Origin of the sequence: Natrinema salifodinae, from assembly GCF_900110455.1 — an archaeon.
Classification (GTDB): Archaea; Halobacteriota; Halobacteria; order Halobacteriales; family Natrialbaceae; genus Natrinema; species Natrinema salifodinae.
The window spans coordinates 115,343-173,013 of sequence record NZ_FOIS01000005.1; the positions used below are offsets into that span (position 1 = coordinate 115,343).

At 61.3% G+C, this 57,671-nt stretch carries 40 protein-coding genes and 4 pseudogenes (2 of these 44 running past the window's edge); 23 read left to right on the forward strand and 21 right to left on the reverse strand.

Going from position 1 to position 57,671, the window contains the following annotated elements; all coding sequences use genetic code 11:
- Positions 1 to 535 carry the 5' portion of a Fic family protein gene (locus tag BMY29_RS18770; protein ID WP_049989174.1) on the reverse strand. 641 nt of this gene lie to the left of the window's left edge, so 535 of the gene's 1,176 nt are visible here — the first part of the coding sequence; its start codon is at positions 533 to 535; the stop codon falls past the left edge of the window.
- A 622-nt stretch (positions 536 to 1,157) separates the two neighbouring features.
- On the opposite strand from BMY29_RS18770, the gene BMY29_RS18775 reads away from it, so the two are divergent.
- Positions 1,158 to 1,586 (forward strand): universal stress protein, encoded by a 429-nt coding sequence (locus BMY29_RS18775; RefSeq protein ID WP_049989175.1) that lies wholly within the window; start codon positions 1,158 to 1,160, stop codon positions 1,584 to 1,586.
- 188 nt (positions 1,587 to 1,774) lie between these two features.
- A pseudogene (locus tag BMY29_RS18780) lies at positions 1,775 to 2,450 on the forward strand (IS6 family transposase).
- 339 nt (positions 2,451 to 2,789) lie between these two features.
- On the opposite strand, the gene BMY29_RS18785 reads toward BMY29_RS18780, so the two are convergent.
- The 10 genes and pseudogenes from BMY29_RS18785 to aceB form a co-directional block, all read right to left on the reverse strand.
- Positions 2,790 to 4,388, reverse strand: coding sequence for a BCCT family transporter (locus BMY29_RS18785; protein ID WP_049989176.1), 1,599 nt, complete (start codon positions 4,386 to 4,388; stop codon positions 2,790 to 2,792).
- Positions 4,389 to 4,820: 432 nt separating this feature from the next.
- The gene (locus BMY29_RS18790) at positions 4,821 to 6,335 is read right to left on the reverse strand and encodes an aldehyde dehydrogenase family protein (protein ID WP_049989177.1); all 1,515 of its coding nucleotides are present in this window, start codon (positions 6,333 to 6,335) and stop codon (positions 4,821 to 4,823) included.
- 234 nt (positions 6,336 to 6,569) lie between these two features.
- Positions 6,570 to 7,769, reverse strand: a complete 1,200-nt coding sequence (locus BMY29_RS18795; RefSeq protein ID WP_049989178.1) for an iron-containing alcohol dehydrogenase — start codon at positions 7,767 to 7,769, stop codon at positions 6,570 to 6,572.
- 491 nt (positions 7,770 to 8,260) lie between these two features.
- Positions 8,261 to 9,067, reverse strand: coding sequence for an IclR family transcriptional regulator (locus tag BMY29_RS18800; protein WP_049989215.1), 807 nt, complete (start codon positions 9,065 to 9,067; stop codon positions 8,261 to 8,263).
- A gap of 800 nt (positions 9,068 to 9,867) precedes the next feature.
- The gene (locus BMY29_RS18805; protein WP_049989179.1) at positions 9,868 to 10,422 is read right to left on the reverse strand and encodes a DUF7970 domain-containing protein; all 555 of its coding nucleotides are present in this window, start codon (positions 10,420 to 10,422) and stop codon (positions 9,868 to 9,870) included.
- Entirely contained in the window at positions 10,419 to 11,261 is an 843-nt protein-coding gene (locus tag BMY29_RS18810) for a ParA family protein (RefSeq protein ID WP_049989180.1), read from the reverse strand. Before BMY29_RS18810 ends, BMY29_RS18805 begins: the two co-directional genes overlap by 4 nt.
- Before the next feature lie 379 nt (positions 11,262 to 11,640).
- Positions 11,641 to 12,624, reverse strand: coding sequence for a bifunctional 2-dehydro-3-deoxygluconokinase/2-dehydro-3-deoxygalactonokinase (gene kdgK1 / locus BMY29_RS18815; RefSeq protein WP_049989181.1), 984 nt, complete (start codon positions 12,622 to 12,624; stop codon positions 11,641 to 11,643).
- A gap of 264 nt (positions 12,625 to 12,888) precedes the next feature.
- Positions 12,889 to 14,040 carry a galactonate dehydratase gene (gene dgoD / locus BMY29_RS18820; protein WP_049989182.1) on the reverse strand — a complete coding sequence of 384 codons (1,152 nt, stop codon included), beginning with the start codon at positions 14,038 to 14,040 and terminating at the stop codon, positions 12,889 to 12,891.
- A 511-nt stretch (positions 14,041 to 14,551) separates the two neighbouring features.
- Positions 14,552 to 15,327, reverse strand: a pseudogene (locus BMY29_RS20455) (IS6 family transposase).
- 223 nt (positions 15,328 to 15,550) lie between these two features.
- Positions 15,551 to 16,855: a malate synthase AceB gene (gene aceB, locus BMY29_RS18835; RefSeq protein ID WP_049989184.1), complete on the reverse strand. Its 1,305-nt coding sequence runs from the start codon at positions 16,853 to 16,855 to the stop codon at positions 15,551 to 15,553.
- Between the two features lie 177 nt (positions 16,856 to 17,032).
- Between aceB and BMY29_RS18840 the strand changes: the two genes are divergently transcribed.
- The gene (locus BMY29_RS18840; RefSeq protein WP_049989216.1) at positions 17,033 to 17,578 is read left to right on the forward strand and encodes an LUD domain-containing protein; all 546 of its coding nucleotides are present in this window, start codon (positions 17,033 to 17,035) and stop codon (positions 17,576 to 17,578) included.
- A complete protein-coding gene (locus BMY29_RS18845) occupies positions 17,578 to 19,872 on the forward strand; it encodes an LUD domain-containing protein (RefSeq protein ID WP_049989185.1) in 2,295 nt (764 codons plus the stop codon). The genes BMY29_RS18840 and BMY29_RS18845 overlap by 1 nt, the downstream gene beginning before the upstream one ends.
- A 78-nt stretch (positions 19,873 to 19,950) precedes the next feature.
- On the opposite strand, the gene BMY29_RS18850 is transcribed toward BMY29_RS18845, so the two are convergent.
- The 3 genes from BMY29_RS18850 to BMY29_RS18860 form a co-directional block, all read right to left on the reverse strand.
- The gene (locus BMY29_RS18850; protein ID WP_049989186.1) at positions 19,951 to 20,718 is read right to left on the reverse strand and encodes an IclR family transcriptional regulator; all 768 of its coding nucleotides are present in this window, start codon (positions 20,716 to 20,718) and stop codon (positions 19,951 to 19,953) included.
- A 500-nt stretch (positions 20,719 to 21,218) separates the two neighbouring features.
- Positions 21,219 to 22,433: an MFS transporter gene (locus BMY29_RS18855; RefSeq protein ID WP_173424871.1), complete on the reverse strand. Its 1,215-nt coding sequence runs from the start codon at positions 22,431 to 22,433 to the stop codon at positions 21,219 to 21,221.
- A 209-nt stretch (positions 22,434 to 22,642) separates the two neighbouring features.
- On the reverse strand, positions 22,643 to 23,416 hold the full coding sequence (locus BMY29_RS18860) for an IclR family transcriptional regulator (protein ID WP_049989188.1): 774 nt from the start codon (positions 23,414 to 23,416) through the stop codon (positions 22,643 to 22,645).
- 605 nt (positions 23,417 to 24,021) lie between these two features.
- Between BMY29_RS18860 and BMY29_RS18865 the strand changes: the two genes are divergently transcribed.
- The 3 genes from BMY29_RS18865 (at position 24,022) to BMY29_RS18875 (ending at position 28,355) form a co-directional block, all read left to right on the forward strand.
- Positions 24,022 to 25,239 (forward strand): MFS transporter, encoded by a 1,218-nt coding sequence (locus tag BMY29_RS18865; protein WP_049989189.1) that lies wholly within the window; start codon positions 24,022 to 24,024, stop codon positions 25,237 to 25,239.
- A gap of 42 nt (positions 25,240 to 25,281) precedes the next feature.
- Complete coding sequence (locus BMY29_RS18870) at positions 25,282 to 26,532, forward strand: CaiB/BaiF CoA transferase family protein (RefSeq protein WP_049989190.1); 1,251 nt, start codon at positions 25,282 to 25,284, stop codon at positions 26,530 to 26,532.
- Between the two features lie 203 nt (positions 26,533 to 26,735).
- Positions 26,736 to 28,355 carry a thiamine pyrophosphate-requiring protein gene (locus BMY29_RS18875; protein ID WP_049989191.1) on the forward strand — a complete coding sequence of 540 codons (1,620 nt, stop codon included), beginning with the start codon at positions 26,736 to 26,738 and terminating at the stop codon, positions 28,353 to 28,355.
- 132 nt (positions 28,356 to 28,487) lie between these two features.
- Here BMY29_RS18875 and BMY29_RS18880 read toward each other — a convergent pair whose 3' ends face one another.
- The 3 genes from BMY29_RS18880 to BMY29_RS18890 all read right to left on the reverse strand — a co-directional run bounded on the left by BMY29_RS18880 (position 28,488) and on the right by BMY29_RS18890 (position 31,072).
- Positions 28,488 to 29,678: a CaiB/BaiF CoA transferase family protein gene (locus BMY29_RS18880; RefSeq protein ID WP_049989192.1), complete on the reverse strand. Its 1,191-nt coding sequence runs from the start codon at positions 29,676 to 29,678 to the stop codon at positions 28,488 to 28,490.
- A 2-nt stretch (positions 29,679 to 29,680) separates the two neighbouring features.
- On the reverse strand, positions 29,681 to 30,466 hold the full coding sequence (locus BMY29_RS18885) for an enoyl-CoA hydratase/isomerase family protein (RefSeq protein WP_049989193.1): 786 nt from the start codon (positions 30,464 to 30,466) through the stop codon (positions 29,681 to 29,683).
- A 177-nt stretch (positions 30,467 to 30,643) separates the two neighbouring features.
- Complete coding sequence (locus BMY29_RS18890; RefSeq protein ID WP_049989194.1) at positions 30,644 to 31,072, reverse strand: universal stress protein; 429 nt, start codon at positions 31,070 to 31,072, stop codon at positions 30,644 to 30,646.
- A gap of 409 nt (positions 31,073 to 31,481) precedes the next feature.
- Here BMY29_RS18890 and BMY29_RS18895 point away from each other — a divergent pair, with 409 nt between their 5' ends.
- The 5 genes from BMY29_RS18895 (at position 31,482) to BMY29_RS21270 (ending at position 35,466) form a co-directional block, all read left to right on the forward strand.
- Positions 31,482 to 32,486 carry a Bug family tripartite tricarboxylate transporter substrate binding protein gene (locus BMY29_RS18895; RefSeq protein ID WP_049989217.1) on the forward strand — a complete coding sequence of 335 codons (1,005 nt, stop codon included), beginning with the start codon at positions 31,482 to 31,484 and terminating at the stop codon, positions 32,484 to 32,486.
- A gap of 79 nt (positions 32,487 to 32,565) precedes the next feature.
- A complete protein-coding gene (locus tag BMY29_RS18900; protein ID WP_049989195.1) occupies positions 32,566 to 33,153 on the forward strand; it encodes a tripartite tricarboxylate transporter TctB family protein in 588 nt (195 codons plus the stop codon).
- Positions 33,154 to 34,656, forward strand: a complete 1,503-nt coding sequence (locus BMY29_RS18905; protein WP_049989196.1) for a tripartite tricarboxylate transporter permease — start codon at positions 33,154 to 33,156, stop codon at positions 34,654 to 34,656.
- 142 nt (positions 34,657 to 34,798) lie between these two features.
- Positions 34,799 to 35,221 carry a cupin domain-containing protein gene (locus BMY29_RS18910; RefSeq protein ID WP_049989197.1) on the forward strand — a complete coding sequence of 141 codons (423 nt, stop codon included), beginning with the start codon at positions 34,799 to 34,801 and terminating at the stop codon, positions 35,219 to 35,221.
- Positions 35,222 to 35,301: 80 nt separating this feature from the next.
- Positions 35,302 to 35,466 carry a hypothetical protein gene (locus tag BMY29_RS21270; protein ID WP_173424872.1) on the forward strand — a complete coding sequence of 55 codons (165 nt, stop codon included), beginning with the start codon at positions 35,302 to 35,304 and terminating at the stop codon, positions 35,464 to 35,466.
- Here BMY29_RS21270 and BMY29_RS18915 read toward each other — a convergent pair.
- Positions 35,458 to 36,402: a bile acid:sodium symporter family protein gene (locus BMY29_RS18915; protein WP_049989198.1), complete on the reverse strand. Its 945-nt coding sequence runs from the start codon at positions 36,400 to 36,402 to the stop codon at positions 35,458 to 35,460. The two genes, BMY29_RS21270 and BMY29_RS18915, sit on opposite strands and share 9 nt — an antisense overlap.
- Positions 36,403 to 36,817: 415 nt before the next feature.
- Here BMY29_RS18915 and BMY29_RS18920 point away from each other — a divergent pair, with 415 nt between their 5' ends.
- Together BMY29_RS18920 and BMY29_RS18925 are read left to right on the forward strand one after the other, a co-directional pair.
- Positions 36,818 to 39,784, forward strand: a complete 2,967-nt coding sequence (locus tag BMY29_RS18920) for an FAD-binding and (Fe-S)-binding domain-containing protein (RefSeq protein WP_049989199.1) — start codon at positions 36,818 to 36,820, stop codon at positions 39,782 to 39,784.
- A 1,050-nt stretch (positions 39,785 to 40,834) separates the two neighbouring features.
- The gene (locus tag BMY29_RS18925) at positions 40,835 to 41,890 is read left to right on the forward strand and encodes an isocitrate/isopropylmalate dehydrogenase family protein (RefSeq protein ID WP_049989200.1); all 1,056 of its coding nucleotides are present in this window, start codon (positions 40,835 to 40,837) and stop codon (positions 41,888 to 41,890) included.
- A 109-nt stretch (positions 41,891 to 41,999) separates the two neighbouring features.
- Here the strand turns inward: BMY29_RS18925 and BMY29_RS18930 are convergent, their stop codons facing one another.
- The gene (locus BMY29_RS18930; RefSeq protein ID WP_049989201.1) at positions 42,000 to 42,425 is read right to left on the reverse strand and encodes a PPC domain-containing DNA-binding protein; all 426 of its coding nucleotides are present in this window, start codon (positions 42,423 to 42,425) and stop codon (positions 42,000 to 42,002) included.
- A gap of 209 nt (positions 42,426 to 42,634) precedes the next feature.
- On the opposite strand from BMY29_RS18930, the gene ddh reads away from it, so the two are divergent.
- Both ddh and BMY29_RS18940 read left to right on the forward strand, forming a co-directional pair.
- Complete coding sequence (gene ddh, locus BMY29_RS18935; RefSeq protein WP_049989202.1) at positions 42,635 to 43,573, forward strand: D-2-hydroxyacid dehydrogenase; 939 nt, start codon at positions 42,635 to 42,637, stop codon at positions 43,571 to 43,573.
- A 206-nt stretch (positions 43,574 to 43,779) separates the two neighbouring features.
- A complete protein-coding gene (locus BMY29_RS18940) occupies positions 43,780 to 46,776 on the forward strand; it encodes an FAD-binding and (Fe-S)-binding domain-containing protein (RefSeq protein ID WP_074854854.1) in 2,997 nt (998 codons plus the stop codon).
- A 236-nt stretch (positions 46,777 to 47,012) separates the two neighbouring features.
- Here the strand turns inward: BMY29_RS18940 and BMY29_RS18945 are convergent, their stop codons facing one another.
- Both BMY29_RS18945 and BMY29_RS18950 read right to left on the reverse strand, forming a co-directional pair.
- Complete coding sequence (locus BMY29_RS18945) at positions 47,013 to 48,734, reverse strand: L-lactate permease (RefSeq protein WP_049989900.1); 1,722 nt, start codon at positions 48,732 to 48,734, stop codon at positions 47,013 to 47,015.
- A gap of 457 nt (positions 48,735 to 49,191) precedes the next feature.
- Positions 49,192 to 49,914 carry a fumarylacetoacetate hydrolase family protein gene (locus BMY29_RS18950; protein WP_049989901.1) on the reverse strand — a complete coding sequence of 241 codons (723 nt, stop codon included), beginning with the start codon at positions 49,912 to 49,914 and terminating at the stop codon, positions 49,192 to 49,194.
- 563 nt (positions 49,915 to 50,477) lie between these two features.
- Here BMY29_RS18950 and BMY29_RS21520 point away from each other — a divergent pair.
- The 7 genes and pseudogenes from BMY29_RS21520 to BMY29_RS18990 form a co-directional block, all read left to right on the forward strand.
- Positions 50,478 to 50,883: pseudogene (locus BMY29_RS21520) on the forward strand (hypothetical protein); the annotation flags it as partial.
- A 442-nt stretch (positions 50,884 to 51,325) separates the two neighbouring features.
- Entirely contained in the window at positions 51,326 to 52,849 is a 1,524-nt protein-coding gene (locus BMY29_RS18960; protein ID WP_074854856.1) for a class I adenylate-forming enzyme family protein, read from the forward strand.
- Positions 52,850 to 53,217: 368 nt separating this feature from the next.
- Complete coding sequence (locus BMY29_RS18965; RefSeq protein WP_074854868.1) at positions 53,218 to 53,976, forward strand: IclR family transcriptional regulator; 759 nt, start codon at positions 53,218 to 53,220, stop codon at positions 53,974 to 53,976.
- Between the two features lie 46 nt (positions 53,977 to 54,022).
- Positions 54,023 to 54,718: a ferritin-like domain-containing protein gene (locus BMY29_RS18970; protein WP_143067743.1), complete on the forward strand. Its 696-nt coding sequence runs from the start codon at positions 54,023 to 54,025 to the stop codon at positions 54,716 to 54,718.
- Between the two features lies 1 nt (position 54,719).
- Entirely contained in the window at positions 54,720 to 55,028 is a 309-nt protein-coding gene (locus BMY29_RS18975; RefSeq protein WP_049989905.1) for a hypothetical protein, read from the forward strand.
- 100 nt (positions 55,029 to 55,128) lie between these two features.
- Positions 55,129 to 55,824, forward strand: a pseudogene (locus BMY29_RS20460) (IS6 family transposase).
- An 871-nt stretch (positions 55,825 to 56,695) separates the two neighbouring features.
- Positions 56,696 to 57,671, forward strand: partial view of a sugar porter family MFS transporter gene (locus tag BMY29_RS18990; protein ID WP_049989907.1) — the 5' portion only. The gene runs 485 nt beyond the window's last position; the window shows 976 of its 1,461 coding nt (coding positions 1-976); its start codon is at positions 56,696 to 56,698; its stop codon lies off the right edge, out of view.

Here is a 57,671-nt window from a genome sequence, read left to right on the forward strand (position 1 = left end):
CCAGGTGATTCGGGACGGTCTTGAATGCCCCAATGGTATCCGTTTCTCGGCGATCTCCAGGCACGTCGGTCAAGAGTGTCTTATGGAGAGTATGCAGAAGGTCGATGGAGATCCCATCACCGTGATCGAGAGCGTTGATCCCGCTTTTTAGAGCACGCTCATAGTTGAGCACTTCTTGGACGTCTTTAGTTTCGTCTATAGCTGCTGCTTGCTCAGCAACTGCATCGGATCGGTCCAACGATCGGGTCTCAAAACTATAGAGCGCATTGTAATCGATATCTGCACCCTCGATTTCAGATGATTCCATTGCTTCTTTCCGAAGCAACGACGTGTATAACACGGGTGCGAAATCGGTCGTCAGTCCGAACCCGCTGAGTTTTCCGAGCCAAAACGTCGCCTCCGAAAGCAGCTCATAGAACTCTTTCCCGAATTGTAACTCGCTATCTGGCGGAAGGGGATCTGGGTTATAGTATGGACGCCGATCGTATGGAACAAGGCGTCCCGGGGCGTCGTCAGGTAACTCCTGAAGAGCCATTTGTGACTACAACACGATTGACCCTGCCGTTAGTTAAATTTGCCCCTCATGAATCTAAGTTACCTGCGGAAAAGCGGGGCATTGTCCTTACTCACGACTCAGATTGTTAAGCGGAGATCTCTTTGTCTTCAGCCTTGAGAAAGGCGAAGACAGGGTTTCAACGTCCATTTTAACGAAGAGACGGTGGGTTTCAACCTGGACAAAGAAGAGAGTGGATACTCCTTGACCCCGGACTGGAATGACCGGCGTGCTACCCGGTTCTACGATCCGAAACTCCGAGTCGAAGTCCGTCCGTCGTCCGGGAACTCGCCCTCGCAGGTTGTTTAGAGAATATGTCCCCTGATCGGCATTCAGAGAGCGTTGAATTTTTGTCTACTGTGACAGCAGTATCACGCCACCTATCTTGATTCTCCAGGTAATGACGATTATCATTGGAACGTTTATGTTTCGATAGATATAAGAAAAGAAACAATTCCCGAGTGGTGGTTTCCTCTCCGACCTTGATGGTCGGGTCATCCGCCTCGACCGCCTGTAAAACACTAACAACCGCGCTACTTCCTGTGAACCAGCCCCTTACAATCAAACCCAAATTTATTTATCTTTCAATGTCTAGTGATATCATATGACGATTGTTGCTTCAGTTGATGACGAGGAGAGATCGAAAGCAGTAGTGAAGGAAGCGGCGACGTTAGCCGATCGCTTTGACGAACCGCTTCACATCGTGTCCGTGTATGAAGAATCGGAGCACGATCATCTCATCAACGAGAAAATCGACATCGATCAGAAGGCGACGGATGAGGACAGAAAAGAAATCGCTCGAACGGTCGCCGAACGGGCTTCCGAGGGGATTTCGCGGGAGCACGAAGTGATCGGGCGGACGGGAAATCCCGCCGAAGAAATTCTGGATTATGCAACCGAGGTAGATGCCCGATATCTCGTTCTGGGGGGACGGAAACGGTCGCCAGTTGGCAAGGCGCTATTCGGAAGCGTCACTCAATCGATCCTCCTGGACGCGGACCGACCGGTAGTCGCGGTGATGGACAGCGACTGATCCGCTCTGCTGTTTGATCTCCTCAGATTGTCTGTTGGCTCAACGGAAGGCATTCAGCGACTCGAACTGCTATCGCTCGCTACACGGTAGTGATCGCGAATTCTAAAGTTTCCGTAATGTAGATATAGATGGCACTGTCTAGTTGAGCCAGTTTGAGAAGTGAGCAGGTCGTAATGTTGAGTTGGTTGATGCTCGCAGACCTGCTCAGCGAGAGCTATGGGACGGATTCAGAAGGTTCTTGGGAGAACGAACGGACGGCGACGCCCGTCAGGGCGTTCGCCGTCCGCCTCCCCCAGACCGGTTATTCGCTTCGGGAGACAACAACGATTCACGCTGAATTAGGCGTTGAACGCTCTCACGGAGCAGTCTGGAATTGGGTTCATCGGCTGGCTGACAGCGGACGCGACTCGCCGACGGCATCGCCGTCGCGGGTCGCTGTTGACGAAACCGCTGTCAAGATCAACGGTGAGTGGTCTTGGCTGTATGCTGCAATAGACATCGAGACAAAGTTGATTCTTGACGTTGCGCTGTTTAGTCGACATGGCACTGATCCGGCGGCTGCGTTTCTGCAGAAACTCCGCGAGAAATACGATCTCTCCGAAGCTGAGTTTCTCGTCGATCAATTTGGCTATCGGACTGCCCTCTCGAGTCGGACTGAGCGGTCGGGTCAACTATACCGACCGAAACCTCATTGAAAAGTGGTTTCACACCCTCAAAATGCGTATCGACCGCTTCTATAATTCGTGGGTGGGCAGTCGGGCGAGCGTCCGCGAGTGGCTTGAACAGTTCGTGCATTACTACAACCACCAGAGACCGCATCAAGCTCTCGATGGAAGCGTGCCAGTCGAGGTGGTGCAGAACTAGACAGTGCCGGAATACCGAATCCATATTCTATCTGATTGGGTAGTATAGATAGCCTAAGTGAATAGCCTAACTTGATGACCTAACTAATACAGCTAAAAGAAAATTCGAACGCTCGCGCCGCCTCAGTGGGTAGTTTGAGATGGAGGCGGGCGGAGAGCCGTTGAGGGATGACGTTCGCGGATCAGTCCGGGACGTGCTGCATGGCTGGAGTTGCTGGAATCTGAGATTCTGAGGGGACGACATCCGTAAGGGTGTTAGAGTCCGACTTCATGCAACTGGTACCTTTCCGTCTGTCTTCCTCGAAAACACGCTGAGTAGTCTCTTCTCCTCGAACGCGATCTAATCGTCGTCGTGTTCCCGCACCGGAGTCTCGTTCGTTTTCGCGGCCGTGATTAGTGTCTCTTCGTCCGATATCGCGAAGTTCTCTCGATAGTGTTCGCGGGCAGAAATATAACTCGCGTAGACGATCGCTAAGAGGAAGAGCGTAAACGGGAGAGCGAGCACCGGTGGAAACGCTTGCATCGCGTCGAACACGGGTAGCTCCAGCGTCATCACGCCGAGGAACGAGAGGAGAATTCCCCACCAGGCCCGATTTCGCGCGTTCGGATCTTCATTGCCGAGAGTTATCGAAGATAAGATATAGACGGCCGAATCCAGAGACGTGACGACGTACCCTGCGATCACCAGCATGAGCAGGACTCCTAAGAGGGATCCGAACGGTGTGAGGGTAACCGCAGTTGCGACTGCGGCCGGGATGCCGCCGTCGGTCAGCGCGTTACTGACTGGGTCGATATATCCCGGTGCAAGCACCCATCCGCCAACGATGGAGTGCTGTATCCAGAGCAACACTCCGGGAATGACTACGAGGCAAACGAAGGTTTCACGAATGGTTCGGCCCTTCGATACGCGAGCAACGAAACTGCCGACGAACAGGCCCCACGCGGCCCACCAGGCCCACCAGAAACTGGTCCATTGCTGCGGCCAGTTGGCCGCAGCCGTTGGTGCGGAATACAAGGAGAGCCGGAACATATTATTAAGCCAGACGCCACCGGCATCGAGCCCAAGATTAATCGTGAACAGTGTTGGGCCGACTACGAGAAGAAATGCGAACGTGATCAGCATGAGAATAACCGTAATCCGAGCCGCGTTACGAATCCCCTTTCGCAGTCCTAACCAGACGTCGCCGAGGAAGACTAACCCGAGAATTCCGAACAGTCCGTACGTAAATATCGTCGCGGGGACTCCGAACACGGTATCCAAGAGGGCAGCAAATACCTGCGCAGAGAACCCAATAGCTGCTGCAACGCCGCCGATAATGGCGATCAGCGCAGCGAGATCGACAGTCCAGTAGAGGAACGTGTACCGATCCGTATCGAGGAAGACCTTCAACATCGAACTGAATTTATACGTTTCCGTGCCGCGCGTGTAGATGATCAATCCGAACGCTAACGCGAACGGCGGATACCACATGGCGAGCCCCGGGAAAACCTCGTGGATGAACATAAACGAAAGTGCGAGCGATTCTATCGGGACTCCCGCAACTGGCTGTGGATCCGGCGGCGGATTGGCTACAATCGAGATCGGCTCGCCGACTCCCCAAATGATGATGGATCCGCTATATCCGACCGTGAACACCATCGCGAGCCACGAAAACAGATCGAATTCCGGTTCAGCGTCTTGTCCCCCGATTCGAATGTGGCCGTACCGAGAGAAGACCATGAACGCCGAGAAAATGAATAATATAAGTCCGAGTAACATGAACCACCAACCGAAGTAAGTTAGTACCCATTCGAAGGCCCCATTGAGCGTGTTGTTGAGCCGTTGTGGACTCAGGATCCCGACGGCCGCTACTACCAACAAAACGCCACCTGTGATGAAAAAGAGCAGTTTCTCGCCGTCGTCCGCCTCTTCTAACCCGAAGACGTGCCAGAGACTCATCGTGTATCGGTAGCTGAAATTCCGGTGCCGGAACTAGCCGTCCGCCCGATTGATCCAGTATCCAACAATTGACTCATGTTATGTATTACCAGTGTATCTGATGACCCAACAGCTTAACACTTATACCTTTGGGATGACAGGTGAGAGAACCTGGAATACCCCTGGCTAGTAAGGAACGAATTATCGCTAGAAGCAACGTGAAGGACCCGTCGCCGATAGATCGATCGAATTTGGATTCCATCCGCTGAATCAGATCCGTTCGCATCGCCTGGCTTGACTCGCCTCTCGACGCCCGAAGCACCGCGGAGTGTCCACGCATATGTCGGACGGGTTCCTCCGCCGCCCGGGTGTAACGGAGGTGATGCCTCGCTACATCGCAATCTCAGTACTTCTTTCGTAGCGGCAGGGCGCTGTACTCAGTTAGCGTACTACTCATAGCTCCGGGTCGTCGAGATTGACGTAGACGGATTTCGTCTGCTGGTAGTGGTCGAGCACTTCCGTCCCCAAATCCTTCCCGATACCCGACGCTTTGAAGCCGCCGTACGGGGCTTCCGGCAGAATCGGACCGTACTCGTTAACATAAATGAGCCCTGCTTCGATATCCGCGGCCGCATTGTGGACGATAGACGTCCGTTCGGTAGCGATACCCGCCGCTAGACCGAATTCGGTGTCGTTCGCGAGTTCGATCGCCTCGTCGTAGCTGGAAAACGTATTGATCGTCTGAACGGGGCCGAAGATCTCCTCTCGGGCGATACGCATATCGTTCTCGACATCGTCGAACACGGTCGGCTCCACGAACCAGCCGTTCTGGAGGTCGGTATCGTCCGGTGTTCCACCGCCCGTCAGCAACGTTGCACCCTCGCTTTCGCCGGCTTCGATGTATTCCATGACCGTCTCGTATTGGGATTCCGTGGTTAGCGGCCCCATCGTCGTTTCTTCGTCAAGCGGATCGCCGAGCGTGTAGGATTCGGCTTTTTCGATAAACCGGTCGACGAACTCTCCGTGGACGCTCTCGTGAACTATCGTTCGAGAGAATGCATCGCAGATCTCGCCTGTGCTATAAAAAATCCCGTCCGCGACGGCGTTGACCGCCTTTTCCAGGTCGGCATCAGGAAATACGATAAACGGAGATTTGCCGCCGAGTTCTAACGTGACCGGAGCGACGTTTTCGGCGGCTGCCTTCATCACTTTCTGTCCGACACTAACGCTGCCAGTGAACGAGATTTTGCGGACACGGTCGTGCTCGGTCAGTGCTCCGCCGACTTCCGATCCAGTTCCGGTCACGACGTTAACGACGCCATCCGGGAAGATGCCCTCGGAGAGTTCGGCAATTCGAATCGTCGTCATCGGGGCCTCCGCCGACGGCTTGAGCACGGTGGTGTTCCCCGCCCCGAGCGCAGGTCCGAGTTTCCACGCAGCCGCCCAGATCGGGAAGTTCCACGGCGTTATCTGTCCGACCACACCGTACGGCTCCTTGCGCGTGTACAGGTGCAGATCTTCGGCGGTGGATATCTGTCGTCCCTCCTGGCTCTGACAGATCGAGGCGTAGTACGCTAAGGTTCCTATCGCACCTTCGACCTCCCCACGCGCCTGCGAAATCGGTTTTCCGGTGTCTATACACTCTATTACGGACAGTTCATCGATGTGATCGCGGAGTACTTCGATCCAATCGAACAGGAGCTGGGATCGCTCAGCAGGGGTCGTCTCCGACCACTCTTCATCGAACGCTCTCCAAGCGGCATCGACCGCCGTATCGACCTCTCTCGAATGGCATCGCGGAATCGTCGTAATTGGTTCACCGATCACGGGATCGATCGTCTCGAACGTCTTCTCCGTATCGTATCGAGACCCGTCTATCCAGGAATTGAAATCGCTGCTGTCCCTAACCTGTTCTCTTGCTTTCATGTGGTTCTCCCGTACCTGACCGCTGAACGTCTCGGATACCATTGGCGAAATATGGTATGTTACCGCCACACATATATTTTCGGTCACACATGCCGAAGCTAGCGCTTCGAACTTTAGAACCGCTTCTTTCCGGCTCACTTCCTTGCTCTCGTCGAATCATCATCCGACGAAAAGTACAGAATCGCGTATCGGTAGGTGAGCGAAGCGGACCCAGTCGAACCACTAAGTGACTGCGGTCAGCGGTTTCGAGAGGTTGCTCTCTGCGATTCGTGGCGATCAGTAGGCATCGCGAGCGACTTTCAGGAGATCGTCGGAATCCGCGTCTCGAGGATTGTCATGGATCTCGATCGTGTCTAACGACTTCTCCGCGATCTCCGGGAGATCCTCCGCTGCGACGCCAAGATCCCGGAGGCTCGACGGAAGGTCGACCTTGTCGATGAGATCCTCTACGGCACCCACCGCATCCATAGCGGCCTCCTCATCGGATCGCCCGGATACGTCTATGCCCATCGCCTCGGCGACTTCAGCGTATCGACCGGGAACGGTTTCGATGTTGTATCGCATCACCGCCGGCGTGTACGCAGCGATGGCCTCACCGTGTGGAATTTCGGGATACATCCCGCCGGTCGTCTCGGCCAGGGAGTGGATCGCGCCGAACCCGGCGAAGTTTTCGCAGAAACCCGCTACGTGCGAGCCGAACATCATCTGTTCACGCGCCTCCATTTCTCCATCTTCGTAGGCGGTCGGCAGGTACTCCGAAACGAGACCCATCACGTGCTCGGTCATCGGTTTGACGATCGGAGGACAGGCGGCCGAAACGTGGTTCTCGAGGGCATGGGAGAAGGCATCGAAGCCGGTCGCGGCGGTCTGTCTCGGCGGTAGCGTCGCCGTCAAAGCCGGATCGACGAGCGATATCTCGGCGCCTAGATACGGGCCGCCAGGGTACAACGGCGACTGGCCGAGGGCCATCTTGAACTCGCGTTCCTCGTCGGTTACGACGGCCCAGTAATCGACTTCGCTCCCGGTTCCAGCAGTCGTCGGCACCGTAACCAACGGAAGGGGGTGATTTTCGATCGGTTCTTCCATGACCTCTTCAGTCGATGTAACCTCATAATCGACGAGTTCTCCGGGATTGGTCGCCATCAACGACGCCCCTTTTCCAACGTCGATCGAGCTTCCGCCGCCAACGGAAACGATGACGTCACACTCTTCTTCCGCCACGGTTTCCGTCGCCTCGTCGACCATTTCGACCGTCGGATTGGGCTCGACTCCATCGTACGTAGTGTACGCAATTCCTGCAGCCGTGAGCGACGTTTTTATCCCGTCGACCAATCCGGCGTCGAGGACACCCCGATCCGTGACGATCAGCGCTTTCTCCCACCCTTGCGTGTCAACGATCGGCCCGATATTCTCGCTGGCGCCGTTCCCGAACTCGACCCAGATCGGAAACGTCAGCGTATAGTCACCGAGACTCATCGGGACTCACCACGGCGATTCCGGACGAGAACGCCAGGCGGTCTCTTCGCTATGCCATCTACAGATCGCTCCCGATCTGTGTGGGTGTCTTTCTCTCTCATCCCGGGCGAGTTTTCCATATGCCAGTATATAAATTTTGCTGCCAGATAGAGCCTGTTACGTTTTGATACCGTATACGATTTTGTACAGTCGGCTGCGGATACCAGTGAAGTGATTAAGTCTGCAAACCATGCTCATTTGTCTCACGGATTATAGACGAGAGTCGCTGATTCCGCAGCCCTGACGCGTGATTCGGCCGAGCGAGCGATTCGAGATCACCCCGACGAATAGCCGTCCGAACTGATGGATTTCGAATATGGAAACGCTGCTCGTCCCACTGATCATCGAGTCGGATCCCGAGGGTGCGGCCATCTCTAAGTTCAATATGCGGTTTGATGTCGCCGCAGATTTTCGACAGCATTTCATTGTATCGTGCGACCAACCCGCGATCGCTACGACTCATCGGGACGATTTTTTGCCAATCGACGTTCGAACGATTCGACAGTCCGCTCGAGTTCCGGGATGATCCCCTGCTCGAGCACCTCTCCGGTCACGCGATAGCTCGGTCCCGAGACGCTCATAGCTCCGATGATCGTTCCATCCGGTCGGGTGACCGCCATACCAACGCTCCGCAACCCATCGGCGAACTCCTCATCGTCAACGGCGTATCCCCGTTCAGTGATCCGATCGAGTTCCTCGAAAAAATCGCGGCGCGCAGTGATCGTGTTGTCCGTTTTCGCCGGTAGTCCCCACCGATCGAGGATCGCTTCGACACGCGCTCGGGGAAGGGCAGCGAGAATCGCCTTGCCGGTGGCCGTGGCGTGCATGGGGTAGTACGTCCCCATCCGCGCACGGTAGCGGTTTGACTCGCCTTCTCCAGGATACTTCACCCATTTATGATATGATTCTGAGATCGTGATGATACGGCCGTGATCCTCGATCACGAAGTCGACCTCCTCATCGGTTGCGTCCGTCAATTCCCTAACGGCCTTGTCCGCGATCTGGTATCCCGGCTTTCGACTCCGAGCGTGTTCACCTAAACTGAGGAATTTCGGACCGATGTAGTAGTAATCGTCTTCTTTCACCAAATACCCATGTTCGTAGAGGGTCATCGCGTGCTTGTACACCGTACTTTTGGCGAGCGACAGATCGTCGGCGAGCTGTGGAAGTTTTGCGCCACCGCATTTCCGTATCTGATCTACCAGCGCCAGCGACCGGGCAGTCGTTTTCAGCATCGGATCCCTCGTTCGGTCTTTCATGTGATGCGAATCCACACCATGGTAGTTAAGCATTTCTCAAATCGAAATACTGTCTCGTCTCCATTTTCGGGAAACGCTGTCGGTGAGCCGGTTACAGCTCCCATCGTTCCATCACGAATTCGCACGTTCATGGATAGTTACCGTTCACGTATTCGAAATCGCGCTCGTATCCTTCTGGCGCGGAGTGGGGCCGGTCGTTCGATCGCTATACGAGAGAACTCGCTCGAAGACGGGAGGGATACCGTTTGAACATAATGGGCGTGATCTGTACGAAGAGCATCGCAGAACCGTTGCCCGCCAACGGCTCGATCAGCAGCCAGCGACCGGAGCTTTCGACAGTACGCCGAGCGAATTGCGGCCTATCTTCGCTTCGTATTTCTTCGACGGTATCGGACAGCCGTAATCGGTTTGCCTTCGAGATGAATTACACTCCTATGCCTGTAATCTTCCATGGGAAATGAGAATCAGAGACGCACTTCGACGACGGTGAGCGTCCACCGACTGATACGAGGCGTGAGGCGTTGAACGCGGGTGCGATCGCCAGGTGAGTGCCAAATCAAGGTGGTCGTCGTGACGCGAAGGAGCCCGTCCGATTCGATACCGGTGAGGATGGCGTCCATTTCGTTTACACCCCTCGACGAACCGTGTCGGATCGTCGCTACCGAATGACCGCCCTCAGCTTTCGCATATCGAAACGGACGGGGACAGAAGACGGCAGTAGTCGTGATCCGGAGCTTCCGGTGCTATCGAGTGTTTTAAACCCAAACTCGCTATACGAAACGGGCGGCTGCCGGACCGTATTAGTCCGTCGATTCGAAGCCCCAGGCTTGTAGCCGTTCAACGACCTCGTCGACGTTGTGCATTGCCGCCTCGTAGGCGGCCTCCCGGACGTCGGTCTTCGACACGTCGGTTCCGAGTTCGTCGCTGACGGCGTCGACGAACTCGTCCTCGGCCTCGACCACGTAATCCCGGAGGTAGAACTGGACCATCTCGCGGTCCTGTTTCACGTTATCGCGGACGTAGACCCAGGGCACGCCGTCGTCGTCGGCGCCGACCTGCGGCGGCGCTCCGATGACCGCCTCGTTCGAGTCGGTGTCGCCGTTGTCAGCCGCCTGGCCCGCTTCGTCTCCCTCGTTCTTGTCGTTCCCCTCGTCTCCGCCATCTCCGTCGGCGGCGGACTCCGCAGGAGTCGATTCGTCCGCACCGTCGGTCTCGTCCGACTCGACGGCGGTCTCGTCGTCGGCGTCCGGCGCTGATTCGTCCGGTTCTTCCGATTCGGCCGACCCGTCCGGTTCTGATTCGGCGGCGTCGTCTTGGACGTCCGCGAACGGATCGCTTCCGGAACCCTTCTTCATCGTTCGCTCACCTCTTCGATTTCGGTCGCCAGGCGATCGATCTTCTCGAGTGACTCCATCTCGTGGTCGCGCTGTCGGTCGCGGTGTTCCTCGACATAGTGGCGGGGCGTGCACTGCTGGTCCCAGCAGCCTTCGAACAGCGACGACCGCTCGCGGATCGCGACCGGTGCGGGGTAGCCGCGCTCGCGAATCTCCGAGAGGTACCGTTCCTGGTCGGACGTCCGACCGACGCCGTTGGGCACGGCCGAGAGGACCCCGATTTCGGCCTCGAGTCGGTCCTCCAGTCCCTCCACGAGTTCCTCTAAGCCGAGGACGCTCTGCATTCCCTTCCCCGTCGGCTCGACGGGGATCACCAGGCTCCGCGTCGCCGACACGGCGTTGTAGAGGTGGGGTCCCGCGGTTGCCGGCGGGTCGACGACGATCACGTCGTACTGCTGGGGGATGCCCGACTCTAGGAGCACTTGGCGGAGCCGATCGTACGGATCGAAGTCGTCTCCCTCGCCCAAATCGGCGGCCATCTGTTGGGCGCGGTTGAGGAGGTCCTCGAGGTTCTCGAGCATGTTGTGACTCGGGAGCAGATCGAATCCGTACTCGGTCTCGTGGATTAGGTCCTCGACGTCGCCTTTTGGCCGATCGATCAGATGTCGAACGATGTTGTCCGCCTGGCTGTCGTCCCGAGGTGCGTCGACGTCGAGGAGGTAGGTGAGCGATCCGTTCTGCTGGTCCATGTCGATCGCAAGCACGTCGAGGCCGTGGTTCGCGTGGGCCTCGAGCAGCGCCGCGCCGACGGTCGTCTTCCCGACCCCGCCGGCCTCCGAGTACGTCGTATACGTGAGCATGGTGTTTAGTTAGTCTTCCCGAATATAATTCTTCCCCATACAAACCAACGCGACTATTCGGATAGACTAACTGAATAGCCTAACCGATAGTAATGGTCTTTCTGGGCGTCTAATTGCTGTTTTCCGCTTCACAGACAGTGAGTTTGGTTTCGAATAACTAGTTAGGCTGACCTATTATACTAATTGGTTATGGTTTCTAGAACATCGTTCAGAGGAGTACAATCTTCACTGTCCGCTCCGAGGCGGCTAATAACTCCAACGTGGACCTCGGAAATTCCACCCTAAGTCATTTGACAAATATTCTGGCCAAGCCGTAGTCCTGCGGCTGGCACCTCTCGATCCGATCGATCGAACACCGGACGAAGTGGAGTCGGCGGATCTACCGCGAGATACCGCCGCTATCGCGGTCGATGAGGGCGTCGACCTCCGAGCGAGTAACGACGGCGTGGTCGCCCGTCATCGTCCGCTTCAGCGCGGCGGTAGCCGCACCGTATCGGAGCGATTCCGCGGTCGATCCGTCCTCGCTCCGCTTCGCGAGGAAGCCGCCAACGAACGCGTCCCCGGTACCGATCGGGTCGACCGTCTCGGCGTCGAACGTCGCCTGTTCGACGGTCCCCGACGCATCGACGGCGAGGGCGCCGCGCTCGCCCCGGGTGACGACGACGGTCGAACACCCGTACGTCTCCCGCAGGTGAGTCGCGATCGCCGCCGCGTCACCGTCGATCTCGAGGACGTCGATCGCGTCGCGCTCGGGGACGAAGAGGAGATCAACCGACTCGAACAGCGACTCGTAAGCCTCCCGGGCGGCCGAGGGAGACCAGAGTTTCGACCGGTAGTTACAGTCAAACGCCGTCGTCACGCCGGCGTCCCGCGCCGTCTGCAACAGAGACTGCGTCGTCTCCGCGAGCGTCGACGAGAGCGCCGGCGTGATTCCGCTCGTGAAGAACACGTCGGCGTTTCGGACCGCGTCGATGTCGAGGTCGTCGACCGTCGCGGTCGTCACCGCCGCGTCGGTGCGATCGTAGATGACGTCGATTCCCCGCGGCTCGGGGCCGTGCTCGAGGTAGTACGCCCCCTGTCGCCCGTCGTCGCTCCACGCAACGTTCGGCTCGACCCCGTTCTGCCGGACGTCCCGAACGACCTTCCGTCCTAACGGGGAGTCGGGGAGCTTCGAGAGCCAGGCCGTCGACGTTCCGAGGTTCGCGGCCGCGATCGCGACGTTGCTCTCGGCCCCGGCGGAGCGGAACTCGAGTTCCGTCGCGGTTTCGATCCGCGTTCCCTCGGACGGGGAGAATCGAATCATCGTTTCTCCGAACGTGACGAGCGACGGAGACCGCGTCCCGGATTCACCGCTCTCAGTCATAGAATGGCATTTTCACGCACGCTATTTTGACGTTACTATCCCGAATTCGAACGAATCCCCATCGAGGACGTGCACCCCAGTAACCCTCGAGGTCGGTGATCGCGACAGTCACCGCGTTCTTTCCCGTTCCGCGCGTTGTCGGTTCGATCCCGAACGACAGATGACCTACGCGGTTTGCGCCGGCGCGGTCGCGGGGAGTCGCCGCCGGCGAGCGCCGCCGGCAACCCGTCCGTCGTGTTCGACGCGGCTGTGTCGTCCGGAACCTCACCACTCCGCGACGCTCCCGTCGTCGTGGCGCCAGACGGGGTTGTGCCAGTCGACGTCCTCGCCGGCCCGGTCGCGGACGTACTCTTCGTCGATCTCGATGCCGAGGCCGGGGTCGTCGGGGATGTCGACGTACCCGTCGCGGTACTCGAAGACGGACGGATCTGCGAGGTAGTCGAGCACGTCGTTGGTCTCGTTGTAGTGGATGTCGAGGCTCTGTTCCTGGATCAGGGCGTTCGGCAGGCAGGCGTCGACCTGCACGCACGACGCCAGCGCGATCGGGCCGAGCGGGCAGTGGGGCGCCACCGCCACGTCGTAGGCCTCGGCCATCGAGGCGATCTTCTTCACCTCGGTGATCCCGCCCGCGTGCGACAGGTCGGGCTGGATGAGGTCGACGTGGCCGTCCTCGAACAGCCCCTTGAAGTCCCACCGAGAGTAGAGTCGTTCGCCCGTCGCGATCGGAACCGTCGTATGCTGGGCAACCTCCCCGAGATCGTCCAGGTGTTCCGGGAGGACCGGTTCCTCGATGAAGAACGGATCGTACGGCTCGAGGGCCGCGACCAGCCGCTTCGCCATCGGCTTCGAGACGCGCCCGTGGAAGTCCACCCCGATGTCGACTTCGTCGCCGACTTCCTCGCGGACCTCCCGTAGCCGGTCGGCGGCGGCCTCGATCGCCGCCGGCGAATCGAGTCGTTCGATCTCCGGCGTCCCGTTCATCTTGAGCGCGGTGAATCCGGCGTCGACTTTCTGTCGCGCCTGGTCGGCGACGTCGGACGGCTCGTCCCCGCCGATCCACTGGTAGACGCGTAGTCGATCGCGGGCCGCACCCCCGAGCAGTTCGTACACGGGCGCGCCGTAGGTCTTCCCCTTGATGTCCCAGAGCGCCTGGTCGATGCCGGCGATCGCGGACATCAGGATCGGGCCGCCCCGGTAGAACCCGCCGCGGTACATCGTCTGCCAGTGGTCCTCGATGCGGGCAGGGTCCTCGCCGACGAGATAGGTGTCCAGCAGCTCCTCGACCGCCGATTTGACGGTCTTCGATCGGCCCTCGACGACCGGTTCGCCCCAGCCGACGGTGCCGTCGCTCGTCGTCACCTTGAGGAACAGCCACCGCGGCGGTACCTCAAACAGCTCGTACTCCGTGATGTGCATAGGTCCCACGTCTCGGACGTGACCTATGTCGGTTATGGTATCGGGTCGGTCATCGGCGAAATCGGTGGCGAGCGCGGCTTGACGGCGGCGAGCAGCGTCGTCAGACCGGTCGGCAGCGCGGCAGCGACGGACGCGATCCGGAAGAGACAACACCGATTTGCGCCTCCGCTGTAGAGAGTTGCTATTCGGCCCGAGTTTACCGGCTCCCGTCGCCGATAGCTGACGAACGATGCGTCGTCATCTGGGTGCGGAGGAGAGCGGTGTCTCGTTCGAAGTCTTGTGATTACCGAATCGATTGATCTCAGTAAGGCCCCTTCTTTGTCAAACTCCGTTACTCTCCGTCAACAGCGAACACCAACTTGATGAAATCGGCCGTCATCGATTCGACGTGGAAATCGGCCGCCGACGAGGAGAGTCGCCTGGCCATCGCTCTTCGATACTTGCTGTCGAGCGGACAATTGCTCGTCCGAATGGTCCTCGCTAGAAATACTAAATATTCTGTCTAGTTATACTAACTAGTTACCCTAACCGATAGTACGGGATAAGAGGCACTGTCTAGTTCTGCACCTCCGCAACTGGTACTTCCGTCGAGGCTTAATGCGGTCTTTGATAGTTGTGGTAGTGTACGAACTGCGCAAGCCACTCTCGGACGCTCGCCCGACTGCCCACTCATGAATTATGGAAGCGATCGATTCGCATTTGAGGGTGTGAAACTACTTTTCGATACGGTTTTGATTGGTATAGTTGATCCGACCGCTCTGTCCAACTCGGGAGAGGGCAGTCCGATAGCCACATTGATCGACGAGAAACTCGGCATCGAAGAGATCGTGTTTCTCGTGGAGTTTCCGCAGAAACGAAGCCGCCGGATCAGTGCCATGCCGACGAAACAACGCAACGTCGAGAATTACCTTTGTTTCAAGTTCTATTGCAACATATAGACAAGACCATTCGCCGTTGATCTTGACAGCGGTTTCGTCGACAGCGACCCGCGACGGCGTCGCCGTCCTCAGAACGCGAAGCGTTCTGATGGGTCGCACGAGAGCTTCGCTCTCGTGGACGTCGGCGGGTCACGTCTGCTATCAGCCAGCCGAGGTTCCCAGTTCCAAACAGCTCTGTGAGACCTTCAATACCTAATTCAGCGAGAATTGCTGTTGTCTCGCGAAGCGAATACCCAGTCTGATGGAGGCGGACGGCGAACGCCCTGACGAGCGTCGCCGTCCGCTCGTTTTCCCACGACTCTTCTAAATTCGCCGCATAGCTCTCGCTAAGCAGGTCTGCGAGTGTCAATCCAACTCAACTTTACGGCCTACTCACTTCTCCAACTGACTCAACTAGACAGTGCCGGATAAGAGATGGTTTCAGCGGCTGTCCTCGTCAACTAGTGAAAACTGAAACGACGTATTCATCTCGGAAAACCGGCCGAGTACGTCGACGGAAAAAACACGAGACTGTGTCTCGAGTGGCCGTTCGGACCGATTCGTCTCCGCCCTCGCCGATCGTCGAACGACGATTATCCGACGACCATCGCGCGGTCCACGACGTCGTCGCCGTACAGTTCCTCGAGTTCCTCGTGCTGATCCGGACGGTTCTCGTAGACGTCCTGAAACAGGGTGATGGGCGTCTGGGCCGCCTGGTAGGTCGCCTCGTCCCACATCCGATCGTTGCTGATTTCGACCTCGACGCCGTCGATGACCAGAGTCGCCGATCGTTCCATGGCAATGGCGCCCTTCCCGGCCTCCTTGGCCGCTTCGAACTCCTCCATCGAGTCGACGATGTCGTTCAGGCTCGGGATGTAGGACGTCAGGTCCAGCAGTTCCTCGGCCAGTTCGTCGCCGTCGAGGTCGCGCTCGTCGCCGCCGGCGCGGAGCCTGTACTGATCGTCGCCCGTCTCTTCGAGCGTCACGTCGCCGCCGTCGTAGACGTACCGGCCGTCCTCCTCGCTGAGGTCGACCTCGCGGCCGTTCACCTCGAGGAGCCAGCTGCCGGTCTCGGGCGGCAGCGGCGACCTGTTCGCTTCCGCCACCTGGCCGGGCGTCAGCGACCAGATGCCGAGCATCCCCTTCGCCTGGTTGTCGGTCATGCGCTCGTGGTAGCCCTCGACGTCGCGGATGTCGTCGTAGGGGCCGTCGATCGCGATGAGACCGGCGGCGCTGGCACCGCGGGAGGTGTTGTGGCGCAGTTCGTCCCACGGCGGCAGCCCGCCGGTGGGGGTGATCGCGCGCATGTCCTTGGTGTAGTCGACCTCGCCGTCGACGAGGAGGAACAGCCGTTCGAGGTTGTTCGACGGCTTGCCCATCTCTTCGCGGAGGTCGGCGAGCGCCAGCTCGGCTTCCCCGCTCTCGACGATGACAGACATGGCCAGGCTCCCTTCCTCGAGGCCGTACTCGTTCTCGACGATGGTGATGAACTCGTCGGCCTTCTTCCAGTCGTCGATGTCACCGACTTCCGGAATGACGAAGCCGTCGATGCGTTCGATCGCGCCCCTCTCGGGATCGGCGATCTCCAGCAGGTGTTCGAAACACCGGTAGCGGGTCGCGGGACTGTCCCGGTGCCAGACGATGCGGGGGTGAATCTCGCCGGGGAAATCGGCGCCGTGTTCGGCGATCACGTCGACGATGTTCTCGGCCCCTTCGTCGCGCATCGAGGGTGCCGTCGCGTCCTCGTTGTCCGGCACCCAGACGTCCGGCGCCTGCATGCCCCGGAGCTGGGCCGCCCGTCGCAGCATCTTGGCGGAATCGTCCTCTCCTTTCACCGCAGTCGGGGAGGTAAAGAAAGTTCGCACGAACTCTCTGTCGTGCCGTCGTTCGATACTCATGAGTGCAGTTCCCAATATTATGTTCTAATATTAAAATTGTTTGGTGAACGTGTCATCGACGGGAACGTCGAGTGCCGTCCTCCGAGCGGAACGGTGAGCGAGCGGACGCCCCCGAATCGACCGATCGGAACGGACCGGACGAAAGAACAATGGTTGTGGTTCCCAATCACACTGACGATGGCAACTCGTCTCGAGTCCTTCGAAACTGCCGTCCGGGAAACGACGGCGTCGACGATCCGGGCGACGCCCGAAACCGTCGAGGAGGCGCTGAGCGACGCGATCGCCGAACCGGCCGTCGGTGCACCGCTCCCGTTCGACGACGTCGCGATCGACGACGCGTCGGTACCGATAACGGTCGACCCGACGCGCGAGGAACTGCTCGCGGCCGAGACCGGCGTGACCGGCGCGGTGCTCGGCATCGCGTCGTACGGCTCCGTCGTGCTCCGCTCGACGACCGATGTCGACGAGTTGGCGGCGCTCTTCCCGGATCGCCACGTCGTGCTCGTGCGCGAGCGGGACGTCGTCGACGACATGGCGACGGCGTTCGACGAACTGGCGCCGATTTTCGAAGAGGAGGCCGCCGACGCGATAATCGCGACCGGACCGAGCGCGACCGCGGACATGGGCGCGCTCGTCTACGGGGCGCACGGGCCGCGCGAGGTCCACGTGATCGTCATCGACGAATCGGAATCGTCGGCGTCGACGTCGGGAGGTGGTCGCTGATGGCGGCGGATCGCCGCCGCAAAGCGGCCCACATCCGCCGGCTCCTCGAAACCGAGGGCGACAGCGTCGAGCAGAACACGCTCGCGTTCAACGAGGGGCGGTACGAGGCCGTCGACGACCTCGAAGAATACGAGGCGCTCAAAGACCGGGCCACGGCGATCAAAGACGACGCGATCGATCGGTTACCGGAACTGATCGATCGGGTGACTGAGACCGTCGAAGCAAACGGCGGGACGGTCTACCTCGCCGAGGACGCCGCCGACGCGAACGCGTACGTCCAGCGAGTCGTCCGCGAGCGGGAGGCCGAGACGGTCGTCAAGTCGAAGTCGATGACGACCGAGGAGATCGACCTCAACGAACACCTCGAGGCCGCCGGCGCGGACGTCTGGGAGACCGACCTCGGCGAGTTCGTGCTCCAGCTCGCCGAGGAAGCGCCCTCACACATCGTCGCGCCGGCGATCCACAAGTCCCGCGAGGAGATCGCACAACTGTTCAACGAGCGCTTCGACCCCGACGAGCCCCTCGAGACGGCCGACGAGCTGACCGCGTTCGCTCGCGACGTCTTAGGCGAGCACATCGAGGAGGCAGATATCGGGATCACCGGCGCGAACTTCATCGCGGCGGACACCGGGACGATGGCCCTGGTCACCAGCGAGGGCAACGCCCGGAAGTCGGTCGCCGTCCCGGACACGCACGTGGCCGTCGCGGGCGTCGAGAAGCTCGTTCCAACCGTCCGGGATATTCAGCCGTTCATCGAACTCATCGGCCGATCCGGGACGGGACAGGACATCACCTCCTACATCTCGTTGCTGACGCCGCCGGTCGACACGCCGCCGCTCCCGGACGCGGACGACGCGCCGATCGGTGACGGTGGCAGCATCGGTGGTGACGATGGCGGCGATCGCAACGGCAACCCCGATTCCGACCGGGAGTTCCACCTCGTCTTGCTCGACAACGGGCGCCTGGCGATGCGCGACGACGAGCAGCTCCGCGAGACGCTGCGCTGCATCCGGTGTTCGGCCTGCCTGAACTCGTGTCCGAACTTCCAGCAGGTTGGCGGCCACGCCTTCGGCGGCGAGACCTACACGGGCGGCATCGCGACGGGGTGGGAGACCGGCGTCCACGGCCAAGAGTCGGCGGCCGAGTTCAACGATCTCTGTACCGGCTGTACGCGGTGTGTCAACCAGTGTCCGGTCCGGATCGACATCCCGTGGATCAACACGGTCGTCCGCAATCGAGTCAACAACGGCGCCGATCGATCGTCGTTCGACCACCTCGTTGAGGGGCTCGTCCCGGACGAGGAGGCGCCGGGCTATCCGCTGCAGAAGCGCTTCTTCGGCAACTACGAGACGGTCGCCAAGCTGGGAAGCGCGACCGCGCCGGTGTCGAACTGGGCGACGGCGTTGCCAGGCGTTCGATCCGCCATGGAGCGAGTCATCGGCGTCGACGACCGGCGCGAACTGCCCGAATTCGAACGGGAGTCGCTCGTCGACTGGTTCCGCGACCGCGAGCGGACCGCACCCACGGATCCCGACCGGCGGGCCGTCCTCTACCCCGACGTCTACACGAACTACGTCCGGGTCGAGCGCGGGAAAGCCGCGGTCCGCGCCCTCGAAGCCCTCGGCGTCGCCGTCGAGATTCCCGACGCCCCTGGTAGCGGTCGAGCGCCGCTGTCTCAGGGCATGATCGCGACGGCGGAGCGAACGGCCGAGTCGGTTGCCGCAACGCTCGAGCCGTACGTCTCGGACGGGTACGACGTCGTCGTCATCGAACCGAGCGACCTGGCCATGTTCCGAGACGACTACGAGAAGCTGCTCGCTCCCGACGAATACGACCCGCTGTCGACGAACAGCTACGACCTCTTCGAGTACGTCTACGGGTTGCTCGAGAACGGGGCCTCGATCGACCGGTTGCGGACGGCCGGCGGCGAGGGGGTTGGCGACGAAGACACAGACGGGGACGACGAGCGTCGCCTGGCCTACCACAGCCACTGCCAGCAGCGCACGCTCGGCCTCGAGACGTACACGGAAGCGGTGCTCGATCGCGCCGGCTACGACGTCGCGACCTCCGACGTCGAGTGCTGCGGCATGGCCGGGAGCTTCGGGTACAAAAGCGAGTACTACGAACTGAGCATGGCAGTCGGCGAGCGATTACGGGACCAGTTCACCGAGCCGGACGTCCGGGATCGAGCCGTCGTCGCGTCGGGAACGTCGTGTCAGGACCAACTCTCGTCGCTGCTCGCCGATCGGCCGCGCCACCCGATTCGAGTGCTCGACCCCGGCGAGTCGCGCTGAGTCGCGCGGTCCGTCGTGTCCGGATTCAGAACGCGACACTGCGATAGCGAGCCGCCGCCGGTCACCGCGGCGATGCCATCAGACCTTGTACTTGTTGAGTTCGATCACGTTCGCCGCTCGACAGAGCCGATCGACGAACTCGTTCGATTCCCAGGTATCGTCGATTCGAGCGGTCGGTCCCGACACGCTGATCGCGCCGATGACGTCCGAATCGAATCGAATCGGCGCGGCGATACAGCGCAGCCCCTCGAGGCGCTCCTCGTCGTCGACCGCGAAGCCGCGATCCCGCGTCCGTTCTAACTCCTCGACGAGTTCGTCGCGGGACGTGATCGTCTTGGGCGTCACTTCCGGAAGCCCGTGTTGATCGATGATCTCGTCGACCCGGTCCCGCGGAAGGTGCGCGAGAATCGCCTTCCCGAACGCGGTGCTGTGCATGTGGTGCCGGCAGCCGACGTACGTGTCCAGGTCGACCGCCCGCTCGCCTTTCGCCCGGGACAGATAGACCCCCATCCCGTCCTCCTCGACGACGAGATGGACCAACTCGCCGGACGCCGCCGCCAGTTCTTCGACCTTTGGTTCGGCGACCTTGTAGACGTCTATCTCGCTTCGGATCTGGCCGCCGATATCGAGGAATTTGAGGCTGAGCCGGTAGGTTTTAGCGTCGTCGTCTTTGACGACGTATCCGTGTTCCTCGAGGGTGCTGAGGTGGTTGTGGACGGTGCTCTTTCCCATCTCGAGTTCGTCCGCCAGCGTCGTCACGCGCGCCTCTCCGAGCCGATTAAGCGCCGCAACGACGTCCAGCGATTTCTCGGTCGTCCGAACCGGGTGTTTGGCCCTGTTTCCCATATGCCACCCCTCCATATCCGACTCCATAAGCCTTGTTCTATCATGGAAAACGAACTCCTCGCGTCTCGGCGCGGGCGTTGCAGGCCGTTGCAGTTTGAGACGGACCCGACGTCGCGGTCGACCCGATCGCCACTCGCAGTCGACGTCCGTGCGGAAGGACGCGTGATTCTGAGATAGAAAACGGGTGGCGGCACTCCGCTTTGTTCCCTCCCCCAGCCATCGAATAAATATCCGATCTTTACATTCATATGGCAGTCATCATTATCTTTGATCCGAGACGGGTGCCACTAGTTCTATTATAGAGAACGGACGAACAGGTGATCGTAATCCGACGAGTAGCGGTCCGAATTCCGTCGCTGCGTTGGTGAATCGAGTTCTCCCGACGACGGTCGGCCAGGCGAGCCGCGATCGGATGCGGCAGTGCGTTCTGCGGCGGTGCGGTCGGAACGCGGTGCGTACGCTTGCGAGTACGCGAGTACGGACGATCGAAAAACGTCGACTCACCCGTCCGGCGACGGCAAGAAGAGACTCGCCGCGATCCCGATTCCGGCGATCACCGCGAGGCCGAAAAAGGCCTCGTTGAAGTACCCTTGGTCGGCGGCGGTCCCGACCACGAACGGGCCGGTCGCGCCGAGCCCGATGTAGACGGTCCGAAGCAGCCCGAGTCCGGTCCCCTTCGCGTCCGCGGGCAACTGGTTGACGAGATACGTTTGCGTCAGCGGCGTCGACCCGAGCAGCGTGCTCGCGACGGTCGTTACGAGCGCCAACGCGACGGGGCCGTCGACGAGCGGAAGCGCGAACAGGGACCCGGCCGAGACGCCAGCGACGACGAACAGCATGGGACGGACGCCGAACCGGTCGCCGCCCGCGCCGGCGAGCGGCTGGACGGCGATTCCGACGACGAAAAACCAGCCAAACAGCATCGCAGCGACGCTCGGTGATAGGTCCTTCACTTCGACGAGATACGTCGGATAGAACCCGGTGAACCCCTGGTACACGAAAAACAGCAGGAAGTGAATGCTGCTGATGAGGAGGATGAGTCGGTCGGCGATGCTGCCGACCGCATACCGGAGCGTCGAAAGCGAGAGCGAGTAGCTGTCCGTCCGACTCGACACCTGACCGGGGAGGACCCGGGAGATGAGGACGGCCACCAGAAGGAACATCGGGACGGTTATTCCGAATCCGGCCCGCCACGACAGTCCGGCGGCGAGCACGCCAGCACCGGCCGGAAGGACGGCGTTTCCGGCCTCGCCGGCGGAGAGCGTCAGTCCGACGGCCGTCCCGTCGCGGTCGTCGTAGATCGCGGAGAGAATCGTAAACCGCGCGGGACCGAACAGGGCGGTCGAAAATCCGAACACCGCCGTCGCGGCGAAAAGCAGTGCGGGCGTCCACGACGCGGCGACGACCGCGATCGCGAGGCCCGAGCAGACGGTGCTGGCGAGAAGCGCGTTCCCCTCGCCGACCCAGTCGCCGACGATTCCGCCGGGAAACTGCCCGAGCGCGTACGCGGTCCACAGGACGGTGACGAGCAGTCCGGCGCCCGTCAGATTGAGCGAGAACGACGCGCGGATGTACGGGAGGAGGGCGGGGAACACTAACCGAACGCCGAGCGAAAGGAACCACCCGCTGGCGACGCCGACGAGGATCCATCCGCGCCCGTCGCTCCAGAGCTCGTGCGCGGCGGTTCGAAATCTGGAGATGCGTTCCGTTTTCACGTGTCGTGCTACCAGATCGGACACATTCACTTATTGGTTTTGTCAAACGCTGATGAACGACTGCCGCCTGGCGATCGCGGCGGGGCGACGCCGTCGCGATCCAGGCGGGATCGTCTCGAGACGGGGCGGAACCGACGGGTACGCTCGTCCCGAGTGCGGAGAGCAACTGCCGGTGAACGAATCGCCTCCCCTCGGACGACGACCGTAGACTACGTCTGGACCGAGTGTTCGATGTAGAGTTCGAGTTCGTTGACGGCACTGAGTATTCGCTCCGGCAGTTCCTCCGTCAATTGGGTCCCTTTCACGCGGTGGGCGGGGCCGGAAACGCTCAGCGCACCGAGCACGTCGCCTTCCGAGTCCGTGACGGCCGCGCCGACGGCGTGGACGCCTTCGGTCGTTTCCTGCCGATTGAAAGCGTACCCCCGCTCTCGGATGCGCTCGCACTCCTCCGTTAACTCCTCGCGGGTCGTGATGGTGTTTTCGCTCACCTTTCCGAGCCCGCGGGTCGCGACGATCTCGTCGAAGCGCTCTGGAGACATATTCGCGAGGATCGCTTTCCCCGCGGCGCTCGTGTGGAGCGCGCCGCGCTTGCCGACGTGTGCGCCGGTCTGAACCGCGCTCTGTCCGACCTCCGTGTACAGGTAGACGCGCTCACCGTGTTCCTCCACGATGAACTGGGCGCGCTCGCCCGTTTCGGCGGCCAGCGAATCCACTTTCTCCTTGATCATGGGAAAGGCGGTCGTCATTCGCTGTGCGTATCCGCCGACCGTCAGAAACTGAAACCCTATCCGGTAGGTCCCGTTTTCCTGCGTTACGTAATTTCGTTCTCGAAGGGTAACGAGGTGGCGGTGGATCGTACTCGGCGCGAGTCCGAGATATTCGGATAGCTCGTCCATGGTGGCGCCGTCCAGATCGCGAATCGCGTCGACAATCTCCAGTGACGTTTCAGTCGTGCGCGCACCGGATTTGGTTTTGTTTGTCATGGGTGTCATTCCATCACGCACGATAATAAATCATATGGCATTCGGAGGTGTGCCGGGCCACAGACCGCGTCCGCGACCGAATTCGAATAGTCAGAATTCGATCCGGGACGACGAACCGTAGCGATCGAGCACCGGTAGTCTCCGGTAGTACTGTGGGGATGGGTGGCACATAATTCCCGCTCTGAGCGTTCGAGTCAGTGATAATACAGCCGACACCGGTGAGAGAGGTTTACGAAGATACGACTGTAAGGGGGAGGCGCCTATCGGGGACGGCGCGCGAATCGATCTGCGAAGACAGCGGTCGATCTGCGCCAGAAGAGTCGAAATACGGTTCCGATTTTTCGAATACCGGACATCAACCGCTCTCCGTTGAAGTATCGTCATCGAGGGATCAGAGACAATATGGAAACGGGAGCGTTTCCCGTATATTCAGTCGTAATAAATCCGTTGTGGCCGCCTGTACTCGATATCCGCATATGCGGGATAGAACGGGACAATACTCCTCGTACCGGTGATGAGCCGGGGAAATCGATTAAGTGGCTCGCCCGCTTTCAGAGTCCCAATGATAGTTGCGCGTCGTCGCTCGGCGCCCGAGGTGGAGGGGAATGAATGAGAACGATCGATCGATTACCGGGTTTACGATGCTCGCCCACGGGATCTTCCACACGTACGAGCTGAGTATTCCCATTTTCATCGTGATCTGGTTGGACGCGTTCGACGTCTCCGCCTTCGTGCTCGGACTCGTCGTCAGTATCGGGTACGGACTGATCGGCGTCGGGGCGATCCCGAGCGGCGTGCTTTCGGACGCGTACGGTTCGCGCCGGTTGATCGTCGCGTCCGTGATCGGCATGGCCGGCGGATTCTTTCTGCTCGCGCTCGCGCCGAACGTGGTCGTCCTCACCGCGGCGGTTATCGTCTGGGGCGCCGCGGCGAGCGTCTATCATCCCGCCGGTCTCTCGCTTATCAGTCGCGGGGCGAAACAGCGCGGCACGGTGTTTGCGTATCACGGCGTCGGCGGAAACGTCGGAACGGCGTTCGGCCCGCTGCTCACGGCGCTCCTGTTGCTCTTTCTCGACTGGCGAGCGGTCGTAGCGCTGCTCACCGTCCCCGCGATCGGCGTCGTCGCGCTCGGGTCGCTGATCGACTTCGACGAAGACGCGGCCGCGTCGACGACGGACGGCGGCACCGCGCCGACGAGCCTCGAATCGGTGGTCTCGGACTCTAAACTGCTGTTCAGCGCCGGCTTTCTCCTCACGTTTATCGCCATCATGATCTACGGAGTGTACTACCGGGGCCTGCTGACCTTCCTCCCGGACATGATCGGCGACCTCCCGCAGTTCGGCACGTACGCCGTCCTCGGGCAGGAAGCCGAACCAGCGCAGTACGTCTACACGGGGATACTGACGATCGGCATCTTCGGCCAGTACGCGGGCGGCCGGGTCACCGACCACGTTCGAACGGAGTACGCGTTCTTTTCGACACTCCTCGCGCTCGGCGTCCTGGCGTTCGTGTTCATCCCGTCCGTCGGACGGGGACTCGCGCCGTTCCTGCTCGTGTGCGTCGCGCTCGGATTCTTCCTGTACGCGACCGCACCGATCTACCAGGTCGTGATCGCGGAGTACGCGGCGGCCGACGTCCACGGACTGTCGTACGGCTACGCATACCTCGGGATGTTCGGATTCGGAGCGGGCGGGGCCGCGCTGGCCGGTTCGCTGCTTACGTACGCGAGCGAGACGGCGCTGCTCGCGACGCTGGGAGCGCTGGCGCTCGTCGGCGCGGGTATCGTCCTGTCGCTTCTGACAATCTCCACTGTCGGTAGGTAACCAACACCAAGCTTTAGTATCGGTTACTCATATGGTTCTCGTATGGCAGCCCGTGATAGCAGCGCGATCCTCGAAGACGTTACTGTAGTCGACCTGACGACGTTCGTCACCGGCGGATTCGCGACGTTGATGCTGGCGAACCAGGGCGCGGACGTGATCAAAATCGAACGCCCCGAGGTGGGCGACGATAGCCGCCACTCCGGACCGCCGTTCGTCGGGGTCTCCGACTACGACGGCCCGGGCAAGCCGGCGTCTCAACACGGGGAATCCCCGTACTTCTGGACGGTAAACTACGATAAGCGGAGCGTCGAACTCGACCTGAAGACGGACGAGGGACTGGAAATCTGCCGAGAGCTAATCGCCGAGGCCGACGTCGTGGTCGAGAACTTCCGGCCGGGGACGGCCGAGCGACTCGGCCTCGGATACGACGACCTCCAAGACGACCACCCCGAACTCGTCTACTGCTCCATTTCCGCGTTCGGTGAGTCCGGACCGTGGAGCGACCGACCCGGATACGACCTGCTGATCCAGGGGATGAGCGGCATCATGAGCGTAACCGGGCCCGACGACGGGGAGCCGGTGAAAGTCGGGTTACCGCAGACGGACCTGATCACAGCGATGTGGGCAGCGTTCGGCATCGTCAACGCCCTCTACCGCCGCGAACGAACCGGCGAGGGCGAACGCGTCGAACTGGGGATGTTGGACGCGACGCTACCGTGGCTCACGAAACAGGCCGCGAAGGCGTTCGTCGGCGACGAGCCGGATCGGATGGGGACGAAAGACCCCGTGCTCGCGCCCTACCAGAGCTATCCGACCGCGGACGGCTACCTGAACGTCGCCTGCGCGAACCAGAAGCTCTGGAAACAGCTCTGCGAGGAAATCGAGCGGCCGGAACTCGCCACGGACCCGCGATTCGAAACGAACGCCGATCGCGTCGAGAACATGGACGCCCTCGAGGCGGAACTGTCCGAGACGTTCGCCGAGCGCCCCACCGATGAATGGGTCGAGCGCCTGGCCGACGAGGCCGGACTCCCGGTCGGTCCCGTCTACGACGTCACCGAGGCGTTGGAAAACGAACAGGTGGACGCCCGGAACGCCGTCGACTCGGTCACCCACCCCGCGGCCGGCGAGATTCCGATCCTCGAGCACCCGCTAAACTTCGCCGCGGCCGAGAGCGGATTCGACGACGCCCCGCCGCTGCTCGGCGAGGATACCGAAGACGTCATCGCAGAGTTAGGCTACACCCAGTCCGAGATCGGCGACCTCCGCGAGAAGGGGGTCTTTTCCGGGTAAGACGGTTCCGACCCGCGTGAGCGGCCGGCGGTAGCGACTGCACTCTCGGTACGACGGACTCGGACGCGCGACGGATCCGGGCGTGCAACCGCGCAAAACGCGTTTTTCCGCCGCCGCGTCAGTCGGAAACAGTGACGACCACCGTCATCTTTATCACTCTGGTCACAGGAAAGAGTAGGTAATTCGGACCCGGAGAGAAGATCATGGACGTCACTCACGCAATCGCGAACATTCTGAAAGAGGAAGGAGTAGAGTACCTGTTCGGTTTCCCGAGTAACCCGCTCTTGGACACCGGCGCGGCCGAGGAGGTCGGCATCCGAACCGTCGTCACCAGGCAGGAACGGACCGCGGTCCACATGGCGGACGCGATCGGCCGGCTGTCGTCCGGCGAGGAGATCGTCGCCTTCGCGTGCCAGCACGGGCCGGGAACGGAGAATTCGTTCGGGGCCGTAGCACAGGCGTACGGCGAGTCGGCGCCGCTCGTCGCGATCCCGGCCGGCTACGACGAGGCGAAGACGGACGTCGATCCCAAGTTCAACTCCCTCGTCAACTACCAGCACGTCAGCAAGTCCTGCGAGCAACTGACTAGCCCGGACGCCGTCGGCGAGACAATGCGGCGCGCGTTCAGCGCGGTGCGAAACGGTCGGCCGCGGCCGGCCGTCGTCGAGGTCCCCAAGGACGTCTTCTACGAGGAGGTCCCCGGCGAACTCGACTACCACCCGACGTCGTCGAACCGGAGCGGCCCCGATCCGGACGGCGTCGAGGAGATCGTCGAGGTGCTCCTCGAGGCGGAGCGGCCGGTCATCTACGCCGGCCAGGGCGTCCACTACGCGAAAGGGTGGGATGCGCTTCGAGAGTTGGCTGAGACGCTCGAGGCGCCGGTCGCAACCAGCCTCAACGGGAAGAGCGCGTTTCCGGAGACCCACCCGCTGTCCCTCGGCGCTGGGAGCAAGAGCGAACCGGGCCAACTCGCGCACTTCCTCCGGGAGGCGGACGTCATCTTCGGGATCGGGTGTAGCTTCACGGACACCGCGTACGGGATCACCGTCCCGGACGGGAAGACGATCGTCCACTCGACGCTCGACCCGACGGACATCGACAAGGACGTCGAGTCGGCGTACTCGCTCGTCGGCGACGCGAAACTCACCCTCGAAGCGCTGGTCGAGTCGATCGAGCGGCGCCTCGACGGGGAGTCCCGCGGCCGGTTCGACGACGTCGCCGCGGAGATCGAGTCGGTCAGAGAGGAGTGGCTCGACGAGTGGCGGCCGAAATTGACCTCGGACGAGGTGCCGATCAACCCCTATCGGGTCATCGACGAACTGACCACCGTCGTCGACGCCGAGGACGCGATCATCACCCACGACGCGGGGAACCCGCGGGACTTCCTCGCCCCGTTCTGGGAGTCGACCGAGCCGCTGTCGTACATCGGCTGGGGGAAGACCACCCAACTCGGCTACGGGCTCGGCCTGGCGATCGGCGCGAAGATCCACAATCCGGAGAAGCTCTGCATCAACATCATGGGGGACGGCGCGATCGGGATGACCGGCCTGGACTTCGAAACGGCCGTTCGGGAGGACGTCCCGATCCTGACGATCCACCTGAACAACTACGAGATGGCGTCGTACGATACGCCCTTCTCGGGCGACTTCGCGGACGTCGGAACCGCTCTCGGCGGCTACGGCGAGCGGGTCGAGGACCCGGACGAGGTGGCGCCGGCCCTCGAGCGGGCGATCGAGCAAACCGAAGCCGGGACGCCGGCGCTCCTCGAGATTATCACGGCCAAGGAGACCGAACTCTCGCGGCCGGACCTCGAGGGGGAGTGAAGTAGCGAACCGGCGGAGTACTACCGGTTCACCGGTCGATTTCGCAGACGAACCGTTCGACAATTCTCGACGCTCGAAATCGAATCGCCACTCGCGGAGCGACGGGATCGGAGACGGGAAAGCGCGGCCGATTCAGTTCTCGCCGAACGCGCCGTCCTTGGTCCACGCTTCCAGCGTCGTCTGATCGTCCGCGATGTCCGCGAACACCTCCTCGGTGTGTTCGCCGAGGCGGGGCGCCGGTGCGCGAACGACGTCGTCGTGGTCGGGGAAGTTGATCGGGTGACCGGGAAGCAGGCACTCGCCCCAGTCGGGATCCTCGTGGGATACGACGAGGTCGCGGGCCGCCGTCTGGTCGTGCTCGACCACGTCCGCCACGTCGTTGATCGGTCCGCAGGGGAAGCCGGCGTTCGTCAGCCGCTCGAGCCAGAACTCGGTCGTCTCCAACTCGAGTTCGGCCTGGATGATGTCGATCACGGTCCCGGCGTTCTCACGGCGCAGTTCGTTCGTCGGATACTCGCGGAGTTCTTTGCGTCCGAGCAGATCGACGAAGTCGTCCCACCGGTCGTCGCTGGGAACGCCGGTGACGATCGCGCCGTCGGCGGTCTCGAACCGCTGGTACGGGACGAGCGTCTGGTGGGTCACGCCCTGGGGTCCCGGGACCGTTCCGTCCATTGAGTACTCGGTGAGGTACTCGTTCAGCAGCGTCACGATGGAATCGAACAGCCCCACGTCGAACTTTCCGGTGAAGTCATCGGCGCGGTCGCGCTCGTACAGTCGAGCGAGGACGCCGAGCGCCGCGAACATCCCCGTCGTGAGATCGCCGATCGCCTGGCCGACCTTGACGGGAGCGCCGCCTTCGGAACCGGTCACGCTCATGATCCCGCCTTCCGCTTGGAGGATGAGATCGAGCCCCGGCTTCTCCTTCATCGGCCCGGTCTCGCCGTAGCCCTTGATGCTCGCGTAGACGATGTCGGGGTTTCGCTCGCGGACGTCGTCGTAGCCGATGCCGAGCTTGTCGGTGACGCCGTACCCGAAGTTTTCGACGAACACGTCCGCGTCGGCGAGCAGTTCGAGCGCCGCCTCTCGCCCGGCGCTCGATTTGAGGTCGAGCGTCACCGAGCGCTTGTTGCGGTTGTTCGCCATGAAGTAGCCGGACTTGCCCCCAGGGCCGATCCCCTGGGACCGCGCCGGATCGCCGACGCCGGGGCGCTCGATTTTCACGACGTCCGCACCCATGTCGGCGAGCAGCGCCCCGCAGAAGGGGCCCGCGCGGTGGCCGGTCATCTCTACGACCGAAACGTCGGCCAGTGGTCCGTCGCTCATCGCTACCCCTCCTCGTTGAATTCGTCGACCAATTCGCGACGCTCGTCGGTAGCGAACTGCTCCCACCAGAGTTCCGCCTCGCGCTCCCGCGCCTCCTCGAGGCTGCCGGCTTGAGCCGAGTAATTGAGCGCCCGCTTCGAGTTCTTCACCGCCTTTCGGCCGGTGTTCTGGATGCCGGCGACGATCTCGGCGACGGTTTCGTCGAGTTCGGCTCTGGGGACGGCGTGGTTGATCAGCCCGATCCGTTCCGCTTCGGCCGCGTCGATCATCCCCGCCGTGTACACGAGTTCTTTCGCCTTCGCCTCGCCGACGAGTTCGATGGCCCGCCACGTCGACCCGCCGGTCGGGATCTGTCCGATGTTGGCAGTCGGGACGCCGAACTGTGCGTCCTCGACCGCGACGCGGACGTCGCAGTACATCGCGAAGATCAGGCCGCCGCCGACGCAGTACCCGTTGATCTTCGCGATGACCGGTGCGTGGCACTCGTAGGGCTTTCGGTACATCTCGTAGAACAGTTCCTGACGGTCTCGCTGTAACGGATCGTGCTCCGACGCCGGACCGGCGTACTGCGAGATGTCCGCGCCGGCAGAAAACGCGTCGTCTCCTTCTCCCGTGATCACGACGGCGTCGACGTCGCGGTTTAACTGAATCTCGTCGAACGCGCGGTTGAGGTCGAACATGACCTCGTTGTTGAGGGCGTTGTAGACCTCGGGCCGATGAAACTCGATCGTCGCGATGCCGTCTTCGATATCGAGAGTGATGCTCTCGTAGGCGCTATAGCTAACCATACCTCACCTCGTATACCGCGAAATGTAGCAAAAAAGCTTGTGTTACAATACCAATCACTCGGAAAAACGCGCCGCTCCGACCTCGTTCGCACGAACGTGTGAGATCCGATGGCGAGCAACTGCGTTACCGATTCGGTGGGTGCGGCGGCCGGCGCTGGAGACTCGAGTCGTCGACCGTCACTCGACGCGGACCGAAACGACGGGAACGGGCGAATTGAGCAGAACCGACTGCGCGACGCTCCCGAACAGCGCTTTTCCGACCGGCGAGCGTTTCCGCCCCGCGACGACGACGTAGCTCGCCTGGTCGTCGTCCGCGTAGTTGACGATCTCGTTCGCGGGATCGCCCATGAGGCCGACCGGCGTCGCGTCGATGTCCGCCCGTTCGATGGCCTCCGCCGCGATATCCGCAGCGATTTGCACCACGTCCCCGGTCGGGATAGTCTCACCCGTTTCGTTTACGTTCGTCCGCTCGAGAGAGACGAACTCGTTGCGGGTGAGAACGTGTACGACTTCGACCGGTTCGTCGATCGCCTCACCCAATTCGGCCGCGTGAGCGACGATTCCGGGCGCTCTCTCGGATCGATCGACTGCGGCAATGACAGTCATAGCTACTCTCTCATCCTCCATCCGTAAAGGATTTACTCGGGTTTCGTGGCTCGTCCCCGTGATCAGGACGTCGCTGCGCTACGAGCCCGAACTCCCGCCGTCCGTTGACCGCCTCCGAACGCATCGCGATATCGAGAGCGTCGGGATTCCACGCTTCTTCCGCCGACGCCGTTCGGGGTACGAAACGCTGATCGACGGCCAAAACGACCACTTCGAATAATAACGGCGGTATATGGCCGAAAATAAGAGGAAGCTTTATGTTTATACTCTTTGATCATGGTATTGTGATCCTGGCACACGGAGCTACCTAACACGTACCAGGGTCCGTGGCTCGATAAGCATGTCCGAGAGAACGCAACGACGGAAGCTGGCAGCAGGGAGCATATCGACCAGGCGGCGGTTTCTGCGAATAGCCGGCGCCGGGACGGCTGTATCGCTAGCAGGGTGCCTGACGGAAGAGGGGCCGGGGGTCGACGCCGGCGAGGATTGGGAACCGTCCGAGTCGATTCGATACATCGTCCCGTACGACGAAGGCGGCGGAACTGACGTGTACGCCCGCGGTATCGTCGAACCGCTCACCGACGCCATGGGACAGGACATTCAGATCGACAACGTCCCCGGTGGCGGCGGCCTCAACGGATTCGGTGACCTCTACGGCTCCCAGCCGGACGGACACACCATCTCGGGGAGCGCCGTCCCGCTCGAAGTAACGCCGCAACTGCTCGAGGATCCCGGGTTCGACCAACGCGATCTGGAAGGCCTCGGCATCATCGGTCGATCGACGTGGTGTCTCGTCGTTAACGAGGAGTATCAAGGGGAAGTCGAGACGTTCGACGACGTCAGGGAGAAACACAACTCCGGCGAATGGGACTCGATCGGCATTCAGGAGCCGGGAAGCCCGCAGGACATTATGACGCTGCTGGCGAAACACGAACCGGAGTACGCCGACGAGTACGACTGGCAGTGGGAGAATCGCGTGCAGTACACCGGGACCGGACCGATCGCGGAGGCGGTGACGTCCGGCGAGGTGCCGTGCGGAATCGGAACCGACGCTGGGACACGGCCCAACGTCGATTCCGGCGGGGTGTACCCGGTCTGTACGTTCTTCAGCGAGGGGACCGACGTGTATCCCGATATTCCGTCGGTCACCGACGAGGGGTACCCGGACATGGACTTCGTCGCGGGCGTGAACCGGGGCCTGTACGCGCCGCCGGACACGCCGGAGAGCGTTATCGACGAACTCTCGGGCCGAATCGAAGAAGCCACCCAGGACCAGCAGTACGAAGAGTGGTCCGAGGAAACCGGGAACCCGATCTTCTTCGAGGGCCCGGACGCCGCGAACGCGGCCATCGACGACGCCTTCGAGGAGTTCGAAGACCTGGAAATCGTCAGCCTCATCGAAGAACACTCCTAGTTCGGAGTGGTACTTCAATCCCTATATTGTAGTTATGATATCAGATACAATTGAAAACAAAGTAACGGCAGAGCAGATAATGCTCGTTATTCTGGTCGGGGTGAGCGCGCTGTTCCTCGTCGAGCCGGTTCTGGAAAATTACCCCGACGATGCCAGAGTATTCCCCCAGCTAACCGCGTCGATCGTCTTCATCGGGTCGCTGTTACTCCTCTTTCGGAACTATCTCCCGGGACCGCTTCGGACGTTCGTCGCCGAGAGTATTTCGATCACGAGCACCGACGAGTCGGACATCCCCGGGGCGGAAGAGGACCGAGAGGAGTCGGAGGAGACCGAAGCGGAATACAAAAAGGAGACGATCGGGACCGAGTACGGCTACGAGGTGAACGAGACGGTGTTTATGGTCGTCACGACGATTCTGTACTTCGCGGGCGGGTGGGCCGCCGGCTTCCTCTTTGCGACGCCGATTTACATCCTCGGCTACACGCTCTGGTTCCGCACCAGTCCCGTCATCAGTGTCGTACTCGCTACGCTGGGGACGATCGTCATCTACCTCTTCATGACGTACCTCGTTCTCCCGTTCGATCAAGGTCACATCTTCGACTTCAGCCCGTTCCTGCCGCTGTTGCTCGACGGGCTGTCCGCGTCGCTTCCCGGAGGTGGGACGTAGATGGCGGCGGTTGACGCCTTCTTCGAGGGACTGTCGATTGCGCTGAGCTGGCCGACGATCGGATGGCTCGCGGTCGGGATGATGCTCGGGATCATCCTGGGGGCGTTACCCGGTATCGGGTCCCCGGTCGGAATGGCAATCGTGTTACCGCTGACGCTCCCGCTCGAGACGACGGCCGCGATCATCCTCCTGGTCGCGATCTACAGCGGCGCGATGTTCGGCGGGTCGATCGCCGCGATCCTCCTCAATGCGCCGGGAACGGAGTCGGCCGCGGCGACGACGCTCGACGGGTATCCGATGGCTCAAAACGGCCTGGCGAAGAACGCGCTGGCGATCGCGACGACCGCATCGGCGCTGAACGGCTTCCTCGCGGCGATAGCGCTGATCCTCCTCTCGCCGCTTCTCATCGAGATCGTCCTCGCGTTCGGGTCGCCGGAGTACTTCCTCCTCGCCATCCTCGGCATCTCCCTCATCACGATCGTCACGCAGGGATCGATCGTCAAGGGGCTCGTCGCCGGCGCGCTCGGATTCATGATCTCGACGATCGGCACCGCGATCCTCAGTCCGCGGCCGCGCTACACGTTCGGCCAGTTCGGCCTCTACGACGGAATCGACTTCGTCGCGGCGCTGATCGGCATGTTCGCGTTCGCCGAGATGATGAAACTCGCTGCACAAAAGCAGATTACCCAGGAGGACCTCGAGATCGCGGGGAGCGTCCGCGAGGGGATGATGACGATATTCAAGTATCCGGTGACGACGCTCAAGTCCGGGCTGATCGGGATGGGAATCGGCATGATCCCGGGATCGGGTGCGACGACGTCGACGTTCGTCGCCTACGCGGAAGAGGCCCGCTCGTCGGCCGAAGACGGGGCGTTCGGCGACGGAGACCCGCGCGGCGTCATCGCGCCCGAGGGGGCGAACAATCCGACCGTCAGCGGATCGCTCATCCCGACCCTGTCGTTCGGTATTCCGGGAAGCGGCTCGACGGCCGTCCTGCTCGGCGGCATCCTGATGCACGGGCTCCAGCCGGGGCCCGTCCTCTTCGGCGAACAGCTCCACATCACGTACGCGCTGTTTATCTCGCTGTTCCTCAGCAACGTCCTCATCGTTCTCGTGGGACTGACGGTGATCCCGTACGCGAGCAAGATCACCGAAATCGACACGAACCTCATCATTCCGATGGTCATCGTCCTCTCGTTCGCGGGGGCGTACACGCTCCACCAAAACTGGTGGGACGTCGGCGCCGTCATCGTGCTCGGCGTCCTCGGATTCTACATGGTCCGGTACAACTACTCGGTCATCGCGTTCGTCCTCGGCATCGTCCTCGGGCCCATCGCCGAGGAGAACTTCTTCCGGTCGCTGCAGATCTCCGGTGGCGAGTACACGATCTTCGTTGACCCGGTGAACCAACCGCTCTCATTCCTGCTTTCCCTGGCGATTCTGCTCGTGCTGTTCGGGCCGTTCGTCAAGGGACGAGTCGAACGGGCCGTCAGCCGGACCTGAACTATTTTCTGCCGCTCCTCCGTCGCCTGGTCGCCCGTCGCCCGTCCAGTCGTCCGTCGGCCTGCGAGCGTTCGCGGCGCACGAGCCGTTTCCGGACCGGATCGAGCGCAACGTCTAACTGAGTGGAGACTATCGTTGTGATATGGAAGACGGGTGGAAACACGTCTCACTGGACGACCTCGAGGCGAATCCGGAGAAACCGGGGCGTCGCTGGGAGGCGTCACCGGCTTTCGGCATCGACGCGTTCAATTTCAACGTCGCCGTCCTCGAGTCGGACGAGCGTCTCTCGCAGAACCACTTTCACTATCACGAGAATCAAAAGGAGCTGTTTTACGTCGTTTCCGGCGCGTGTCGCGTCGAAACGCGGGACGAAGGGTTCACCGCGGGCGAAGACGAGATCATCGCCTTCCGGGAGGGGCCGGCCGGCGCACACCTCGTTCACAATCCGTTCGAGGAGCCGTGCAAGCTCGTCGCGATCGGCTGGCCGCAGGACGGTCGGTATCCGGTCCGCCAACTCGAAACGGCGGCGGACGTGATCGACGCGACCGGAGCGGAGCGCGACTGAACCGGACGACGGGCCGACGCGAGCGCAACGGTGACCGTCCGATCGGTATTTTTACCGTTCGAGTCGCCGTGGGTTCAGCCATGCGAACGATCCAGGAGTGGCTCGTGCTCGTCGGAATCTGTCTCAACCTCTCGGCGTTGGGATACGCTATCTACATCGGATCGGTGCTGTACGCGACGATCTTTCTCATCGTGGCCACCTACCTCTTCGTCGTGTATCGGACGGGCGTCGGCCGGTCAGGGTGATCGCGGCTGCGGCTCCGGTTCCGGTTCCCCGGGACGGCTCCCGGCGAGATCCGCGATCACGGCCCCCGTCAACTGCTCCACGACGTAGTAGGTGATGATCGCGAGGACGGCGAGCCCCGACGCGTAGCCGGCGGCGATGAGCAAGGCGATGCCGAGGTTCTTGAAACTGCCCGCGAAGAAGATCGGGAGGATTCGTCGCCGGCCGAGGTCGTAGTAGCGCCCCGCGGCGTACGCCATCCCCAATCCGAGCCCGAGAATCGCGACCGACACGGCGACCAGGCCGACGACGGTTCGAGCGGAGACGGTCGCGGGATCGGCGCCGGCGACGCCCGTGTAGATGATGCACGCGATCGCGACGCCGGACCCGTACTCCGTCGTTCGTTCCGAGAGGGCGGCGTCCGGGACCGCCCTCGAGAGCACCACGGCGACGCCGACGATGAGCAGGACGTCGGCGAGAATCGATCGGACCGGGACGCCGCCGCGATGCCCGACGAGGAACAGGAGTAAGAGCGGCGTCGCAATCGGCGCGAGGAGGATCGAGACGATCGAGACGATCGCGGCGAGTTGCGCGTCGCCGCGGGAGAACCGCGTCCAGACGATCGCGCTCCCAGCCGTCGTGGGGACCGCGAGCGTGATCGCGACCCCCGTGAGCGCCGGGTCCGGGAGGACGAGGCCCGCGACCGGCAGTCCGACCAGCGGGAGCAGGACGTATCCGAGACCCAGCGAGAGGGCGACCGGCAGACCGATCGAGCCCAGATCCACCTTGGCGAGAGAGAGCCCGCGAATGGAACCGTACACGAGGAATATCACTAACGGCGTCAAGAGGATGCTCGTATAGCGCTCGGGACCGGGAACCAGCAGTCCGGCGGCCGCCGAGAGGAGGACGACCAGGACGTTTCTCTGGTCGGCCAGGCGGTCGAAAGCGGAGGGTACCATCGGTATGGTCAGTCTCTCAGCGCCGTGGCGCGTGCAACAGCGCGTGGTTCGATGACACGTCATCGGTCTATTTATTCGTTGGGACGACACCGGCGAAAGTCCCGGATCGCGACCCGCAACGCGGCACAACAGTTATGTGTACTCCCTGTACTACCGTGTACCACGCACAGGATATGCAAGCGATTAGCAAACAGCCGGTAGCTGCGGCGGCCCCCGCGGACGGCCGCGGGATCGCGTTCGATTCCGCATTCGGATCGCGTTCCGGTGGGGGAGCGATCGACGGCTACCGGACGCGAGCTGACGGCGCGGGAGTCGCGTCTCGCGTCCGACCCGATGCGTGAGACGAACGCCGTTCTCACTTGCACTGACGGAGACGCGGGCAGCCGAGACGACACCAGCACAGACGGAACACATAATGGCTACGAACGACCGACAGACCGACGGAGACCCAGCGATCGACAGTCGCGCCGAGTACGACTACCGAACCGAGACGATGGACCGCCCGGACCTCGTGGCGGCCCTCGAGGCGCGCGTCGACGGCGACGTTCGCTTCGACGAGTACTCGCGGGAGATGTACGCGACCGACGCCAGCGCGTACGAGGTCCTGCCGATCGGCGTCGTCTATCCGACGGGGACCGACGACGTGGCGGCGGTGATGCGCTACTGCGCCGAGCGCGGGATTCCGGTCCTCCCGCGGGGCGGCGGAACGAGCCTGGCCGGCCAGACCGTCAACGAGGCGGTCGTCCTCGATTTCACCCGCTACATGAACGAGGTAACGCGGGTGGACCCCGATTCGGGGCGGGCCTGCGCCCAGGCGGGGGTCACGATCGGGGAGCTCAACCGGACGCTCGAGCCCCACGGGCTGAAGTTCGCGCCCGATCCGTCGACCGCCGACCGCAGCGCGCTCGGCGGGGCGATCGGGAACAACACGACGGGCGCACACTCCCTGAAGTACGGTAAGACGGACGCCTACGTCGAGGAGGCGGAAGTCGTCCTCTCCGACGGGACGGTGACGACCGTCGGCGAGATCGACGTCGACGACCTCCGCGCTCGCGCGGACCCGAACGGCGAGTTGCTCGAGCGGATCTCCGACGCAGTCGTCCGGATAATCGACGAGGAGAGCGAGACGATCGAAGACGCCTACCCGACGCTGAAGCGCAACGTCTCCGGCTACAACCTCGACGTCCTGATCGACGAGGCGGAGACTGGGTCCGTCAACCTCGCGAAGCTGCTGGTCGGGAGCGAGGGGACCCTCGGCATCGTCACCGAGGCCGAGGTGTCGCTTGAGCCGATTCCGAACACGAAGTCCGTTGCGGTGCTCTGTTACCGCAATCTGCTCGACGCGATGGACGACGTGGACGCGATCCTCGACCACGATCCGGCGGCGGTCGAGGTGATGGACGACGTGTTGCTCGACCTGGCGCGCAACACCGAGGAGTTCGCCGACGTCGTCGGTATCCTTCCGGAGGGGACGAACTCGTTCCTGCTCGTCGAGTTCTACGCCGAGGACGACGCCGACCGCAGGGAGAAGGTCGAGCGGCTGATCGACGACCGAGCGGGGGAGCTCGCGTTCGATTCGCTGACGGCCTACGACGAGCAGCGACAGCAGCGCCTCTGGAAGATGCGGAAGGCGTCGACGCCGATTCTGCTCTCCCGGACCGGCGACGAGAAACACATCGCGTTCATCGAGGACGTCGCGATTCCGCCCGAGCATCTCTCCGAGTACATCGCCGACTTCCAGGCGGTCATGGCGGACCACGACACGTTCGGCAGCTTCTACGCCCACGCCGGCCCGGGCTGTATTCATATCCGCCCCCTGGTCAACACGAAGACCGCAGACGGGGTCGAGACGATGGAATCGATCTCGGACGACGCGACCGACCTCGCGGTGAAGTACGGCGGGAGCGTCTCCGGCGAACACGGCGACGGCCGCGCGCGAACCCAGTGGAATCGGAAACTGTACGGCGAGCACGTCTGGCAGCTCTTTCGCGACCTGAAGACCGCCTTCGACCCCGACTGGCTGCTCAATCCGGGCTCCGTCTGCGGCGATCACGACATGACCGAGCACCTCCGGTTCGGCCCGGACAGCCGGTTCGAGGCCGGGTTCGATCCGGTGCTCAACTGGGACACCGAAAACGGCTTTCAGGGCATGGTCGAACTCTGTCACGGCTGCGGCGGCTGTCGGGGCAGTCAGGCGGGCACCGGCGGCGTGATGTGTCCGACCTACCGGGCCACCCAGGAGGAGATCACGAGCACCCGGGGTCGGGCGAACATGCTTCGCCAGGCGATGACCGGCGACCTCCCGCCAGACGAGGCGTTCAGCGACGAGTTCGTCACGGAAGTGATGGACCTCTGTATCGGCTGTAAGGGCTGTTCGAAGGACTGTCCGAGCGAGGTCGATATGGCGAAGCTGAAAGCCGAGGTCGAACACGAGTACCACGAGCGCCACCGCGCGTCGGTACGGGATACGCTGTTCGCGAACATCGGCACCCTCTCGAAACTCGGCAGCGCCGCCGCGCCACTGTCGAACTACGCGAGGAAGGTGCCCGGCGCGCGGACGGTGTTGGAGAAAACGATCGGGATCGCCCGCGAGCGGTCGCTGCCGACGTTCCATCGCGAGACGTTCGTCGACTGGTTCGAGGCCCGCGAGCCACGCGTCGATCACGACGCCGCCGAGCGCAAGGTCCTGCTGTTCCCGGACGTGTACACGAACCACAACGATCCCGAGATCGGCAAGGCGGCCGTTCGCGTGCTCGAGGCCGCCGGCGTCCGCGTCGAACTTCCGGAGGGCGTGACCTCGAGCGGTCGCCCGGCCTTCTCGAAGGGCTTTCTGGACGACGCGCGCGAGCGGGCCGAGCGGAACGTGAACGCGCTGATTCCGCGAGTGCGGGACGGCTGGGACATCGTCGTCTGCGAGCCGAGCGACGCCGTTATGTTCCAATCGGAGTACCGGGATCTCCTCGTCGGGAACGACGTCGACGAACTCGCCGAGCGCACCTACGGCGTCTGCGAGTACGTCGATGTCCACGGGCTCGATGACGGCCTCGAGTTCCGGGACGTCGACGAGACGCTCACCTATCACGGTCACTGCCACCAGAAGGCGACGACGAAGGACCACCACGCCGTCGGCGTGCTCCGGCGGGCCGGCTACGCCGTCGATCCGCTCGACAGCAGCTGCTGTGGGATGGCCGGCTCGTTCGGCTACGAGGCCGAGCACTACTCGATGAGTCGCGCGATCGGACGACTGCTCTTCGATCAGATCGAGTCCAGCGACGGCGACGGCGTCGTCGCGCCAGGCGCCTCCTGTCGGACGCAGATCGGAGACGAGTACGACGGCAAGCCCCCGCACCCGATAACGAAACTTGCCGACGCGCTCGCCTGATCCGGTTCCGGTTCGGGACCGATCGGAAAGTCGAATTGAACGGTGCTCACGCACATCTCGAGTTCGCCCGCGAGCGCCGTCAGTCGTTCCCTCCTCGCCGATTGAGCGTCGAGAGTAGCGCTGCCGATTTCTCGATCGTTCGAACCGGAGTGATGGCCCGTCCGCCCTGACGGTATCGGATTTCCCCGCTCCAATACTCCGCGTTCTATCATGGAGAACGCGTTGTGCGAAGACAGCGGTTTACGAACCGTCGGAGACAGTTCAACTCGATTACGCGCGAGAACATCCGAGTATCCGGGATTACGCCGATCCGCGACGCGCCGTCGAACGATCCGGTTCGACCGATCACGTTCGGATGCACCCGTCGGTTGCCGCAGGCTACGATTGAATACGCTCGAATATCCCTCGTTCGAACCGTATGGGACGGCGGATCTCCCGCCGGTCGAACGGGATATCGCCGCTCGGAAATTTGGCAAAGAACGGTCGGGATCCACCTGGGCCGGTTTTGCTACTTTCCGACCGAGAGCGGTCATCCATCGGCACGATCGGCGGTTGTTTACAACGGTATGTTTGTAATGGGTTTGCCGGATGCGTCCGTGAGACGGTGGGATCGTACGGTCCGGTTTGTGTGATATTCTGATATAGAGAATCTGTTTACGAGACGAGGTCCCGTTCCGCGAGCCGTCCGGTCCGCGTCCCCCGTTTCGGTCGTCTTCGCTCGAGTATCGATCCCACGTATCGAAATTGGACACCTCAAGCGCCGGCGAGACGGCGTACTCGAGCGGTTCGACGAGTTCGTCCGTCCGATCGTCTCGAACGACCGACGCCCTCAGAAGTCGAACCGTTCGTCGAACGCGAACGTCTCGTCAGCATCGATCACGCTGCCGGTGCTGGGCCGAACTCCGTGCGCGGTCGTCCGGACGACCGATACCACTAGCATGTCCCAATCCTCTCGTCGGCCGCCGACGGGCCGTCCCCGAATCGGCGGTCCCGTCCGACGTGGTACGAGAGCCCATAGACTTTTTATTTGCCGGATAATATCACGGGACCATGGCACACGAAGTGGCGAGTATCCCGGGCGACGGTATCGGCCCGGAAGTCATCGATGCGGCGCAGCCGGTCTTCGACGACGTTTCTGACCGGTTCGGGTTCGAGCTCGAATTGACGCGATACGATTGGGGGTCCGAACGGTACCTCGAGAGCGGGTCGATGATGCCCGACGACGGACTTGCCGAGCTCGCGGGCTACGACGCGATCCTGCTGGGCGCGGTCGGCCACCCCGACGTCCCGGATCACGTGACGCTGAACAACCTCCTCCTCCCGATCCGCAAGGGCTTCGACCAGGCCGTCTGCAAGCGACCGGCGATCCTCTTCGACGGCGTCGAGAGCCCACTCGAGGGATACGACGGCGGCGACATCGACTTCGTCGTGTACCGCGAGAACACCGAAGGGGAGTACGCCGACGTGGGCGGACAGGAACATCCGGGCCACGACCACGAGGTCGCGGTCCAGAGCGCGGTCTTCACGCGGACCGGCACCGAGCGGATCGTTCGAGCCGCGTTCGAGGCGGCGACTGAGCGCGAAGGGCGAGTGACCAGCATCACGAAATCGAACGCGCAGGCACACAGCATGGTATTCTGGGACCGGATCGTCGAGGACGTCTCGGCCGAGTACCCGGATGTGACGGTCGAGCGCCTGCTCGTCGACGCCGCGAGCATGGACTTCATCCGGCGACCGGAGGAGTTCGACGTCGTCGTCGCGTCGAACCTCTTCGGCGACATCCTGACCGACATCGGGGCGATCATCACCGGGAGCATGGGGCTCGCCCCGTCGGCCAACGTCAACGTCACGGGGGAGTACCCCTCGATGTTCGAGCCGGTCCACGGCAGCGCGCCCGATATCGTCGGCGACGGCGTCGCGAATCCGCTCGCGACGATCCTCTCCGCCGCGATGCTGTTCGACCACCTCGGTGAATCCGAGGCCGGCGACGCGGTCTGGACCGCCGTCACCGATCAGCTCGCGGATCCGGACGCCCCCCGGACGCCCGATCTGGGCGGGACCGCCACGACGGCGCGGGTGGTCGAGGACCTCCGCACCCGCATCTAACAGCGGTCCGGAACCGGTGACGGGGGACGAGGCCGGTTGCCGACGGTCGCCGCTGGCCGAGCGCGCCGTCGAACCGGCGCGGTGACGCGTCCGCCAGGCGTTTCGATCGCTACTCGTTGAGCCAGAGATCCAACCCCGTCGGCTCGTGAGGGGTCCGGACGAGGGGCTCGTCGAAGGCCCGAAGGTGGACTTCGCCGGCGAACACGGTCGCGGCGTCGAGGTGGCCGGCGAGCGTTTCCCCGTCCGGCCGCGAGAGGACGGCGTGGGTGTGAGCGAACACGTCGCCCTCGAGTCGAGAGACGTTTCCGACGCATGCGGCGACCTCGAGCGGCTCGTCGAAGGTCACCGAGTCGTACGCCTGGTCGTCCTGCTCGTAGAACCAGATCTCGGCGTCCCGAACGGCGCCCATCGCGTTGAACCAGCCCGCTTCGACCTCGGCCTCGCTCGCGAGTGCCTCGATTTCGCTTCGCCAGTCGCGTCCGGTCTCGAGCCTGGCGACGTACTCACGCGAAGAATCGACTTCTCGGTACTCCATATCACAATAGGCGGAATGATAACCGAAAAAGATTGTGGTGGTTCGACCCCTTCTGAGAGGGACGACGCGGGCCGGTGTCACCTCTCGGATTCGACCCGTTCGGCCGCACAAACGGTCGGTTTAAGGTGAGTTCGGGAAGGGTTTAATTCGGACCAGATTGAGGTTGAACGATACGTAACATTCAATTCGATTCCTAGAGAGGAACAGGTATGGCCGAGCGAACGGAACTCGAACAGCTGTACGTCCACGAATCGGTCGAAAACGTGATTCCGACGGACGCGTTCGTCGACGCGTTCGACGAGGTATCGATCCCCGCCGAACTCGTCGGCGACGGCCGCGAGTACGGCGCGTCCGACGCGGTGGCGACGTACGTGCCGCGACCGGAGTTTCTGGATGCCGGGTGGGTCCACTGCATCCGCGCCGGATACGACGAGTTCGATATCGAAGCGTACGAAGCGGCCGGCGTGCCGCTCACGAACAGCTCCGGCATTCACGGTTCGACGGTCGGCGAACTCGCACTCACCATCATGCTCTCGCTGGCCCGCCTGGGGCACCGCTACCGCGATCACCAGACCGAGCGAAACTGGTGGGAGCCGCCGTACGATCGCCCGTTCACGATCGAGAACGAGCGCGTCTGCGTCGTCGGCCTCGGCACCATCGGGAAAGCGATCGCGACGCGCTGCGACGCCCTCGGGATGGACGTCGTCGGGGTTCGACGCTCCGACGAACCGGTACCAGGCGTCTCCGAACTGTTCGACCCCGATCGCCTCCACGACGCGATCGAGAACGCCCGGTTCGTCGTCCTCACCGTCCCGCACACGCCGGAGACCGAGGGGCTGTTGAGCGCCGAGGAGTTCGTGCGGATGCGAGACGACGCGTACGTTATCAACGTCGCTCGCGGCCCAGTCGTCGACGAGAAGACGCTCATCGCGGCGATCGAAAAGGACCAGATCGCGGGCGCGGGGCTCGACGTGTTCGAGACGGAACCGCTCCCCGAGGACTCCCCCCTCTGGGATCTCGACGAAGTCATCATCTCGCCGCACAAGGGCTCCGCGACGAACCGGTACCACCTCGACATCGCTGACCTCGTCGCGGAGAACGTACAGCGCTACCGGTCGGGCGACATCCTGAAGAACCGCGTGGCCTGACGTCGACGAAGCCGCCGGAAACGCAGATTCGCGGTTCGTCCGCTGCTCGCTGCGCGCCGGCGACCACGCCGCGGCGAGGGTGACGACCGTCTCGCGGCCGGTCGTCTCCCGTTCCATCGCAGTGACGCCGTCTCTCTCCGGCACGTGACTGTGAGAGAGTACGACAAACACAGAGTTTATCATTATTGATGTCGCAGTTAGGCACAATGGCTGTTGAGAAGCCCCCAGGTGGCCTGCACAACTACGAGGAGTTCCGTGACGAACTCGATCACGACGACGGCGACGTCCGCGAGTACGCGGACCTCGCGGGCGACCTCCGATCGGTCGTCGAAGGGGAGGTGCGCTTCGACGAGTACGCCCAGGTGTTGTACGCGACCGACGGCAGCATCTACCAGGCGCGTCCGGCGGGCGCCGTTCTCCCTCGCGACGTCGAAGACGTTCGCAACGCCGTGCGCGTCGCGGCCGACCACGACGTTCCAGTCATCGCGCGGGGGGCCGGGTCGTCGCTCGGCGGGCAGACGGTGGGGTCAGGGTGCGTCGTGCTCGACATGACGGTCTACATGGACGACATCCTCGAGGTCGACGTCGAGCGCCAGCGGGCGCGCGTCCAACCGGGGGTCGTTCAGGATCACCTCGACGAGCACCTCGAACGGGACGGACTCAAATTCGCGCCCGACCCCGCCTCGTCGAACCGGGCGACGATCGGCGGCGGCATCGGGAACAACTCGACCGGCGCGCACTCGGTCCGGTACGGCATCACCGACGCCTACACCGAGGAGCTGACGGTCGTCCTCGCCGACGGCTCGCTGATTCACACCCGCGAGGTCGTCCTCGACTCCGATGAGTGGGACGAGATCGTGTCGAAGGACGACCGCGAGGCGGAGATCTACCGGACCGTTCGCGCCCTCGTCGAGGAGAACGCCGACGAGATCGAACAGCGGTATCCGGAACTCAAGCGCAACGTCTCCGGCTACAACCTCAACAAGGTGATCGACGAGAACGAGGACGGCGAGGCGGTCATCAACCTCTCGAAACTGTTCGTCGGCGCCGAATCGACCCTCGGCGTGGTCGTCGAGGCCGAACTCAGCCTGGTGACCCTGCCCGAGGAGACGGCGCTCGTCCTCTACTGTTTCGAGGACCTGATCGACGCGCTCAAAGCGGTCCCCGAAGCCCTCGAGTTCGATCCCAGCGCCGTCGAGCTGATGGACGAGGAGCTGTTCCGGCTCGCTCGCGAGTCCGAACAGTTCTCCCGCTACGAGGAGCCGATCCCCGACGGGGCGGCCGCGGCGCTGATGCTGGAGTACGACTCCGAGCTCCACGACGACTTCGAGGCGGCGATCGGGCGGACGAACGCCCACTTCGTCGACGAGGGCGACGCCTTCGAGGCGATGGAAGCGTACACCGAGGAAGACCAGGCGGACCTCTGGAAGCTCCGCAAGGCGGCCATTCCGCTGTTGATGAGCCTCGAAGGCGATCCGAAGCCGTACCCGTTCATCGAGGACGCGACGGTGCCACCCGCGGAGCTCGCCGAGTACGTCGAGCAGTTCATGGACGTCCTCGAGGACCACGACACCTCCGCGGCCTACTTCGCGCACGCGGGGAGCGGAACGCTGCACATCCGGCCGATCCTCAACCTGAAGGACGAGGAGGGGATCGAGACGATGCAGTCGATCACCGAGGACGTGACCGACCTGGTCCTCGAACACGACGGGTCGTTCTCCGGGGAGCACGGCGACGGACTCGCGCGGACGGCGTTCAATCCGAAGATGTACGGCGACGACCTCTGGGCGGCCTTCCAGGAGGTCAAGTCCGTCTTCGACCCCGACTGGCGGATGAATCCGGGGAAGGTCGTCTACACCGACGAGGCGCCGACGGACATGCGCGAGACTCTGCGGTACGGGGACGCTTACACCTCGATCGAGCCCCAGACGAAGCTGGACTTCTCGGACGAGGGCGGGTTCTCGAACCTGGTGGAACTGTGCAACGGCTGCGGGACTTGCCGGCAGACCGACGACGTGATGTGTCCGACCTACCGCGGGATGAAAGACGAGATCGCGACGACCCGCGGTCGGGCGAACATGCTCCGGGCGGCCATCTCCGGCGAGCTCCCCGAGGAGGAGCTGTACTCCGAGCGCTTCCAGAAGGAAGTGCTGGACCTCTGTGTCGGCTGCAAGGGCTGTAAGAGCGACTGCCCGACCGGGGTCGACCTGGCGAAGCTCAAGGCCGAGACCAAGTACCAGTACTACGACCGCGAGGGCATCGGGCTGCGAGAGCGGCTGTTCGGCAACATCGACGCGCTCTCGCGGCTCGGAAGCGCGCTCGCGCCGCTCTCGAACGTCGGCCGGAAGCTTCCCGGAAGTCGTCTCCTGATGGAGACGGTCGCCGGAATCGCGCCCGAACGCGAACTCCCATCGTTCCGGCGGGAGTCGCTGCAGGACTGGTACGCGAAACGCGGACCGCGGGTGAGCCCGCAGGCGGCCGACCGGAAGGTGGTGCTGTTCCCCGACACCTACACGAACTACAACTACCCCCGTCCCGGGAAGGCCGCCGTGCGCGTGCTCGAGTCGGCCGGCGTCCACGTCGAGATCCCCGACGACGTCGCCCCGAGCGGCCGGGCGGCGTACTCGGTCGGCATGCTCGACGCTGCCGAACAGCGCGCCCGGAAAAATATCGACCTGTTCACCGAGTACATCGATGACGGGTACGAGATCATCGCCGTCGAGCCGTCCGACGCCGTCGCGTTTCAGGACGAGTACCTCGATCTGGTGCCGACGGCGGACGCGGAGCGGGTCGCTGCACACGCGTACGGAATCAGCGAGTACGTGGACACGTACCGCCTCGTCGAGCAGCTTCCCCTCGACGAGACGGACGAGACCCTCGCGTACCACGGCCACTGCCACCAGAAGGCGACCGGGAAGGACCACCACGCCGTCGGCGTGCTCCGGCGGGCCGGCTACGCCGTCGATCCGATCGAGTCCAGCTGCTGTGGCATGGCCGGCTCGTTCGGCTACGAAGCCGAACACTACGACCTCTCGAAGGCGATCGGCGAGCGCCTCTACGAGAAGTTAGACGAGAGCGACGGATCGCCGGTCGCGCCTGGCGCGTCCTGTCGGAGCCAGATCGGCGATCGGGAGAGCCGCGACGAGCGGCCGCCCCATCCGATCGAGAAGGTGAACGAGCTGCTTACGGCGCGAGGGTCGTAGGTCGTCCGCATCGGTTATTTCGGGCTTTTCTGGGCTCCGAACCGCCTCGATTCCGCTTGAGTCCCGTCGGTTACGGTTCCCGGCGGACGCGATCGGACCGATAGCGGCTGATTTTACGTTCGGCCTCGAATTCGTTTCGCGCGGTACTCGAGTCGCTCATCGCTTCGGCGACCCGGACGCGAACTGAGTGCCGGGCGGACGAAAACGAAAAAACCGACCGCGGGTCGGCCGATCGCCTAGAAGACGTCGAAGACCGACGGCAGCACGTCGGGCATGACGTACACGAAGACCATCGCCCAGAAGCCGACGAACACCGCGTAGTAGACCAGCGGGATCAGGTTCAGCCGCATGACCCGCCCCTCCTGGCCGACCAGGCCGACCGTCGCGAGCGCCGCGACCAGATTGTGAATCGCGACGAGGTTCCCGATCGCGCCGCCGACGGCCTGGGCACCGACGATGATCTGGGTCGGCAGGCCCAGCTCCGTCGCCGCTTCGAACTGGAACGTCCCGAAGGTGATGTTCGACGCCGTGTTCGACCCCGTCATCGCCGCGGCGAGCGCACCGATCAACGCGGCGATGGCGGGATAGACCGGTCCGAACGCGTTCGCCGTCGAGACGGCGAGCACCTCGATCATGCTCCCGACCGCCGGCGCGCCGGGCGCCTCGCCGGACAGGAGCATCACCTGCACCATCGCGATGACGAACACGAGCGCGATAAAGGGCGAGACGATTTTTTCGGCGGCCTCGCGCCAGGCCTGTCCGACCTGGTCGCCGTTCATGCCGAACAGCGGGATGGCGATGAGCGCGCTGACGACCAGCCACATCCCGGGTGCGTGTCCCCACGCGATCGCCGCGCTGTGTGGCGTCCCCAGGATACTCGCCCACTCGATGACGAACAGCGAACTGTTGAAGAACTCCGTGATGGGGTCGATCACGCGGGTGATGACCAGCAACACGACGAGGAAGAGGTACGGCGACCAGGCCTTGAACAGCGACATCGATCGACCGCCGTCGGCGGCGGCCCCGGGTTGGGCCCCGTTCTCGCCCGGTTCGATCGTCCCGACCCAGGAGTCCGGCCACTCCTCCCGGGGCGGGAAGTCCCACTTCTCGTCCGGGAGGAAGTACCCCGCCTTGAGCGTCGGCACCACGATCGCGGCGCCGACCATCGACCCGATCAGCGACGGGAACTCGGCGGTGAGGAACCAGGCCGAGAGCCAGTAGGGAATCGCGAACGCGACCCCCGCGAACAGGCAGAGGGGCCAGACGTCCAGCGCCGGTTGTATCGATCGCTCCTCACCGAAGAAGTACACGACCATTCCGACCGCGAACAACGGCATGACGAACCCGACCAGCGCGTGATACGTCGCCGCCCACGCGGCGACCTGGACCGAGTACTCGGCGACGGTCATCCCCTGTGATTCGATCGCCTCCTGCGCGAAGGAGACGCTCGAGAGCGGCTGTTGGATACCGACGATGATCGGCGTCCCCACCGCGCCGTAGGTCACGGCGATGATGTGTCCGATGATGGCCGCGATCACGGCCGCGAGCGCCGGGAAGCCGAGCGCGAGCAACAGCGGCGCAACGACCGCGGCGGGCGTCCCGAACCCGGCGGCGCCCTCGATGAACGTCGCGAGCAGGAAGCCGAGAAGGACGATCTGGACGCGCCGGTCGTCGGATATCGTCGCGAATCCGCGATTGATCCGCTCGAACGCGCCGGCTTGCATCAGCGTATAGAGCAGGACGAGCGCCCCGAACACGATCCAGAGGATCTCGAGGGCCGTCATCACGCCCACCATCGACGCGGCCGCGAGATACTCGGGCGGGTTGTTCCACACGAGGTACCCGACGGCGAGCGCGACGAGCCAGGCGATCGGCATCGCGCGCGTCGCCGGCCACAGCAGCCCGACGATCAGAACGGCGACGATCAGCAGCGGCAACGCCGCAGCGATGGTCTCCATCACCACGTCTCACTCACCCCCGCAAAACCGGCCGACCGAACGATTGCACTCCCTGTACCCGGATTCGAATCGAGTGATATCCCTGGCTTACCGTACATTGCGAACGCCCCACACGCACGTATCATAATGGAATTAATAAAGATGATGGTGATACGTCCAACGCATCCGATGGCGAATGAAGGGGAGAACGCTCAAATATGACTCCCGGATACAACTGGGGAAATGTGCGGACACCGACCGCACGCTATCGGGAAGCAGTCGTTCGTCATCGCCACGCTCAGAGTCCGCTCGTGGAGCGCGGAGAATCGGATCTCTGACACCTGGAGGGTCAGATACCGCACGGGTCCCGTACCGTGATGGTGCCCGTCGCTCCGTTGCCGTCCCTGAAGCCGTTACGAGAGCCCGCCAAGACTCCGTCCGGGTACCCCCTGTCGACCGACAGCGAGCGCTCGACCGCTCACTCGTCTCGGCCGACGACCGAATTACGGAGCGTTCCGACGCCCTCGTACGTGATTTCGACGGTGTCACCGGGTTCGATGAGTCCGGGATTCGCGGGACTCCCGAACGCGACGACGTCGCCTGGTCGGAACGTGAATCGCTTCGAGAGATACGAGATGATTTCGTACGGATCGAACAGCATCAGTTCGGTGTTCGCGTCCTGTCGTCGCTCGTCGTTCACGTCGGTCCACATGTCGATGTCGGTCGGATCGACGTCGGTCTCGATCCACGGGCCGAGCGGCCCGGAGCCGTCGAAGGCTTTCCGTGCGGTTCGGCCCTGTTGGTCGAGCGCGTCCACGTCGTTCATAATCGTGTAGCCGCGAACGACCGCCGGGACCTCGTCTTCGGAGACGTCGTGACAGGGTTCGTCGATGACGGCCGCGAGTTCCCCGGCGTAGGTCAGTTCGTCCGTGAATGCGGGAGAGATGATCGGTTCCTCGTGTGCCAGGAGCGATGCGGGCGGTTTGATGAAGAAGTCGGGTTCTTCGGGCCGTTCGTACTCCATCTGGTCCAACGTCGCCGCGTAGTTGCGCCCGACGCAATACAGCGCCGAGGGATCACAGGGCGGAAGGAAGTCGCCGTCGGCGCTCACCTCGTAGGTGCCATCATCGGTCCGCACGATACCGTCTTCGTACCGTCCAGTAACCGGTCCGTCGGAAGTCGCGATCCGTGCGAGTCGCATATCGGGTGTGACGAGTCCAAGAGGGTAGGTTTACCGGTTCGATTTCGGAGATGTTCGCCGACGATGACACACGGACACGAATGCGCGAGCGGCGAGCCGTGATCGCGATCCGGAACGCGAGCGATCGCGCGCCGTCAGCGGTACGCCGTTCCGAACGTCGGCTAGCCACGAAATCCTATATCGAAAGTGTTCTCGAATATGCAGACCCGTTAGCTATGAGAGTTGGGATCTTTCCCTATACATATCCACAAGCCTAACTAGTTAGTATAATCGGTTGAGCTTAGCATCTAGGCGATGCTTACAGCCCATCTCCGTGACCCTTCGAAGAAGAGAGATTCTAACTGAGAAGTCGTTCAGGTTGGGAAATTCAGTTAGGTTGATTAGTTAGTCTAACCAGTGAAGACGGAGGATAACGTGATAGGGAGCCGATCTCTCGAAGTAGTCTTTCCCATCAGCCTAACTCATCGGACTAACCGAGTAAAGGGATGATGAGTGGTCGCTCTGATCGGCATCGTCTAGTTAGGCTAGTTTGAGGAACGAGCAGGTCAGAGAGTGAGTTTGGCATGTTGCTCGCAGACCTGCTCAGCGAATGCTACGCGGCTGAATTTGATAAATCTTGAGAGCGTGAGCGGAGGGCGACGCCCGTCAGGGTGTTCGCCGTCCGGCTTCACGCAACCGGCTGTTCGCTCCGGGAGATATAAGCAATCCTTCGCTTGTTTGGTGTAAAACGTTCTCATCAAGCAATCTGGCACTGGGCTCATCGGCTGGCTGACAGCGTTTCAGACTCGCCGCCGCCCACGAGAGCGAAGCTCTCGTGCGGCCTATCAGAACGCGACGCGTTCTGAGGACGGCGAAGCCGTCACAGGTCGTTATTGGTGAAAACCTGTCAAGATTAACGCCGACTGGTCTTGGGCGTACGCTGCAATAGGCATGGATTTACCGCTTATTCTCGATATCGCAGTGTTCGGATAACAAGGTACTGATCTAGTAATTAGGGAGGCGGCGTCCTGTTCGATGATTCGAGGTAACGCTATGGCTGCTTCAGAGGGATTGGCCTCTGTATCGACCGAAACGTAATCGAATTCTTGATCGGCATCTTGTCGCATTTTCTTCTTCAGTCGTAATTTCGAGTCCGATGTTGTGAGTTTGCCCACGGGATCATCGGCCCTGAAAGCGGACGGCCTATACCGATAATTGCCGTGTTCTCATTCCCCAGAGCTAACTAAACACCCGGCAAAAGGCGTTCCTGCTCTACCGCTGTAATAATTTTTCCGCCGGTTCATGTGCACAGGTATCACGTAACACGGGGAGTTATGAAGGTTTAGATGTATTATAACCCGCCATATAGCGGAGAATATTGCCACGGGGTGGGGAAATATATTCTACGACAGTTGTTATCACACCGGGTATAATGCTCTTCCCGCGCTTGTTCAAACAGTCAGTCGCACGAACTCCAGATCGAGTCGCAGTCGTCAATCTCGGTACTAACGAAACATTCACCTACCGGGAATTAGCAGAGGCGGTTTACTCAGTCGCGAATGGACTTGAAGAGCGGGGCATCGAACCGGGTGATAGACTCACGATCTGTATGGGGAACCGTCCAGAGCACGTCATCACATTTCTCGCAACGCAACTGATCGGTGCTGTCGCGGTTCCGTTTAACTTTCGTGTCTCGGCAGACGGCGTGACGTACCATGTCAACAATTCAAAGTCAAAGCTACTGCTGTACGATACCTTCTCGAAGGATGCAGTCGAAACAGCAGCGGGTGATCTTGACGTTCCGCTGATCTATGTGGGAGACGATCCAGCGGACAGAGGGACCTCGTTTGAATCGCTGCTCGACGTGAGTTCCACCGAACCGCCGATTCAGGTCACGGAAGACGATCCGAGCGTGATGCTGTATAGCTCCGGAACGACTGGCGATCCAAAGGGAATTCCGCTCGATCATCGAGCAACGACTGCTCGAACGCTTGTGAATGCAATGGGGCAGCGATACTACCTCGGCGAGACCATCCTCGGAGTTATGCCGCTGTATCACACGGTCGGGCTACATGGTGTTCTCTGTGACGTCCTGGGGATGAGCGGAACATATCTCTGTCAGCCCCAGCTTGATCCCGAACAATGCGTTCGAGCGATTCCCGAATGGGATGTCACTGCGCTCCACGAGGCGCCGACTATCTTCCACCAATACCTCAAGACGGACACAATCGAGGAAGTCGACCTGAGTTCCGTCAGCGCGGTTGGGTTCTCGGGAGCACCGATGAGTAGCAGCGTCTTCGAAGCGGTCATCGACGTGTTCGAGCCGGATCACGTCGCGAATCTCTACGGGACGACGGAGGCGTACGGTACGCTCGCGTACGAGGCCCTCGAGAAGGGAGACGATCCGACGACGGCAGGCCCGGCGAACGTGTTCTTCGAAACGCGTATCGTCGACGTCAGTGCGATCGATCCGGATGCAACAGTCGATCCGGGTATTGAAGGCGAACTCATTGTGAACACGGAGTCGCCAGTTGCGTTCGACGGCTACTGGAACAAACCGGAGCAGACGGAAGCAGTCATTCAGGACGGGTGGTTCTTTACCGGTGACGCAGCGTACGAGACCGACGAAAGGAACATCGTTATCACGGGACGGACAGATGATATGATTATTAGCGGAGGCGAAAATATTCATCCGGCAAACGTGGAGGATGTGTTAGCCTCCCATCCCAAGATCACTGATGTAGGCATTGTCGGTGTGCCCGATGAGGAGTGGGGAGAAAAGGTGAAAGCATACATCGTCTCGGACGGGCTCTCGGCCAACAAGTTAGATCAGTGGTGTTTGGAGAACGACGAACTACCGAATTTCAAACGCCCTCGAGTGTACGAATTCGTCTCGGAACTGCCGCGTAATCCAAGCGGGAAAATCATGCGGTATAAGCTCCAGAATCAAGAGTGATCTCATCCTAAGTTTCGATCGAGAACACGTCGAATGGTAGGCGCGTATCATTCAAGATAGCACCGTCAGTCATGGCAAAGCATCAGCCATCGAAGAGACAGCTCTATCGCGCCGCAATGCTTGTTTGAACATGTCGGACTCCTAGCTCGGCTCTCGTCGCTGTAGTAGCGTCTGAATGTCATCGGAAGCCCATATCAATTACAATCGTATGGTTGTAATAATAAGGGTGGAAAGCTGTCCGATTTGGTCGAACAGAAACAAGAGGGAGAAGATTTCAGGGGATGCAAACAACTAGCAGAGATAGATGGCGAGTAGAACTGTCCGAAATAGCCGAACAGTTTATTGTGATTGCTATTGATCTGCACACCATGAGTCAAGGTAGACCACCGCTGCGAACCATTCAACGAACGTTCGCCGTGCTAGATGTCCTCTGGACCGTCGACGGTGCCGGACCGACGGAAGTAGCCGAGCAGATGGATCTCCCGAAGAGTACCGTGTATGAATACCTTCGAGCCTTAGCATCCACAGGATACGTCGTCCAAGCAGACGGTAAGTACAGAATTAGCTATAAATTCCTCTCAATGGGTGGACGAATGCGACAACGGAATCGCCTCTTTCAGATCGCCAAGCCGGAACTGCGAAAAGTAGCTATGGAAACAGGTGAACTCGTGAATCTCAATATCGAAGAACGATCGAAATCGATAATCGTCCATCAGGAAGAAGGAGATCAGTCCTTGAATCTCGGAACGTATCCAGGGATGGAGACGCCGCTGCATTCCCATGCAGCGGGGAAAGTCCTCCTGGCACACCTCCCCGAAGACGTTCTCGAACGAATACTTGATGGGCACCTCGAACAGGTCACGGACGAGACGATCACTGATCCGGCGACGCTACGGACTGAATTGGATCAGATACGCGATCAGGGATACGCCGTCGATTGGGATCAACAGGTCCCCGGAATGGGCGTCGTCTCAGTACCTATTTTGATCGACGGACGATTATTCGGATCTATCGGCGTCGTTTGCCCGACGGGACGACTCGAAGATACGTCGTATCAGAACGACCTGGTGCGGAAGATACGAGAAACAGCGAACACCATCACTGTGAACTATAAGTATGGTAACTGATATGTGACGATAATTATTTTACGGTGGGGACGAATAGTTATTCTGTATGCCCAAGCTTACGAGCGATCAGTTTACCAAGCGGCTCAGCCGCCAAACCGAAAAGGAAGCCGACCGGCTCGCTGAAACTGTCTATACCCCGGATATGAGAATGGAAGGTCAGAGTCTGATTCGGATGTTGCAGTCATTCATGTGGAACGAATTCTACTTCGGGATGTATCCGCCGGCGAAGCAGATGAACCGACTCTATGAACTGAACGATGGCGATGTAACTGCAGATATTGATATTGTCGTCGAGCTCGCGAATATGGCTCGGGACGAACTCAAACATGCCAAGTTGTTCTCGAACCGAATCGAAGAGCTCGGTGGTGAACCCGATCTACGCAAGTACGAACCGACGGATGAACAGGTCGAAATGTTTCACACAGTGTACGACCACGAGAACCCGGTCTTGCTCGCCGCGTGTCAGCAGGTCGGTATCGAACGGTTCGTCCCGAAGCTGTTCCAAGCTCTCGTCGACAACGATGTCGTCGACGATCGGACGAAAGAAGTATTACACTCAGCGGACCTCGACGAACCGAACCACCTCAACGTCGGTCGGAAAATTCTTCTCCGATACGCGACCAACGAGGAGATTCAACAGCGAGTAATGGAAGTCAATCGTGCCGCCTGTAAGAGTATGTACGACCTCTATGGTGTCGAATACGAACGCAACGCGGATGAGTTGAAGGAGTCAATCGCATAATATGACCACACAAGACACGCCGAGCAACGAAACTGAAGAACGGCAGCCGACGATTGATCCCAAGTCTCCGCCAGAAGTCAATCTGGAGGGCCTCGAGGACTGTTCCTCCGCTGGCCTCACCAAACTTGAGGATCTAGACGTAATCAAGCTCGAAACCGAACAGCGAAACGGTGAAGACATCGTGACGCAGATACAGATCAATGTACAATATCTGGAAACGATGGGTACGGAGTTCCACGTCGTTGAACGCCGGTATGGAGACAGATGGGAACTAGGCAGTTGGGATCCGGATATTCGTGTACTCCGATAAATAGTCTTGATCAAAACGGATTGCGTAGAGAATGACATATGGTCAGACTCAGCGAGTATCAGGACTCCACAGCGACTAAAACACATGTGAAAGTTTGACCATGCCGCCCGCAGACCTGTTCAGTGGGTGCTACGCGGCGGAATTTGATGAATCTTGGAGCGTGAGCGGACGGCGATGCCCGTTAGGGTGTTCGCTCCGGGAGTCACAAGCAATTCTGCGCTTGATTAGTGTAAAACGTTCTCATCAAGCAATCTGGCACTGGGTTCATCGGCTGGCTGACAGCGTCTCAGACCCGCCGACGTCTACGAGAGCGAAGTTCTCGTGCGGCCTATCAGAACGCGACGCGTTCTGAGGACGGCGAAGCCGCCACAGACCGCTATTGGTAAAATAGCTGTCAAGGTTAACGGCGACTGATCTTGGGCGTACGCTGCAATAGACATGGACTCACGGCGTATTCTCGATGTCGCAGTGTTCGGATAACGAGGTACCAATCCAGCTGCTACGTTCCTGCACAAATTGGCCGAAAAACACGACCTCTCCGACACAGTGATTCTTGTCGATGGCGACGGCTATCTGACTGCCCTCTCTTGAGTAGGGTTGAGCGGTCAGCTCGACTATATCGACCGATACCGCATCGAAAAATGGTTTCTCACCCTCAAAGTGCGGATTGATCGCTTCCATACTTTGTGGGTCAGTAGTTGGGTGAGCGTCAGAGGGTGACTTGAACAGTTAGTACATTATTATAGCACAGTGACCGCACCAATCACTGACGGACAGACGCCAGCGAAGGCGCTAAACCAGACAGTGACCTCTAATCAGAATTCACAGATAGGACAACTATTTAGCCTAACCGTCTGACCTAGTTCTCTAGGGCAACTCGTTCGGCGTAATGGATGGGTCAGTACCTCTGAAGCCCGAACCTCGCTTCTGACCAAGATGGGGAAATAAGACATATTGGTTAGGCCAACTAGTTTGCATAACCAGTTAGGGTACCAAAACAGCCCCATTCGACCGGACCGGTCCCTGAAGAAAGCTGACCACAATCTGCTACTTTTGACCAACAATCCGTGTCTGAGTGGTTACGTATATGTGTTTTCGAATGGGTGAACGAAATCAGTCGGTCAATGATAGAAACGATAAAGCGGTCGGTTGTTGACGCAGCTGAGTGTATACGGAGATCCGGCGCCCAAATAGCGTGTAACGGAGAGGTATTGGCGATCGATTTCCCGTTTTGTTTAGATTATCGATCAATTAGGAAACATATCATTGATGGTTCTTCTGATACCCACAGTTGATTTACATTACACGACCCAAGTCTATCACATGACCAATAGAATTCGTTCTGAATCCCGCCGCAATTGACGATTCAATCGGCTTCTGGCAGAGCGAATTCCTCAATTCGGTCTTTGTACTGACTTCGTACCAAAACTTTTATTTGCGTATTCATCACTATTTTTCCTGTCCGTGAATCGGTCGAACGTGCCACGCGCAATTCGATCGGAGTGACAACCTCCACCAACCATGAGCCAACGCTATGCCGCCAGAACAGCGATCGGATCGGCCGATCGCAACGACCGCCAGGAGACGCGACAGCTGAACTCAATCTCGATACCAGACGAGACCGGCTTCACGAAGGCGACGCTCGACCGCCGAGGTGTGACCCACCGATGAGCGTCGTCGAACGACTCTTCCCGGGTGCGGATGAGGATACGGGTCGATTCGTCGTCGTCACGGCAGCGCTCGCCGCGCTCAACGGATTGCTCTTCGGCTTCGATACCGGCGTCATCTCCGGTGCGATGCTCTACATCCGGGATACGTTCGACTTGACCGCGCTGTTCGGCTACCCCCTCGCCAGCTCGACCGTCGAAGGGTTGATCGTCAGCGGTGCGATGGCCGGTGCGATCGTCGGCGCGGCGCTGGGCGGTCGCCTGGCCGACCGACTCGGACGGCGTCGCCTCATTCTGGTCGGGGCCGTCATCTTCTTCGCGGGATCGCTCCTCATGACGATCGCGCCGACCGTCGAGATCCTGATCGTCGGGCGCGTCCTCGACGGACTCGGAATCGGCTTCGCGTCGGTCGTCGGACCGCTGTACATCTCCGAGATCGCGCCGCCGAAGATCCGGGGGTCGCTCGTGACGTTCAATCAGATCATGATCACGGGCGGCATCTTCGTCTCGTATCTCACCAACTACGCCCTGGCGAGCCTGATCGTCGACGCCGAACTCTCGTGGCGTCTCATGCTCGGGGTCGGGATGGTTCCCGCGCTCGTCTTGCTCGTCGGGATCCACTTCCTGCCGGAGAGCCCCCGCTGGCTCGTCGAGCGGGATCGAGAGCAACGGGCGCGCTCCGTGCTCGGTCGGATCAGGAACGGTACTGACATCGACGCGGAGGTTCGAGAGATCAAGCGCGTGGCGGCGATCGAAGAGGACGGCTTCAGGGAGCTACTCAAGCCCTGGATCCGTCCCGTAATGATCGTCGGCCTCGGGCTCGCGATCTTCCAGCAAGCGACGGGTATCAACGCGGTCGTCTACTACGCGCCGACGATTCTGGAAGCGTCCGGGTACAGCGACACCGCCGCGATCTTCGGCACGATCGGCGTCGGCGCCATCAACGTGGGCCTGTCGATCGTCGCGGCCCTCCTGC

What these genes read in the sequence shown, in the direction of transcription:
- BMY29_RS18775 (WP_049989175.1), top strand. Translation starts at nt 1,158, where the DNA reads ATGACGATTGTTGCTTCAGTTGATGACGAGGAGAGATCGAAAGCAGTA.
- BMY29_RS18785 (WP_049989176.1), bottom strand. Translation starts at nt 4,388, where the DNA reads ATGAGTCTCTGGCACGTCTTCGGGTTAGAAGAGGCGGACGACGGCGAG.
- BMY29_RS18790 (WP_049989177.1), bottom strand. Translation starts at nt 6,335, where the DNA reads ATGGTATCCGAGACGTTCAGCGGTCAGGTACGGGAGAACCACATGAAA.
- BMY29_RS18795 (WP_049989178.1), bottom strand. Translation starts at nt 7,769, where the DNA reads ATGAGTCTCGGTGACTATACGCTGACGTTTCCGATCTGGGTCGAGTTC.
- BMY29_RS18800 (WP_049989215.1), bottom strand. Translation starts at nt 9,067, where the DNA reads ATGAAAGACCGAACGAGGGATCCGATGCTGAAAACGACTGCCCGGTCG.
- BMY29_RS18805 (WP_049989179.1), bottom strand. Translation starts at nt 10,422, where the DNA reads ATGAAGAAGGGTTCCGGAAGCGATCCGTTCGCGGACGTCCAAGACGAC.
- BMY29_RS18810 (WP_049989180.1), bottom strand. Translation starts at nt 11,261, where the DNA reads ATGCTCACGTATACGACGTACTCGGAGGCCGGCGGGGTCGGGAAGACG.
- kdgK1 (WP_049989181.1), bottom strand. Translation starts at nt 12,624, where the DNA reads ATGACTGAGAGCGGTGAATCCGGGACGCGGTCTCCGTCGCTCGTCACG.
- dgoD (WP_049989182.1), bottom strand. Translation starts at nt 14,040, where the DNA reads ATGCACATCACGGAGTACGAGCTGTTTGAGGTACCGCCGCGGTGGCTG.
- aceB (WP_049989184.1), bottom strand. Translation starts at nt 16,855, where the DNA reads ATGAGTATCGAACGACGGCACGACAGAGAGTTCGTGCGAACTTTCTTT.
- BMY29_RS18840 (WP_049989216.1), top strand. Translation starts at nt 17,033, where the DNA reads ATGGCAACTCGTCTCGAGTCCTTCGAAACTGCCGTCCGGGAAACGACG.
- BMY29_RS18845 (WP_049989185.1), top strand. Translation starts at nt 17,578, where the DNA reads ATGGCGGCGGATCGCCGCCGCAAAGCGGCCCACATCCGCCGGCTCCTC.
- BMY29_RS18850 (WP_049989186.1), bottom strand. Translation starts at nt 20,718, where the DNA reads ATGGGAAACAGGGCCAAACACCCGGTTCGGACGACCGAGAAATCGCTG.
- BMY29_RS18860 (WP_049989188.1), bottom strand. Translation starts at nt 23,416, where the DNA reads ATGACAAACAAAACCAAATCCGGTGCGCGCACGACTGAAACGTCACTG.
- BMY29_RS18865 (WP_049989189.1), top strand. Translation starts at nt 24,022, where the DNA reads ATGAATGAGAACGATCGATCGATTACCGGGTTTACGATGCTCGCCCAC.
- BMY29_RS18870 (WP_049989190.1), top strand. Translation starts at nt 25,282, where the DNA reads ATGGCAGCCCGTGATAGCAGCGCGATCCTCGAAGACGTTACTGTAGTC.
- BMY29_RS18875 (WP_049989191.1), top strand. Translation starts at nt 26,736, where the DNA reads ATGGACGTCACTCACGCAATCGCGAACATTCTGAAAGAGGAAGGAGTA.
- BMY29_RS18880 (WP_049989192.1), bottom strand. Translation starts at nt 29,678, where the DNA reads ATGAGCGACGGACCACTGGCCGACGTTTCGGTCGTAGAGATGACCGGC.
- BMY29_RS18885 (WP_049989193.1), bottom strand. Translation starts at nt 30,466, where the DNA reads ATGGTTAGCTATAGCGCCTACGAGAGCATCACTCTCGATATCGAAGAC.
- BMY29_RS18890 (WP_049989194.1), bottom strand. Translation starts at nt 31,072, where the DNA reads ATGACTGTCATTGCCGCAGTCGATCGATCCGAGAGAGCGCCCGGAATC.
- BMY29_RS18900 (WP_049989195.1), top strand. Translation starts at nt 32,566, where the DNA reads ATGCTCGTTATTCTGGTCGGGGTGAGCGCGCTGTTCCTCGTCGAGCCG.
- BMY29_RS18905 (WP_049989196.1), top strand. Translation starts at nt 33,154, where the DNA reads ATGGCGGCGGTTGACGCCTTCTTCGAGGGACTGTCGATTGCGCTGAGC.
- BMY29_RS18910 (WP_049989197.1), top strand. Translation starts at nt 34,799, where the DNA reads ATGGAAGACGGGTGGAAACACGTCTCACTGGACGACCTCGAGGCGAAT.
- BMY29_RS21270 (WP_173424872.1), top strand. Translation starts at nt 35,302, where the DNA reads ATGCGAACGATCCAGGAGTGGCTCGTGCTCGTCGGAATCTGTCTCAAC.
- BMY29_RS18915 (WP_049989198.1), bottom strand. Translation starts at nt 36,402, where the DNA reads ATGGTACCCTCCGCTTTCGACCGCCTGGCCGACCAGAGAAACGTCCTG.
- BMY29_RS18920 (WP_049989199.1), top strand. Translation starts at nt 36,818, where the DNA reads ATGGCTACGAACGACCGACAGACCGACGGAGACCCAGCGATCGACAGT.
- BMY29_RS18925 (WP_049989200.1), top strand. Translation starts at nt 40,835, where the DNA reads ATGGCACACGAAGTGGCGAGTATCCCGGGCGACGGTATCGGCCCGGAA.
- BMY29_RS18930 (WP_049989201.1), bottom strand. Translation starts at nt 42,425, where the DNA reads ATGGAGTACCGAGAAGTCGATTCTTCGCGTGAGTACGTCGCCAGGCTC.
- ddh (WP_049989202.1), top strand. Translation starts at nt 42,635, where the DNA reads ATGGCCGAGCGAACGGAACTCGAACAGCTGTACGTCCACGAATCGGTC.
- BMY29_RS18940 (WP_074854854.1), top strand. Translation starts at nt 43,780, where the DNA reads ATGGCTGTTGAGAAGCCCCCAGGTGGCCTGCACAACTACGAGGAGTTC.
- BMY29_RS18945 (WP_049989900.1), bottom strand. Translation starts at nt 48,734, where the DNA reads ATGGAGACCATCGCTGCGGCGTTGCCGCTGCTGATCGTCGCCGTTCTG.
- BMY29_RS18950 (WP_049989901.1), bottom strand. Translation starts at nt 49,914, where the DNA reads ATGCGACTCGCACGGATCGCGACTTCCGACGGACCGGTTACTGGACGG.
- BMY29_RS18960 (WP_074854856.1), top strand. Translation starts at nt 51,326, where the DNA reads ATGCTCTTCCCGCGCTTGTTCAAACAGTCAGTCGCACGAACTCCAGAT.
- BMY29_RS18965 (WP_074854868.1), top strand. Translation starts at nt 53,218, where the DNA reads ATGAGTCAAGGTAGACCACCGCTGCGAACCATTCAACGAACGTTCGCC.
- BMY29_RS18970 (WP_143067743.1), top strand. Translation starts at nt 54,023, where the DNA reads ATGCCCAAGCTTACGAGCGATCAGTTTACCAAGCGGCTCAGCCGCCAA.
- BMY29_RS18975 (WP_049989905.1), top strand. Translation starts at nt 54,720, where the DNA reads ATGACCACACAAGACACGCCGAGCAACGAAACTGAAGAACGGCAGCCG.